46 protein-coding genes (1 of these 46 running past the window's edge) are annotated in these 57,671 nt (G+C 63.0%); 21 read left to right on the top strand and 25 right to left on the bottom strand.

Translation table 11 applies throughout. The features are described from left to right. Positions 1 to 119 precede the first annotated feature (119 nt). Both HOY34_RS10030 and HOY34_RS10025 read left to right on the top strand, forming a co-directional pair. Positions 120 to 821 carry a phosphatase PAP2 family protein gene (locus HOY34_RS10030; RefSeq protein WP_216654707.1) on the top strand — a complete coding sequence of 234 codons (702 nt, stop codon included), beginning with the start codon at positions 120 to 122 and terminating at the stop codon, positions 819 to 821. Further along, positions 818 to 1,972, top strand: coding sequence for a sterol desaturase family protein (locus HOY34_RS10025; protein ID WP_172362332.1), 1,155 nt, complete (start codon positions 818 to 820; stop codon positions 1,970 to 1,972). The genes HOY34_RS10030 and HOY34_RS10025 overlap by 4 nt, the downstream gene beginning before the upstream one ends. 16 nt (positions 1,973 to 1,988) lie before the next feature. Here the strand turns inward: HOY34_RS10025 and HOY34_RS10020 are convergent, their stop codons facing one another. The 4 genes from HOY34_RS10020 to HOY34_RS10005 form a co-directional block, all read right to left on the bottom strand. After that, complete coding sequence (locus HOY34_RS10020; RefSeq protein WP_172362330.1) at positions 1,989 to 2,666, bottom strand: isochorismatase family protein; 678 nt, start codon at positions 2,664 to 2,666, stop codon at positions 1,989 to 1,991. 33 nt (positions 2,667 to 2,699) lie between these two features. Continuing rightward, a complete protein-coding gene (locus HOY34_RS10015; protein WP_172362328.1) occupies positions 2,700 to 3,944 on the bottom strand; it encodes an isochorismate synthase in 1,245 nt (414 codons plus the stop codon). 309 nt (positions 3,945 to 4,253) lie between these two features. Next, complete coding sequence (locus HOY34_RS10010) at positions 4,254 to 5,846, bottom strand: DHA2 family efflux MFS transporter permease subunit (RefSeq protein WP_172362326.1); 1,593 nt, start codon at positions 5,844 to 5,846, stop codon at positions 4,254 to 4,256. After that, on the bottom strand, positions 5,846 to 7,066 hold the full coding sequence (locus HOY34_RS10005; RefSeq protein ID WP_172362324.1) for an HlyD family secretion protein: 1,221 nt from the start codon (positions 7,064 to 7,066) through the stop codon (positions 5,846 to 5,848). The genes HOY34_RS10010 and HOY34_RS10005 overlap by 1 nt, the downstream gene beginning before the upstream one ends. Before the next feature lie 156 nt (positions 7,067 to 7,222). On the opposite strand from HOY34_RS10005, the gene HOY34_RS10000 reads away from it, so the two are divergent. From HOY34_RS10000 to HOY34_RS09980, 5 genes are all read left to right on the top strand, one after another. Further along, positions 7,223 to 7,924, top strand: a complete 702-nt coding sequence (locus tag HOY34_RS10000; protein WP_366926943.1) for a TetR/AcrR family transcriptional regulator — start codon at positions 7,223 to 7,225, stop codon at positions 7,922 to 7,924. 142 nt (positions 7,925 to 8,066) lie between these two features. Then, positions 8,067 to 8,936, top strand: a complete 870-nt coding sequence (locus HOY34_RS09995; protein WP_172362322.1) for an ABC transporter ATP-binding protein — start codon at positions 8,067 to 8,069, stop codon at positions 8,934 to 8,936. Continuing rightward, positions 8,933 to 9,919, top strand: coding sequence for a FecCD family ABC transporter permease (locus HOY34_RS09990; protein ID WP_172362320.1), 987 nt, complete (start codon positions 8,933 to 8,935; stop codon positions 9,917 to 9,919). Before HOY34_RS09995 ends, HOY34_RS09990 begins: the two co-directional genes overlap by 4 nt. Continuing rightward, entirely contained in the window at positions 9,916 to 10,962 is a 1,047-nt protein-coding gene (locus HOY34_RS09985) for a FecCD family ABC transporter permease (RefSeq protein ID WP_172362318.1), read from the top strand. Before HOY34_RS09990 ends, HOY34_RS09985 begins: the two co-directional genes overlap by 4 nt. Positions 10,963 to 10,997: 35 nt before the next feature. After that, on the top strand, positions 10,998 to 11,969 hold the full coding sequence (locus tag HOY34_RS09980) for an ABC transporter substrate-binding protein (protein WP_172362316.1): 972 nt from the start codon (positions 10,998 to 11,000) through the stop codon (positions 11,967 to 11,969). A 104-nt stretch (positions 11,970 to 12,073) separates the two neighbouring features. Here HOY34_RS09980 and HOY34_RS09975 read toward each other — a convergent pair whose 3' ends face one another. The 3 genes from HOY34_RS09975 to HOY34_RS09965 form a co-directional block, all read right to left on the bottom strand. Beyond that, entirely contained in the window at positions 12,074 to 14,233 is a 2,160-nt protein-coding gene (locus tag HOY34_RS09975; protein ID WP_172362314.1) for a TonB-dependent siderophore receptor, read from the bottom strand. Positions 14,234 to 14,394: 161 nt separating this feature from the next. After that, positions 14,395 to 15,297, bottom strand: coding sequence for a helix-turn-helix domain-containing protein (locus HOY34_RS09970; protein WP_172362312.1), 903 nt, complete (start codon positions 15,295 to 15,297; stop codon positions 14,395 to 14,397). 198 nt (positions 15,298 to 15,495) lie between these two features. Further along, complete coding sequence (locus tag HOY34_RS09965; RefSeq protein WP_172362310.1) at positions 15,496 to 16,608, bottom strand: NADH:flavin oxidoreductase; 1,113 nt, start codon at positions 16,606 to 16,608, stop codon at positions 15,496 to 15,498. A gap of 476 nt (positions 16,609 to 17,084) precedes the next feature. Between HOY34_RS09965 and dgt the strand changes: the two genes are divergently transcribed. Together dgt and HOY34_RS22070 are read left to right on the top strand one after the other, a co-directional pair. Then, entirely contained in the window at positions 17,085 to 17,693 is a 609-nt protein-coding gene (dgt, locus tag HOY34_RS22075) for a dGTP triphosphohydrolase (protein ID WP_253944360.1), read from the top strand. Then, positions 17,618 to 18,475 carry a deoxyguanosinetriphosphate triphosphohydrolase family protein gene (locus HOY34_RS22070; protein ID WP_253944358.1) on the top strand — a complete coding sequence of 286 codons (858 nt, stop codon included), beginning with the start codon at positions 17,618 to 17,620 and terminating at the stop codon, positions 18,473 to 18,475. The genes dgt and HOY34_RS22070 overlap by 76 nt, the downstream gene beginning before the upstream one ends. 121 nt (positions 18,476 to 18,596) lie before the next feature. Here the strand turns inward: HOY34_RS22070 and HOY34_RS09955 are convergent, their stop codons facing one another. Then, positions 18,597 to 19,706, bottom strand: coding sequence for a DMT family transporter (locus HOY34_RS09955; protein ID WP_216654706.1), 1,110 nt, complete (start codon positions 19,704 to 19,706; stop codon positions 18,597 to 18,599). Between the two features lie 237 nt (positions 19,707 to 19,943). On the opposite strand from HOY34_RS09955, the gene HOY34_RS09950 reads away from it, so the two are divergent. The 9 genes from HOY34_RS09950 (at position 19,944) to HOY34_RS09910 (ending at position 32,467) form a co-directional block, all read left to right on the top strand. After that, entirely contained in the window at positions 19,944 to 21,557 is a 1,614-nt protein-coding gene (locus tag HOY34_RS09950; protein WP_172362308.1) for a hypothetical protein, read from the top strand. Next, positions 21,554 to 23,524, top strand: a complete 1,971-nt coding sequence (locus tag HOY34_RS09945) for an O-methyltransferase (protein WP_172362306.1) — start codon at positions 21,554 to 21,556, stop codon at positions 23,522 to 23,524. Before HOY34_RS09950 ends, HOY34_RS09945 begins: the two co-directional genes overlap by 4 nt. A 588-nt stretch (positions 23,525 to 24,112) precedes the next feature. Then, entirely contained in the window at positions 24,113 to 25,075 is a 963-nt protein-coding gene (locus HOY34_RS09940; RefSeq protein WP_172362304.1) for a glycosyltransferase family 2 protein, read from the top strand. After that, positions 25,014 to 25,718: an acylneuraminate cytidylyltransferase family protein gene (locus HOY34_RS09935; RefSeq protein ID WP_253944356.1), complete on the top strand. Its 705-nt coding sequence runs from the start codon at positions 25,014 to 25,016 to the stop codon at positions 25,716 to 25,718. The genes HOY34_RS09940 and HOY34_RS09935 overlap by 62 nt, the downstream gene beginning before the upstream one ends. Before the next feature lie 79 nt (positions 25,719 to 25,797). Then, complete coding sequence (locus HOY34_RS09930) at positions 25,798 to 26,736, top strand: phosphoglycerate dehydrogenase (RefSeq protein ID WP_216654705.1); 939 nt, start codon at positions 25,798 to 25,800, stop codon at positions 26,734 to 26,736. Continuing rightward, the gene (galE, locus tag HOY34_RS09925) at positions 26,736 to 27,755 is read left to right on the top strand and encodes a UDP-glucose 4-epimerase GalE (RefSeq protein WP_172362300.1); all 1,020 of its coding nucleotides are present in this window, start codon (positions 26,736 to 26,738) and stop codon (positions 27,753 to 27,755) included. The genes HOY34_RS09930 and galE overlap by 1 nt, the downstream gene beginning before the upstream one ends. After that, complete coding sequence (locus HOY34_RS21820; protein ID WP_216654704.1) at positions 27,752 to 30,697, top strand: 6-hydroxymethylpterin diphosphokinase MptE-like protein; 2,946 nt, start codon at positions 27,752 to 27,754, stop codon at positions 30,695 to 30,697. The genes galE and HOY34_RS21820 overlap by 4 nt, the downstream gene beginning before the upstream one ends. 197 nt (positions 30,698 to 30,894) lie before the next feature. Then, positions 30,895 to 31,971: a hypothetical protein gene (locus HOY34_RS09915; protein ID WP_172362298.1), complete on the top strand. Its 1,077-nt coding sequence runs from the start codon at positions 30,895 to 30,897 to the stop codon at positions 31,969 to 31,971. A 262-nt stretch (positions 31,972 to 32,233) separates the two neighbouring features. Next, entirely contained in the window at positions 32,234 to 32,467 is a 234-nt protein-coding gene (locus HOY34_RS09910) for a hypothetical protein (protein WP_172362296.1), read from the top strand. A gap of 179 nt (positions 32,468 to 32,646) precedes the next feature. Here HOY34_RS09910 and rpoC read toward each other — a convergent pair whose 3' ends face one another. From rpoC to secE, 8 genes are all read right to left on the bottom strand, one after another. Beyond that, positions 32,647 to 36,894: a DNA-directed RNA polymerase subunit beta' gene (rpoC, locus tag HOY34_RS09905; RefSeq protein ID WP_172362294.1), complete on the bottom strand. Its 4,248-nt coding sequence runs from the start codon at positions 36,892 to 36,894 to the stop codon at positions 32,647 to 32,649. Between the two features lie 85 nt (positions 36,895 to 36,979). Then, positions 36,980 to 41,113 (bottom strand): DNA-directed RNA polymerase subunit beta, encoded by a 4,134-nt coding sequence (gene rpoB, locus HOY34_RS09900; RefSeq protein WP_172362292.1) that lies wholly within the window; start codon positions 41,111 to 41,113, stop codon positions 36,980 to 36,982. Between the two features lie 246 nt (positions 41,114 to 41,359). Further along, on the bottom strand, positions 41,360 to 41,731 hold the full coding sequence (rplL, locus tag HOY34_RS09895; protein WP_172362290.1) for a 50S ribosomal protein L7/L12: 372 nt from the start codon (positions 41,729 to 41,731) through the stop codon (positions 41,360 to 41,362). Positions 41,732 to 41,812: 81 nt separating this feature from the next. Then, positions 41,813 to 42,328: a 50S ribosomal protein L10 gene (gene rplJ, locus HOY34_RS09890; RefSeq protein ID WP_172362288.1), complete on the bottom strand. Its 516-nt coding sequence runs from the start codon at positions 42,326 to 42,328 to the stop codon at positions 41,813 to 41,815. A gap of 493 nt (positions 42,329 to 42,821) precedes the next feature. Further along, positions 42,822 to 43,520 carry a 50S ribosomal protein L1 gene (rplA, locus tag HOY34_RS09885; RefSeq protein WP_172362286.1) on the bottom strand — a complete coding sequence of 233 codons (699 nt, stop codon included), beginning with the start codon at positions 43,518 to 43,520 and terminating at the stop codon, positions 42,822 to 42,824. Positions 43,521 to 43,525: 5 nt separating this feature from the next. Then, on the bottom strand, positions 43,526 to 43,978 hold the full coding sequence (gene rplK, locus HOY34_RS09880) for a 50S ribosomal protein L11 (RefSeq protein WP_172362284.1): 453 nt from the start codon (positions 43,976 to 43,978) through the stop codon (positions 43,526 to 43,528). Between the two features lie 98 nt (positions 43,979 to 44,076). Continuing rightward, positions 44,077 to 44,610: a transcription termination/antitermination protein NusG gene (gene nusG, locus HOY34_RS09875; RefSeq protein WP_172362282.1), complete on the bottom strand. Its 534-nt coding sequence runs from the start codon at positions 44,608 to 44,610 to the stop codon at positions 44,077 to 44,079. A 244-nt stretch (positions 44,611 to 44,854) separates the two neighbouring features. Then, positions 44,855 to 45,046 carry a preprotein translocase subunit SecE gene (gene secE, locus HOY34_RS09870; protein ID WP_172362280.1) on the bottom strand — a complete coding sequence of 64 codons (192 nt, stop codon included), beginning with the start codon at positions 45,044 to 45,046 and terminating at the stop codon, positions 44,855 to 44,857. 417 nt (positions 45,047 to 45,463) lie between these two features. Between secE and HOY34_RS09865 the strand changes: the two genes are divergently transcribed. Then, a complete protein-coding gene (locus HOY34_RS09865) occupies positions 45,464 to 45,718 on the top strand; it encodes a hypothetical protein (protein WP_172362278.1) in 255 nt (84 codons plus the stop codon). A gap of 162 nt (positions 45,719 to 45,880) precedes the next feature. On the opposite strand, the gene HOY34_RS09860 is transcribed toward HOY34_RS09865, so the two are convergent. Beyond that, the gene (locus tag HOY34_RS09860; protein WP_172362276.1) at positions 45,881 to 47,395 is read right to left on the bottom strand and encodes a DUF2125 domain-containing protein; all 1,515 of its coding nucleotides are present in this window, start codon (positions 47,393 to 47,395) and stop codon (positions 45,881 to 45,883) included. 157 nt (positions 47,396 to 47,552) lie between these two features. On the opposite strand from HOY34_RS09860, the gene HOY34_RS09855 reads away from it, so the two are divergent. Continuing rightward, positions 47,553 to 48,401, top strand: coding sequence for a bifunctional allantoicase/(S)-ureidoglycine aminohydrolase (locus HOY34_RS09855; RefSeq protein ID WP_172362274.1), 849 nt, complete (start codon positions 47,553 to 47,555; stop codon positions 48,399 to 48,401). A 144-nt stretch (positions 48,402 to 48,545) separates the two neighbouring features. On the opposite strand, the gene hisG is transcribed toward HOY34_RS09855, so the two are convergent. Genes hisG through hisS form a run of 3 tightly spaced genes read right to left on the bottom strand, consistent with a single transcriptional unit; the run spans position 48,546 to position 51,846 of the window. Continuing rightward, positions 48,546 to 49,259 (bottom strand): ATP phosphoribosyltransferase, encoded by a 714-nt coding sequence (gene hisG, locus HOY34_RS09850; protein ID WP_172362272.1) that lies wholly within the window; start codon positions 49,257 to 49,259, stop codon positions 48,546 to 48,548. Continuing rightward, on the bottom strand, positions 49,256 to 50,365 hold the full coding sequence (locus tag HOY34_RS09845; protein ID WP_172362270.1) for an ATP phosphoribosyltransferase regulatory subunit: 1,110 nt from the start codon (positions 50,363 to 50,365) through the stop codon (positions 49,256 to 49,258). Before HOY34_RS09845 ends, hisG begins: the two co-directional genes overlap by 4 nt. Next, on the bottom strand, positions 50,362 to 51,846 hold the full coding sequence (hisS, locus tag HOY34_RS09840) for a histidine--tRNA ligase (protein ID WP_172362268.1): 1,485 nt from the start codon (positions 51,844 to 51,846) through the stop codon (positions 50,362 to 50,364). Before hisS ends, HOY34_RS09845 begins: the two co-directional genes overlap by 4 nt. 262 nt (positions 51,847 to 52,108) lie before the next feature. Here hisS and HOY34_RS22065 point away from each other — a divergent pair, with 262 nt between their 5' ends. After that, entirely contained in the window at positions 52,109 to 52,294 is a 186-nt protein-coding gene (locus tag HOY34_RS22065; protein WP_366926942.1) for a SlyX family protein, read from the top strand. A gap of 23 nt (positions 52,295 to 52,317) precedes the next feature. Here the strand turns inward: HOY34_RS22065 and HOY34_RS09830 are convergent, their stop codons facing one another. The 5 genes from HOY34_RS09830 to dnaE all read right to left on the bottom strand — a co-directional run. Then, entirely contained in the window at positions 52,318 to 53,307 is a 990-nt protein-coding gene (locus HOY34_RS09830; RefSeq protein WP_172362264.1) for a nickel/cobalt transporter, read from the bottom strand. Further along, complete coding sequence (locus HOY34_RS09825) at positions 53,289 to 53,972, bottom strand: DUF1007 family protein (protein ID WP_172362262.1); 684 nt, start codon at positions 53,970 to 53,972, stop codon at positions 53,289 to 53,291. Before HOY34_RS09825 ends, HOY34_RS09830 begins: the two co-directional genes overlap by 19 nt. Positions 53,973 to 54,083: 111 nt before the next feature. Next, positions 54,084 to 54,371 carry a DUF6525 family protein gene (locus tag HOY34_RS09820; protein ID WP_172362260.1) on the bottom strand — a complete coding sequence of 96 codons (288 nt, stop codon included), beginning with the start codon at positions 54,369 to 54,371 and terminating at the stop codon, positions 54,084 to 54,086. A 39-nt stretch (positions 54,372 to 54,410) separates the two neighbouring features. Then, on the bottom strand, positions 54,411 to 55,658 hold the full coding sequence (locus HOY34_RS09815; RefSeq protein ID WP_172362258.1) for a GTP-binding protein: 1,248 nt from the start codon (positions 55,656 to 55,658) through the stop codon (positions 54,411 to 54,413). Between the two features lie 158 nt (positions 55,659 to 55,816). After that, positions 55,817 to 57,671: the 3' portion of a DNA polymerase III subunit alpha gene (dnaE, locus tag HOY34_RS09810; protein ID WP_172362256.1), read on the bottom strand. 1,634 nt of this gene lie beyond the right edge of the window; 1,855 of the gene's 3,489 nt are visible here — the last part of the coding sequence; its start codon lies off the right edge, out of view — the gene reads right to left on this strand; the stop codon is at positions 55,817 to 55,819.

Here is a 57,671-nt window from a genome sequence, read left to right as displayed (position 1 = left end):
TTTCATTCTTGACCTGAAAGAACCGCCAATGTCATATTAAAGAACGCCGTTAATTAACCATCTGAAAATCGAGAGCGACCCCCGATGCAAGGCCCTGCCCCCGAAAAGTGCGACCAGGAATGAGCCCGCCTCTGCCCGCCAAACCATCCCAGCCCGGCCCGCTGCCCGCATCACTGACCCTGTGGCACAGATTTGGGCTGATGCTGCTAGGCTGGGGCGTGGTCGGCGTCGTCTATACAATCAGCGGATTGCAGGATCCGGCCCGCGCCATCCATCTGGCGCCGGGGGCAATCGACCGCGCGATCCGCTTCGACCCGGATGCGATCTGGGTCTATATGTCGTTTTTCCTGATCGTGCCGCTTGGCTATCTGGCCTCGGCCCCGGCCCGCGCGTTCTGGCTTTGCCGCTCGATGATCCTCTCGGCGATCGGGGCCGGGATCGCCTATGCGCTTTTCCCCACCACGATGAGCTTTCCGCCCGTTACGGGCCAAAGCCTCAGCGAGACCGCGCTGCGTCTGTTGATGGCCAATGATACCACGGTGAATTGTGCGCCCTCGCTGCATGTCACGCTGACCGCGCTGGCGGTGGCGGCGCTGTGGCGCAAAGACGTATCGGGGGGGGTGTCATCAGCGAAAGCATGGCTGTGGAACCGCGCCATTCTGATCTGGGGCGGGCTGATCCTTTTTTCGATCCTGCAGCTTTACCGCCATCAGTTCATTGACCTGGTCACCGGGCTGGCCCTGGCCGGGCTGGCAGGCGGCCTGGCCTGGGTATTCGCCCGTTACCTGCCCCCCTTTGCACGCCGGAAGGCCCTGTCATGACCGCTGTCGCCATTCCAATTCTTCTGATGGTCGTGCTTGTGCTGGCCGAGATGATCGAGCTGAACCGCTCTGGCCGCCAGCAGGTCGACTGGCATGATGTGGTCTTCAACCTGAATTCCGGGCATCTGATGCTCTGGCTGTTTCGCGGGCTGGAGATCGCGGTCTATGCCTTTGTGCTGAGCCATCTCAGCCTGGATCTGGCCGCCTCCTGGCCTGTCTGGCTGGTCTGGCTGGTGGCGATCATCGGCTGGGATTTCTGCTTTTACTGGCTGCACCGGCTGCATCACAAATTCCGCCTGCTCTGGGCGGTGCATGTGGTCCATCACGAGGGCGAGCATTTCAACCTCTCGCTGGCGATCCGCAATTCCTGGTATTCCTCGCTGGCCTCGATCCCGTTCTTTCTGCCGCTGGCGCTGATCGGCGTGCCGCTGCCGGTGTTCATCACCGTCTCGGTGATCCATTACGGCATTCAGATGATGAACCATTCGGCGCTGACCCCGCATCTGGGCTGGCTGGAGCGGGTGCTGGTCACCCCCGCCCATCACCGCATCCACCATGTCGCCGACCGCGCCTATTCCGACAGCAATTATGCGGGCAGTTTCGTGATCTGGGATCATCTCTTCGGCACCTATCGCCCCGACCTGCCTGAGGGCGAGTTCCGCTATGGCGTCAAAGAGCCCACCCCCTCGCGCAATCCGGCCATTGCCAGCAACAGCCCCTTCCTGCGGCTTTTCGCGCCAAAATGGCTGCGGACAAGGCTGCAGGCCCGGCCGAGCACCGCACGGCAGGCGCAGAGGTCCGGGCCTGATTTCGTCAGCTCTGGCCCGGCGATCCTGCTGGCGACGGTGGGGCTTTTCTGCCTCGTCACCGCCTATATCTGGCGCTACGGCTATGACTATCAGGGCGCAGGTCTGACCCAGGCGCTGATCTTCACGCCGCTGGCGATGGGGGCGGTGGCGCTTGGGGCGATCAGCGACGGGCGGGCCTGGGGGCTTTATGCCTGGCCCGGTGCCTGTCTCGCGCTGATGCTGGCGCTGGTGGTGACCGACGCCGGGCCGCTTTGGCTGGCGGGGGCAGCAGGCCTTGGCCTGCATGCTTTGGCGATGGCCCTGGGATGGGGGCGCAAAGCGGTGCCCGCTGCGCCCGCCTGAGGCCAGGTTCCGAACCTTAGACCAACACCTGCAGCGCCTGATCGGTGCCCAGCACCACGCCCGCGCGGCCCGCGACCCATTTCAGCGCCATGTCATGCTCGGCCCGGCTGAAATCGGCCAGGGCATCGGCGATCAGGAAGGGTTCGATATCGCGCTGAAAGGCCTCGGCGGCGGTCGCCATACAGCCGATATGGGCATAGACGCCACAGATCATCAGCTGATCGCGCCCACGCACCCGCATCAGCTGATCCAGGTTCGAGCGCTGGAAGGCCGAATAGCGGTGCTTGACCAGCACAAAATCACCGGACTGCGGCGCAAGTTCGGGGATGATCGCCTGATGGTCGGGATCGGCGCTCATGCCGGGGCCCCAGAGATCGGCCTGCAGGCCACGGTCGCGGCGATCCTGATTGCCCTCTTGCGCGGTGTAGAAAACCGGGATCCCGGCGGCGCGGGCGGCATCTGCCAGCCGCGCGATATTGGCGATTGCGGGCGCGATCGGGCTTTGTCCGGGCGCATAGGGGCGCAGGAAATAGCGCTGCATGTCATGGATCAACAGCGCCGCACGCCGAGGCGCCAGCTGCCAGGGACCGCGTGAGGCGGGCAGCTCTTCCGGGCCGGGCAGCGCATAGGCCGGAACCTGCGGCAGGCCTGCGGGCCTGGCGGCAGACCGGGTGTTCTTCTGATCACTGGGCATGGTCTCTCCTGCCGTCTCAGCGCCGAAAGCGCCTCAGCGCGGCGGCATCCGGGCGCTGTCTTCCACATCAAAGGCCGCGAGCATGGCCAGAAACTTGGCCGATGTCTCTTCTTCCTCGGCCACCGGGTCAGAGCCGCGCACGATCCCCGCCCCGGCATAAAGCCGCGCCAGCGGCCCCTCGATCTCGGCGCAGCGCAGCGCCAGATACCAGCAACCATCGCCCGCGCGGTCCAGCCAGCCGACCGCGCCCGCGTAAAAGCCGCGATCATAGCCCTCAAGCCCCGGCAGCGCCGCCTCGGCCGCCGCGCGCGGCAGGCCACCCACCGCAGGCGTCGGATGCAGCGCGGCCAGCAGCGTGGCGCAGGGCGTATCGGGGTCTTTCAGCTCGCCCTCGATACGGGTGCCCAGGTGCCACATCCGCGCCGTGGCGGTCAGCGACACCCCCTGCGGCGCCGAGAGGTTGCGGCAAAAAGGCGCCAGCGTGTCCAGCACCATCTGCGCCGCCATCTCATGCTCGCGCCGGTTCTTGTCCGAGGCCAGCAGCGCCTGGCCCTCGACCTGGTCCTGATCCGGGTCCGCCCGCCGCCTCGCGGACCCCGCCAGCGGATGCGAGGCCACCAATGCGCCGCGCTTTTCCACCAAAAGCTCTGGCGTCGCGCCAATCAGCCGCCGCACAAGGCCGGGCTTTCGCGGGCGCAAGGGCACCGAGAACAGGGTCGCAAGCCGGTCAGCCCGCATACGTGTCAGCAATAGCGCCGGATCCCAGTCGCGCCCGGCTTCCAGCAGCAGGCTGCGCGACAGCACGATCTTTGAGAACTCGCCCTGGGAAATCCGCGCCACCGCTTCGGCCACCGCCTGACGGTAGCGGGCGGGGGTGGGCTCGGCGGTGATGATGGGCTTTGTGGTGGCAGCTGCAGGTGCGGGCCCGGCGTTCTGCGCGGCCCCGGCGTTCTGGGCAGCAGTGACCGGGCGGGCGGCGAAAAGATAGTCGCCGGACAGGCGATCATAGGGCACAGCCCCGGCAAGATATTGGCCAAAGCCCCGGATCGCCGGGTTGTCCGGCCCATCACCGTCATCTGCCCCGTCATTTGCGGCGAACCAGGCCTCTGCGCGGGCGGCCAGGCTGTCCAGCCCGCCCTCAGCCAGGCGCTGCTGGCCTTTTTCAAAGGCGATCTCATGCCCGGGGCCTGAGATCAGGAAATCCGCCGTATGGGCAGAGGTGCCCGCAACGGGTGGCATCTTTCCAGAGGTCGGGTCGGGTCGAAAATCAACGGTCATTCAGCGATCTCGCCAGTGAACAGGCGCGGAGCCCCTGCCAGCAGCCCTTACAGCCATTGGCCGGGAAAAATCCGGGCGGTTTTAATCGCTTGGCGGCAATGATTCGCCTGGCTTTGGGCTGTAACGCGCCCGGGGCGCAGTTCCGTCGTCCAGGGGGGACAAGTCAAGGCATGGCGCGCCCTGCTCGCGCAAGGGTGTGCACAAAGGCAGGCCTGCGCCGGATAAAAGGCCAGTCAGCGCTGCCACTCAGCGCCCCATCTCAGAGTGCCCCCCATTTCAGTGCTTCCCATTTCAGTGCTTCCCCCCACCTCAGTGCCCCCCACCGCCGCCGCCCGTGCGGGCGGGGGGGCGCATCGCCAGCGCCATCACCGCCAGCCCGACAAACAGCATGGTCAGCAACAGGAAGATGTCGATGAAGGACATGATCGCCGCCTGCCCCGTCACCTGGGCCTGCATCTGCGCCAGCGCCGCATCCGGGTTCAGCCCGTTCAGCGCAAGGTTCTGGCGCATCATCTCCAGCTGGCGCAGCGCCTCGGGGTTGGCCCAGTTCACCGCCTCTTCCAGCCGCGCCGAATGCAGCGCCCGCCGGTCGGTCAGGATGGTGTTGATCAGCGCCAGCCCCACCGCGCCGCCCAGGTTGCGCATCAGGTTGTAAAGCGCCGAGGCGCCCTTCATCTTTGCCACCGGCAGCGTGCCAAGCGCCAGGTTGTTGATCGGCACCATACAGATCATCAGCGAGATGCCCCGCAGAACCTGGGGCCAGAACAGCTCGTTAAAGTCCCAGTCGGCGGTCATGCCGGTCAGCATCCAGGACGAGGTGCCAAAGCCGATGAACCCCAGCAAAAGCATCACCCGCAGGTCGATTTTCGAGGCCATGATCCCCGCCACAGGCGCGGTGAAGAACATCGCCAGCCCCGAGACAAACACCGTCTGGCCGATCATCAGGCTGTCATAGCCGCGCACCGCCGAAAGATAGAGCGGGTAGAGATAGGTCATGCCGTAAAGGCCGATCCCCATCACGAAGGAAAACACCGAGCCGACCGCGAAATTCGTATTGCTGAAGGCCGAGAAATCGACCAGCGGCTCATCGCGGGTAAAGGCGCGCCAGAAGGTTACGATCCCGCCCAGCACCATCACCACGAAAAGGGCCGCCACCGCCTCATCCTGGAACCAGTCGTTGTTCGGCCCCTCTTCCAGCACATATTCCATCGCGCCGAGGAAACAGGCCAGCGCGGCCAGCCCCAGCCAGTCGAATTTCTGGAAAAGCGACCAGTCGGGGCGGTCAAAATCGATCAGCATGAAGGCCCCGATCGCCACCGCGATGCCTGCGGGCACATTGACCAGAAACAGCCAGTGCCAGGACAGCGTATGGCTGAGATAGCCGCCAATCGTCGGCCCGACGGTCGGCGCCAGCGTCGCCACCAGGCCGATCATCGGCGAGACGACATTGCGCTTTGCGGGCGGGAAGATGGTAAAGGCCGCCGCAAAGACCGAGGGGATCATGCCGCCGCCAAGGAAACCCTGCACCGCCCGCCACAGGATCATCTCATTGATCGAAGTCGAGGTCGCGCAAAGGAACGAGGCCGCCGTAAACCCCGCCGCCGACAGCGAAAACAGCAGCCGCGTCGACATCATCCGCCCCAGAAAGCCTGAAAGCGGGATCATGATCACCTCGGCGATCAGATAGGCGGTCTGCACCCAGGAGATCTCATCCGATGAGGCCCCCAGCCCGGCCTGGATCTCTGGCAATGAGGCCGAGACGATCTGGATGTCCAGGATCGCCATGAACATGCCAAAGACCATGATGAAAAACGCAATCACCCGGCGCGGGGTCAGTTCCGGCTCGGGTGGCAGCAGGGCGGCGGCGGGCAAAGCCGCCTTTTGGGGGGCGGCAGCGGACATTACTCAGCCCCGGCTGGCTGGGATCCTGCCGACGAGGACGTGGCGGCCTCTTCGCCGGTGCGGGTGTCAATCGAGACCTCTACCGACAGCCCGGCCCGCAGACCCGCCACCCCTTCGGGCAGCTCGATCCTGACCGGCACACGCTGCACGATCTTGGTGAAATTCCCGGTCGCATTATTGGCGGGCAACAGCGAGAACACCGAGCCCGTGGCAGGCGAAAGAGAGATCACCCGCCCCTCGACCTCTTGCCCGTCGAGCGCATCGACCGAGACCATCGCCCTCTGCCCGGCGCGAATTTCGGCCAGCTGGGTTTCCTTCAGATTGGCCTCAACGAACAGCCCGTGATCGGGAACCACCGCCGCAAGACGTGCCCCGGCGCTGACCAGCTCGCCCTGTTTGATGGCGATATTGGCAACCGTGCCATCAAAGGGGGCCCGCATCACGGTGAAATCCAGATCGCGGGCGATCAAAGCGCTTGCCAGTTCCAGCTCGCGCCGGGTCGAGGCGGCCTCGCTGCGCTGTGCCTCCAGCACGCCCACCTGTGCTTTTGCGCCCGCAATCGCGGCGGCGGCGGCGGTGCGATTGGCCTCGGCTGTGGCCAGCGCCTGATTGGCATTGTCGAGATCGGCCTGGCTGCTGACGCGGCGCGCCGCCAGATCGCGGATCCGCGCCGTATTGGCGTGGGCGGCGGTCAGCACGGCCTCGGTGGCGGTCAGCTGGGCCTCGGCCTGGGTCACATTTGCCTCGGCGGCCAGAACCTGCGCGTCGATACGCGACAGCGTCGCGGTCAGCTCGGTCAGTTTGGCCTGCGACTGTTCAAGCGAGATGCGGTAATCGCCATCATCGATGCGGAAAAGCACATCGCCCATCTTCACATGCTGGTTCGCCGTCACTGCAATTTCAGAGACATAGCCGGTGATTTTGGATGAGATCAGCGACAGATCGGCCTGGATATAGGCGTCATCGGTGGTGACCATGAAGCGGCCATTCGTCCACCAGGACCAGCCCTCATAGCCCGCCGCCAGCGCCGCAATCAGCGCGATCCCCGCAAAGACCAGCTTTTTGCGGCTGCCCCCTGCAGGGGCGGCTGCCGGGGGGACGGGGGGGGATGGTGGCGCCACATCCACCGGGGAACCTTCTGGGGAAACCACGGGGGCATTCACCGGGGCATCGGCGGGGGCATCGGCGGGCTCTGTCCGGGACTGGTTCTGACGCGACATGGTACGACTCACGCAGCTGATTCAAATCGAACCGACTGGTTCGATCCTCTGCAATAATCCCCCATGCCACATATTTCAATATTCCATCGAACCGGATGGTTCGATTATATGCAGCTCATGTCCTGCACCCCTTCCCCCGAAACACCGCCATCCGCGGTGCCCCCCGCAGCGCGCCCTGCAGCGCCCCCCGCAGCATCCCCGGCCGCAACGCGTCGCCACGCCGCCGGCGCAGACCCGCAAAAGCGCCACCAGATCCTGGAAGGGGCCTGGCAGGAGTTCTGCACCCATGGTTTTGACGCCGCGACGATGGCCCGGATCAGCCGCGCCGCCGGGGTCTCGAAGGGCACGCTTTACGTCTATTTTCAGAACAAAGAGGATCTGTTCGTGGCTCTGGTCGAGCAACGCCGCGAGCAACTGGCGCTGGCGCTCGGCGAGGCGCTGGCGGTGCCCGGCGGGATTGATCTGCAGCTGAAGGCCTATGCGCTGGCGCTGAGCCGGGTGCTGACCTCGGATGAGATGCTGCGCGCCCAGCGAATCGTCGTCTCGGTGGCCGAGCGCATGCCCGATCTGGCCCGGCGCTTTCATGAGGCGGGGGCGCGGCAGGTTCTGAACCGCCTCAGCCGCTGGCTGGCCGAGGCCAGTGCGGCCGGGCTGATGCAGATCCCCGATCCCGAACTGGCCGCCCAGCAATTCACCGAACTGTCTTTGGCGGGGATCTGGCGGCAGCGCCTGTTCGGCGTGCGCCGCGTGCCACCCGATGCGGCTGAATCCGAGGCCCAGGCCGCCAGCGCGGTGCAGCTTTTTCTGGCCGCCTATGGTCGCAGCACAGGTGCTGAGCCAGCGAACGCCTGCCCCTGATCCGCAACCCCGGGATGCAGCGATTTCCACGCCGCAACCCCTGCCATGAACGGCGCACGGGGGGCGGTTTTCCTTGCCCGAAGCGGCAAAATCTGACAGATATTGCCGTGAAAACCTGACAAACTTACCAGGAAATATTTTCGTGCAGCAAAGCCCTCCCGGCGACGGTTCTGATCAGGCGAAAACGGCTCAGGCGCGGCTGATCTCTTTGCGGGGCGTCTCGGTCGCCCGCGCGGAAAAGACGGTCGTTCATGATGTCTCGCTGCAGATCTGGCCCGGGCAGATGACGGTGCTGATCGGCCCGAATGGCTGCGGAAAATCGACGCTTCTGAAAACCATCGCCCGGCTTTTGCCGCCCGCCTCGGGGCAGATCCTGATTGGCGACCGGCCGCTTGCCGGCTTAGGCGGGCGCGAGGCGGCGCGGCAGATGGCGCTTTTGCCGCAAAGCCCCGTCACGCCCGAGGGGCTGCGGGTGCGCGATCTGGTGGCGCTTGGCCGTCACCCCCATCGCAGCCTGATGCGGGCCTGGTCGCAGCACGATGACCGCGCCATCGACCGCGCCATGGCCGAGACGAATACAACCGCCCTGGCAAACCGCCCCGCCGAGGCGCTGTCAGGCGGTCAGCGCCAGCGGGCCTTCATCGCCATGGTGCTGGCCCAGGAGACCGGCATCCTGATGCTCGATGAGCCGACGACCTACCTGGACCTCTCGGTGCAGATGGAGATCATGGCGATCCTTGCGCGGCGGGCCAGGGCGGGGGCAACGGTGCTGGTGGTGCTGCATGAGCTGAACCTTGCCGCCGCATTCGCCGACCGGATCGTGATGATGCGCGATGGCCGGATCCGCGCCGATGGCCCACCGGGCGAAGTGATGACCGCAGACAATCTGGCGGATATTTTCGGGCTGACGGCGCAGATCATCCCCGACCCGCTGACCGGCCGCCCCGTCTGCCTGCCCCGCGATGAGGCCGACATCCCCAAAACGGCCACGCCCGGAATTGCCACTCCATGAACCAGCGGTCGCTTTCTTTGCCGCTGTTGCTGGTGGCGCTTTTGCTCGCCGCGATGCTTTTGCATCTTTGCGCCGGGGCCGAGCCTCAGCCCCTGTCGCTGGTCTGGTCGGTGCTGCACGGCGAGGCCCCCGATACATTCGAGGCCGCAATCATCCGCGAGCTGCGCCTGCCCCGCGCCCTGGGCGCAGCGCTGGCGGGCGCAGGCCTGGCGGCGGCGGGCGTGCTGATGCAGGCGGTGACGCGCAATCCGCTGGCCGAACCCGGCCTCTTCGGTCTGCTGGCGGGCGCGGCACTGACGGTTTTGCTGGCGCGGCTGATCCCGGGCCTGTCCTCGCCCGGGCTGGTTGCACCGCTGGCGGCGGCAGGCAGCGCCTTTGGCGCGATGCTGGTATTCGCGCTGGTGCGGGCGGCGGGCGATGGCGGCGGCGTGCTGACGCCTGCGCTGGCAGGCGCGGCGGTCACCGCCTTTCTGGTGGCGCTGACCACGATGATCTCGCTTATGGAAGCCCGCGCCTTTGAGGATATGCGCGTCTGGCTGTCAGGCTCTTTCGCCGGGCTGCGGCTGGGCGTGGTGGCAATGGTCGCCCCCTGGGCGCTGGCGGGCCTGGGCCTTGCGCTTTTCACCGGGCCGAAGCTGACGATCCTGACCATGGGCGATGAGGCCGCGACCGGCCTTGGCCTGAACCCGCGCCGCATCCGCGCCTTGGCGCTTATCGCCGTGGTGGTGATGACAGCGGCGGCGGTCGCGCTGGCGGGGCCTTTGGGCTTTGTCGGGCTGACGGTGCCGCATGCGGTTCGGCTGATCGGGCCGATGGGCCAGGGGCGGCTGCTTGCTCTGTCGGCGCTGGCAGGGGCGGGCTATCTGGTGCTGGCCGATACGCTGGCGCGAACGGTGATCGCGCCGGTAGAGATCTCTGCCGGGATCCTGACCGCGCTGGTCGGCGCGCCGGTTCTGGTCTTGCTGGTCAGGATGCGGGCATGAGGGTCTGGCGCATCTCTGCCTTTGGCGGGCGGCTGACGCAAGAGCCGTCACGGGCCGGGCTGCTGGCCTTACTGGCGCTGATGGTCGGGCTTTGCGCGCTGGTCCTGCTGTCAGCAATGCTGGGCAGCGAGGCCCCGGGGCCAGGCCAGGCCCTGAAGGCGCTGATGGGAAAAGGCGACGCGGGCGCAATCCTGATCGTTGCCGAGTTTCGCCTGCCGCGCAGCCTGGTGGCCATTCTGGCGGGGGGGATGCTGGGTCTTGCAGGCGCATTGATCCAGGGGGCGACGCGCAACCCGCTGGCGGATCCGGCGCTGCTGGGGATCAGCCAGGGCGCGGCGCTGACGGTGATTGGCCTCAGCGTATTGGCCCCGGGTGTTGCGGGCGAATGGCGGCCGCCTGCGGCCTTTCTGGGCGGGATCCTGGTCGCGGGCCTGATCCTTTTGCTATCGCACCAGCGCGAGGGCAGCGGCCCGGTGCGGCTTTTGCTGACAGGGATCGGGATCGCCGCTTTCCTTTCGGCACTGACCACCGCGCTTTTGACCTATGGCGGCGTGAATGAGGCGCATGCGGCGCTGGCCTGGATCTCAGGCTCGGTGCGGCTGGTCGGCTGGCCCGAGGTGCGGCTACTGGCCTGGCTGACGCCGCCTGCCCTGCTGATCGCCGCGCTGTGCAGCCGCCCGCTGGCCGTCTTGCGGCTGGGCGATGAGCTGGCAACCGTGCTGGGCCATCGGGCGGGCCGGGCCCGCGCGTGGCTGATGGCGGCGGCGGCGGCGATGGCGGCAGCGGCGGTCTCGATCATCGGGCCGATTGCCTTTGTCGGGTTGATCGCCCCGCATCTGGCGGCGCGGCTGGCGCGGGTTGGGCCGGGGCTGCATCTGGCGCTGTCCTGGGCGGTGGGCGCGGGGCTGACCGGGCTGGCCGATCTGGCCGGGCGCTGGCTTTTCGCGCCAGTCCAGATCCCGGCGGGGCTGGTCACGGCCCTGGTTGGTGCGCCGCTGATGGCGGCTCTGATGATCCGCCGTTTTGGCCGCAAACCCGCCTGACACCACCGCTCGCCCGCCCCAAACCGGAGCCACCGATGAAGCCTTTCGCACTCTTTGCCGCACTCTTTGCCACGGCCTTGCTGGCGCTGCGGGCCCCAGCCGCCGCCCAGGCCCAGGACTTCCCGCTGACGATCCCGCATAAATTCGGCGAGACGGTGATCCTGGCGCCGCCTGCCCGGGTGGCCTCGGTCGATTTTACCGGGGCGGATGATCTGCTGGCGCTTGGGGTGCAGCCCGTCACCATCCGCGACTGGTATGGCGATTTCCCGGATGGGCTCTGGCCCTGGGCCGCGCCTTTGCTGACCACCACGCCGCCCCTGCTGCGCGGCGAGCTGAACTATGAACAGATCGCCGCGCAAAAGCCCGATGTGATCATCGCGCTGTGGTCCGGGATCGGCGCGGCGGACTATGAGCGCCTCAGCCGTATCGCCCCGGTCGTCGCGGTGCCGGCCGGGGTCGGGGATTTCTCGCTGCCCTGGGACGAGCGCGCCATGATCGCGGGTCGCGCCATCGGGCGCGAGACGCTGGCCAGCAAGAAGGTTGCGGCCATTCATGCGCAGATGGCCGCGATTGCGGCGGCCCATCCCGACTGGCAGGGAAAAACCGCCAGCGTCGCCTGGTTTCTGGGCGGCGGGCTTGGGGCCTATTCAGGCCAGGATGTGCGGGTGCAGCTCCTCGCGAGTCTTGGCTTCCACCTGCCACCGCGTCTGGCCGCGCGGGTGAAGGGCGACGGCTTTTCTGTGCCGCTGTCCGAAGAGGCCATCGGCCTGCTTGAGGCGGATGTGCTGGTCTGGACCATGGCCGACGGCGATATGAGCGCGCCCGACCGCGTCGTCACCCGCCCCTTTCTGATCACCGCCAAAGAGGGGCGTGAGGTGCTTTCGGGAAAACTGCTGACCGGGGCGATGTCGCATGCCTCGCTGCTCAGCCTGCCCTGGGCGCTGGAACGGCTGGAACCCGCGCTGAACGAGGCCATGGCAGGCAAAGGCCCGGTGCTGGTTGAGTAAGACGCGGCCCGAAAGGACAAAACGAGCACACAGGCAAAACGGGCGGCTGATCTCTCAGCCGCCCGTTTCTTTTCCTGTTCAGCTCTGGCCCAGAAAAGTCTGGCTCAGAACCGGGTCGAGACCCCCAGGGTCACCACGCGCCCCTCACCCTGCCAGCAGGCCGAGACACCGAATGAGGTCTGGCAGCTGGCGGTGTAACGCTCATTCGTCAGGTTGGTGACGTTCAGATCGGCGGTCCAGGTCTCGGCAAAGTTCCAGCTGGCACCTATGTCATAAAGCCAGGCATCGCCCACCTTCAATGTATTGGCGTTATCGGCCCAGCTGGAACCCAGATAACGGGTGCCCGCGCGCAGCTCGAGGCCCTCGACAGCGGCCGGGCTCCAGGCCAGTTGCAGATTGCCAAACCGCTCGGCCACCGACTGCGGGGTCTTGCCGTCAAAGGCGCTGTTGCCGGTAAATTTCTCGATCGTCACATCCATCCGCGTCGCCGCCATACGCAGACGCAGCTCTTCATTCAGGGCCACATTCGCCTCGACCTCGATCCCTTTCGAGCGCACCTTTCCAAGGGTATTCGAGTCGAAATTGCCGCCATTCACATAGTTTTGCGACACATCCTTGCGGGTGATGTCAAAGGCCGAAACCGTGATCAGCGAGTTCTCACTCAGCGCCCATTTCACCCCGACCTCGGCCTGATGCCCGGTCTCTGGCTCGGCCCGCAGCGAGTATTCCGACAGCGATTGCGGGTTGAAATAGGTGCCAACGGTCACATAGGGCGTCACATCGCCGATGCGCTTTGCCAGCGCCACACGCCAGGTAAAGGCATCATCGCGGCGCTTGAGATCGGCACCCAGATTGTTGTCCATCTCTGACCAGACCACATCGAAGCGGCCATTCAGCGTGGCGATCCAGCCGTCGCCCCATTCGATCTGATCCTGGGCGTAAAGCCCCAGCTGCCGCTGCGTGCTGACATTGTCGATATAGGTGAACAGCGCCGTCGGCTGCGCGACCGAGTAAACGGGGTTCACCGGATCCAGCGGGGTGCCAACGGCAAAGGCCTGCTGCTGATCCAGCCGGTATTGCCGCGCATCCAGCCCGAACAGCACCTTATGGCGGACGCTGCCCGTGTCGAAATCACGGGTAAAGCGCAGATCGTTTTGCAGGATCGTCGCATAGCTGTCATGGGCAAAGACAAAGCGGTTCACATCCGCCGAGGGCGTCGGGATCTGCCCCGAGGTAAAGCCGTTCGGATAGAGATACAGCTCTTTAAGATCGGTATAGCCAACGCGGAAAGTGTCAACCATCTGCCATTCGCCGATATCGCGGCGATAGATGCCGGTGGCGATCAGCTGCTTGCGCTTATAGGTGTCGGCATCGGGGTTACCGCCGTTGTAGTATTCGTCGAAATAGCCAAAGGGGCCCGGGGCTGCGGTGCCGTAATAGGGCAGGAAAGAGCCGCCGACGTGATCCTCGTCCATATCGGTATAGGACAGGTGGAAGGTCAGCTTGCTGCCATCATCAAAGCTTTTGGTGACCGCGCCATAGGCCACGCCCTCAAAGCCCGCATCGAACATGCCATAGCCGTCCTGGCGGGTGGCCTGGATCCCATAGCGCCAGGCGAGGTCATCGCCATTGGTGCCCGAGCCCTCGACCGAGGCGCGGGCCTGGCTTTCGCTGTTGGCGCTGAAGGAAAGCGTCGTGCCCTCGGATCCGTCAGGCAGGCGCGAGACGTAATTGACCAAGCCGCCCGGGCTGGAGGCGCCGTAAAGCATCGAGGCCGGGCCTTTGAGAACCTCGATCCGCTCCAGCAGGAAGGGGTCGATATAGAAGGTGCCAAAGCCGTAAGAGAACAGCGACAGCCCATCCATGAAGGCGCCGGTATCGGAAGAGGCGAAACCGCGGATATAGAACCAGTTGGTGTCACTGTCATAGCCGTAAAGCTGCGACTGCACGCCCGCCACATCAAGCAGCGCCTGATCGACCTTGCGCACCTGCTGTTTGCCAAAGGTCTCACGCCCGACCACGGTGACTGATTGCGGCACATCGGTGATCTCGGTCGCGGTTTTCATCCCCGACAGCGTGAAGGGATTGCCCACATCACCAACCGCGCCCGCGCCTGCAACCTCAAGCGTGATCGTGCCCAGCGCGACGGTATCGTCCTGCGCCAGATCCTGAACCAGATTCTGGGCCAGCAGGGGGGCGGCGAAAAGACAGCTGAGCGCCGTGCTGCCCGCCAGCAGCCGCGCGATGGTATGTTGTGCTTTCATGTGAACTCTTCCCCGAAATAAGACCGTCAGCAAAAGCCTTCGCAAACGCCGGCTTTGCCTCGCGTCTAACGCGGGATGGCGGGGCGGTATTGACCAAAACTGTCGGGAATTTGACAGGGCAGCCACGTCGCGCCCTGCAGCGCTGTCTGCCCTCTGATGGCTTAGCCTGCGCCCCGACGCGCAAGACTGCGCCGCCAGGTGCCCGGCGTCTCACCCGTCAGTTTGCGGAAAGAGCGGGTGAAATGTGCCTGATCGGCAAAGCCTGCATCAATGGCGATGCTGGCCAGGCTGTCGCGCCCCTGCTGCAACAGGGCTTTGGCGCGCTGGATGCGCAGCTTTTGCAGGCTGCGATGCGGTGGCTCGCCCCGGCTTTGCGCCCAGGCATGGGCGAACCAGCTTTCCGACAGACCCAGCTGCCCGGCCATTTCGGCCACGGAAAGCGGACGGTGCAGCTCTTCATGCATCAGCCGCTCGATCCGGGCCATCTGTGCAGGCCCCAGGCCGCCGGGGCCAGGGTTCAGCGGCGCCGCGCCGGGGGCAAACACCCGCTGGATCAGATCATCCAGCAGCGCGGTCAGCGCCTGGCGGCTGCAGCTTTTGGCGCGGATCTCTTCGGCCATATGCTGCGCGACCAGCAAAGCCTCGGGCGAGGCGGCAAAAAGGCGCGGCTGCTGCAACAGCGCGCCGGGCACCGCCGGATCAGCGTCAGACAGCCCCGCCTTTTCCAGGCGCCCCTGCAGCACATCTTGCGAGAGATGCACATCCAGATGCGTCAGCCTGCCCGACTGACGAAAGCCGGAACGCGTCGCCAGTCCCGCCGGAATATAGGCCAGCGCAATCGGCTGGCCACGACGGCTGCGGCCATGGGCCAGCCGCATCCCGCTTTCATCCGGGCCCAGCACAGCCACGATCCGCGGGTCGGGGGCGACATAGCTGCCCTTGCCGCCACGGCTGACCGCAACCTGCCAGACATCGGCCACCACGCCAGGCAAAGCCTGCCAGGCCAGCGGCGCAAGCAGCTGAATTCCAGTGGTCTGGCTGGTCATATTGGGGCGAAAACTCATGTCCCCAATATACCTGAATGTTTTAATCAGAATATACCGCAATCACCGTGCCACCGGGATTTTGCACCCGCATATGGCAATTTCGCCGCGCAATTCGGCCTGGATTGAGGCCCGGCCGTTATGGGCCAGAGAGAGGATCGCCTGCTGCAAGGCCCGGCCGCACCGCCGGACCCCGCCTCAGATCGCAGGTCTCCGGGCTCAGATCAGGCCACTCATCACCTCGGGGTTGAAGCCATGCAGCTCGTCCAGGCGGCCCTCGCGCACCTTCACCACCCAGTCGGGATCCGACAGCAGCACCCGGCCCACCGCCACCATGTCAAACTCATCCCGGGCCATCCGCTCCAGCAGATTGTCAAAGGGCACCGCCCCCGAGGCCTGACCGCGGAAGGCGCCAAAGAACTCGGTGTTCAGCCCGACCGAGCCGACGCTGATCGTCGCCGCCCCGGTCAGCTTTTTCGCCCAGCCCGCGAAATTCAGCCCCGCCTCGCCATCAAGCTCGGGGAATTCGGCCACCCAGAAACGGCGCTGCGAGCAGTGAAGGATGTCCACCCCCGCCTCGACCAGCGGCGCAAGCCAGGCGGTCATCTCATCAGGCGTTGCGGCCAGCTTCACCTCATAATCCTGCTGTTTCCACTGGCTGACCCGCATGATCACCGGAAAATCGGGGCCGACGGCAGCCCGCACCGCGCGCACCACCTCAAGCGCAAAGCGGGCGCGCAGCTGAAGGGTCGCGCCGCCCCAGGCGTCGTCGCGCAGATTGCTGCCCGCCCAGAAGAACTGGTCGATCAGATAGCCATGTGCGGCGTGCAATTCGAGACTGTCAAAGCCCGCAGCCTTTGCATCCGCTGCCGCCCGGCCAAAGGCGGCGATCGTATCGGCGATATCCTCTTCGCTCATCGCCACGCCGCGCGGCTGATCGGGCCCGATGATCCCCGAGGGGCTTTCGACCGGGGCCTCAGGCTCCCATTTTCCGGCCCGGGTCGATCCGGTATGCCACAGCTGCGGCGCGATCAGCCCGCCCGCGCCGTGGACGGCATCCGCCACCCCCTTCCATCCCGCGAGCGCCGCCGCCCCATGGAACAGCGGAATACCGTGGTGATTGCGCGCAGCCGGGCGGTCGACCACCGTGCCCTCGGTCAGGATCAGCCCGACATCGCCTTCGGCGCGGCGGCGGTAATAGGCGGCATTGGCGGGGCCTGGCACCCCTTCGGGCGCCATGCAGCGCGTCATCGGGGCCATCACGATGCGGTTCTTCAGCGCCAGCGATTTCAGCGAAAACGGACGAAACAGCGGATCGGTCGGGGTCGGCATCCTGGGGCATCTCCGGAAAAGGACGGGCCGGGCAACTGGCGCCCGGGCGTGGCGATCAACAGACCCGCTACTTTTCATAAGCCCAACCATGAAGGTCAAGCCCGGCAATATCTCCGCCCCCCATCTCCGCCCCCCGCGACATGACTTTCATCTGTCCCTAAATATCCCGGGGGTGAGCGGCTTTGCCGCGAGGGGGCTGGCCCCCTCTGCCCACCCCCCCCCTGTGCCCCCTGTGCCTGATCGGATCATGGCAAAGCCTTGCCCCCCTCCGGCCGCGCCGTAACATCCCGCCTCAACATCCCACCGTAACATCCCGCCTCTGGCATCTGCGGCCCGGGAAGGGCAATATCGCCCCCGGCAGCGCATCAGGCTGCCACGACCAGAGACGGGAATTCCCAAAGACGGGCATCCCCAGAGACGCACATCCCCAGAGACGGGCACCAGCAGGGACTGGCACCAGCAAGGACGGGCACACCATGACAAATCAGATCCGCATGCAATGGAGCCGCCTTCTTTGCGCCGAAAGGCTGGGCGACGACCGTTATATGCCGCAGCGCAACCGCTCAATCTTTGTGCAGGATTATGACCGCATCGTTTTTTCGCAGCCCTTTCGCAGGCTGGCCAACAAGACGCAGGTGCAGCCGCTTTATGAGAATGACCATGTGCATCACCGTCTGATCCACTCGATCGAGGTGGCCAGTGTCGGGCGCTCTCTGGCGATGCGGGTGGGCGAATGGCTTTGCACCAACGGGCATATCGCCGAGGCCGATGTCGCCGATCTGGCCAATATCGTTCAGGCCGCCTGTGTGGCCCATGATATCGGCAACCCGCCCTTTGGCCATTCCGGCGAGCAGGCGATGGGGGCCTGGTTTGCCGATTACTTTGCCAAAGGCAGCCCGCTGGCCCGCGCTGTGCCTGAGGCGGATCAGCGCCAGTTCATTGATTTCGAGGGCAATGCCCAGGGCTTTCGCATCCTGACCCGGCTGGAGATGTATCCGGCCAGGGCGGCATGCGGCTGTCAAAGGCAACACTGGGGGCATTTGCGAAATATCCGGTCACGGCGGCGGATCGGGCGGCCCTGCTGAAATCCGGGCTGGCAGAAACTGCCGCGCTTAAGAAATTCGGCATTTTCGGTCAAGACCTTGCCGCTTTCGCTGCCGCCGCCGAAAGCCTGGGCCTGCCGGAATATGTCATGCCCGCCGCCAGGACGCCGGAAAGCGCCCAGCCCGCACAAAGGGCCTGGGCCCGCCACCCGCTGGTCTTCCTGATGGAGGCGGCCGACGATATCACCTATAATATCGTCGATATCGAGGATGCCTTCACCACCGGCGAGCTGGGCTATGACAGCGTGCTGGCGCTGCTGAGCCGGCTGGCCGGGGTGCCGCGCCCAACCGATAGCGGCATGACCGAAAGCGAGGCGATTGCCATGCTGCGCGCCCGCAGCATCGGCACCGCGATTGACGCCTGCGTCGAAACCTTCATCACCCATTACGACGCGATCATGGAGGGCCGCTTTGCGGGCGACCTGGTCGGTGCCAGCCCTCTGGCAGAGGCGTTTGGGCTGTTGCGGGAAACCGCCCGCAGCCGCATCTTCACCGCGCCCCGCAAGACCGAGCTGGAACTGTCAGGCCGCCGGATCATCGCCAATGTGATGTCCGGCATCGCGCCCGTTTACGAAGAGCTGGCCGCCGCCGACTGGCACCCTGAGGGGCTGTCGCAGCATGGCCAGCAGCTGGTGCGGGCGCTGTCACTGGATCTGCGCGACATCAAAGATCCGGTGGCCGCATTGCATGCTCTGGCGGATTTCACCTCGGGGATGACGGACCGCTATGCTTTGCGGATCTCACGGATGCTCTCGGGCACCTGAGGCCCCCCATATGGGAAGCCCCCTGCCAGAAGCCCCGACGGATGCTTTGCCCCTGCAGCAAAACCCGCCTCAAAACCGGGCCTCAAAACCCGACCTCAATACCGGGCTTCAGAACCGGGCTTCAGAACTGGGCCTTGCGGGCGATCCAGATGCCCGCCAGCACGATCAGCCCGCCAAGCGCCTGCATCGGGCTAAGCGCCTCATCCAGCACCGCCCAGGCCAGCAGCGCCGCCACCACCGGCTGCAAAAGCAAGGTCAGCGATGAGAATGTGGCGGGCAAAAAGGCCAGCGCCCAGGCGATCAGGCTCTGACCGCTGGCCTGGCTGATCCAGGACAGCGCGCAAAGCACCGCCCATCCGGCAAGGGTGACCGGAAAAAGCGCGGGCTCGGTCAGCAGCGCGAATGGCAGAACCGAAAGGGCGGCGGCAGAGGTGCTCCAGATCATGATCACCGGGGTCGCGTAATGCTGCCGCGCCCGGCCCAGCAGCAGGATATAGACCGCGTATAAAAGCGCCGCGAACAGCGCGACCCCGTCGCCCAAAAGGCTGCCGCCGCCAAGCGCCGCCGGCCCGCCCTTCAGCACCACCACCCCCGCTACCGTCACCGCAAGCGCCAGGAAAAACAGCTGCCCCGGCACCCGGCGGTAAAGTCCCCAGCTGATCAGCACCACGAAAACCGGCGCCATATTGACCAGCAAAGTCGAATTGGCGACTGAGGTCAGCTGCAATGAGACATGCCAGGCAACCAGCTCGGCCCCCAATATCAGACCGGGCAGCGAAACCGTCAGCCGCCCCGCAAGATCTGCAGGATGCGTCCTGCCGGGGCGGGCAGACAGGCCTGCGCGGGCGGCCTGCCCCGGTCTGGCTGCCGAGCCGGCTGCCAGTCTGGTGGTCGATCTGGCTGACAAAAGCAACAGCGGCAACAATGCCAGCGCCAGCCGCCAGAATGCAGTCGAGGCGGCCCCCACCTCAGACAGACGCACGAAAATCGGCGAGCACCCAATCAGCACGCCGCCCAAAATCAGCCCCGCCAGGGCCGCACGATCCCCCGACGGCAGGGAAAGCGCATGGCTGGGCCTGGCTGCCGGACCCGGATCCCTGTCATGGCTGCGGTCACCCGCCGTTTCGCGGGCCTCTCCCCTCGCATCGGCTTTGATCGGCATATCCCGGCCCGCGACACGGTCGGCAGCACGGTCGGCGGCACGGTCGGCGGCAAAGCGTCTGGACGTCATTTCGGGCGGCCCTCACCAAAAGCGAAATCGGCGGCTTATGCCGCCCTCTTCGCAATAGCTGCGAACCAAAGGCGATACGACATAAATCCGCGCAGCCATCGCGCGCCTGCAGGCCCTGTCGGCACATCCGCGCGAAAGAAAGCAAAGCAAATGGTTGCAGGCCGGGTGATTTGGCCATTATGTATCCATAAAGCCCTGCGCTTTTTGGGAATTTAAGCTTTAATCAAGGGATCTTGCATGCCACAAAACCAGCAAGTCGACGCCGACATGGTGCTTGTTATCGGCCATGGCGCGGGTGGATGGGTGTGGGACATGCTTGCCGGATCCGCGCCATCGGCTTCGGACAGGGCTTTGGACGGCGCTTCGGGCGGGGCAGCGCAGGGCAAAACCAGGGCGGTGCTTTGGGTTGATCCGGTCGCGCCCCCGCCGCCCCCTGAGACAGTGGCTACTGATCGCTTTCGTCATCTGGCGGCGGCCCTTGCTGGCCGTGATGGCGAGGCAGAGCTGATCAGCCACTCGCTGCCCGGGCTTTACAGCCTGCAGCCAGCCAGTGCCGAATTGCTGGGCCTGTTCCCCGGCCTGCGCGAGAAAAGCCGTCTTAAGGTGCCGCAGGTGACTGTGTCCGGGCTGGACCTGCCCGCTGAGGGGATGCTGGATCTGGTCCTCGACGCACCCGGATCTGAAACGGTGATCCTGCAGCTTCTGGATGCGGCGGGCCTTATGCCACGGGTGCAAACCCTTTATCTGCGCCAGGGCGCGGGTGCGTTTTTCACGGGCAGCGCGTCCGGGCGTGAGACGCTCGGCTGGCTGGAGGCGCATTCCTTCCGCCAGGACCAGAACCACACCGCCCTGCCCGGTCTGAACGCGCATCAGGATGCCGACTGGCCCATTACCGCCTTCCGGCCCGACCTGCTGTCAAAGCGGATCAGCGCCCTTGAGGCAGAGCTGGCCGCAGCAAAGGCTTCGGCCAGCGCTGCCGCCCAAAGCCAGGAAAAGCTGCTGCTCGCCCGCAGCGAGGCCCTGGCTGAGGCTGAGGCCCGTGCCGCTGTCTGGGAAAGCAATGCCGTAGAGGCGACCGCATCGCTGAACGCGCAGAAAGACAGCCTGGCCGCCGCGACCAAAGCGCTGGCCGAACGTGATGAGGCCCTGCGCAGCGCAACCGAGCGCAACACCGCCCTGCAGGCCGCGGCAACCCGTCAGCGCGATGCGGTGCGGCTGAACGAAGAGCAACTCGCCCGCGCCAAAGCCGGAGAGGCTCTGGCCCGTCAGGATCTCGGTATGGCGCTGGAAACCCTGGCTGCGGCCCAGGCCGAGCTGACAGAGCTGCGCGCCCGTCAAAGCGGGCTTTACGATGAAAAGACCCGGCTTGAGGGGCTGATCCGTCAGCTGACACCGCGCCTGCAAGAGGCCGCAGCCCAGCTGCGCCAGCTGGCTCCGATCGCCGGGGATGCGCAGGCCAGCCTGCTGCGCCGTGAGCCCGCCGCAAAGAAAAGCGTCCCGCGCAGGCTTGCCGCAAAGACGGCAGGCACTGATGCCCCGCCCCCAAAGGCTGCGGCGGCAAAGGCACCTTTGACCAGGGCGAAGGATAAGGCTGCGGACCCCGGGCGGAAAAAAGCGCCGCCCGCGCCGGCAGAGACCCCTCAGGCAGAGACCCCACAGGCCGCGCCGCGCAAGGCCAGCCCGAAAGCCAGCGCGCAACCTGCCGTTCAGACCGCTGAGAAAGCGGCCCGAAAAGCGCCGACCAAAGCCACGGCTAAAGCTCCGGCAAAAGCCCCGGCCAAAGCCCCGGCCAAAGCCGCCAGCGATGCGAAGACCGCTCCGGCCACGCAGCGCCGCAGGAAAGCGACATGAGCCGCGCCCTCAGCCAGCCCCGCCGCCCGGATGACGAACTGGGCCGGACGCTTGACCTTTTTGACGATATGATCCGGCTGCTTGAGCAGAACACCGGCTCTGATCTTGCGGTGCAGACCCTGCCCGCCGAGCCGCTGCCCAGCCTGCTGCGCCGCTGTGAAGAGATTGCGCAGCGCCCGGCCCAGACCCGCCCGACGCTGGTGATCGGCTTTCCGGGGGTGGCGGCGCTGGATCCGGCCTGGTGGCAGGGCATAGCCCCCGGCACGGCGGCGCTGCAGTTGCCGGCGATCTGGGCCGGGCTGTCGGATCAGAGCCTGGCGGATGCGGTCGCCTTGTTGCAACGCGATCAGGCCCGGCCCGGCGCTTCGGTTGTATTGCTGGTGGCGGCCGATGCGATGCCGGTCGGGGCAATGGCGGCGCTGATCGGTGCCTCTGGCCATGTCAGCCTGCTGGCAGATCATCCCTGGAACAGCTACCTGGCCTCAGCCGCCTGGCAAAACGGCGAGTCCGCTGACGCTTTCAGCGCCCGGATCAACGCCTTTCTTGATGCAAATCCGCGCCTTGTCGCGCAGCATCCCGCCTCGCAATACCGGGCCCTGTCGCCCGACACCGCCCGAACCGCCGGACGCGCCGCAAGGCGGGCTGAGGCGGCGGCCCTGCTGGGGGCTGTGCCGCCCGCGCGTGCCGTTGCGGCGGATGATGTGATGCGGGAAAGCGTCGCCGGGGGCGCAGCCTATAACGCGCTTTGCAAGCGGCTTGGCTATGCCCCCGATCAGCTGCCCCAACGCCAGGACGAATGGCGCATTGGCGACGGCGCGGCACAGGGAACGCCTGGCCAGGGGGGGGCTGGCCCCGCAGCCGTGCTGGCCCCGCTGCAGACGGATGGCGCACCGCCCGCCCGCATCTCCTGGTTCTTGCCGCGCCTTGAACGGCTGGCCGGGCTTTCTGAACAGGCCCGTCGTGCAAAGCTGCCTGCACTGATCCGGCGCCTTGATGCCTGCCTTTCCGCCGCTGCGGCCCCCGATGCGCTGGATGTGCTGATCGCGGGCCTGCCTGCCGATGACACGGCGCTGCTTTTGCTGCTGGCGGCCGCCCATTTCACCCGGACGGGCGATTCAATGCAGGCTATGGGCCTGATCGCCGAGGCCCTTGAAACCGCCCCCTCTGCGGCGGGTGGCCTGCGGGCGCTGGCGGCCTCGCTCTATCTTGATCTGCGCAAGTTGCCTCAGGCGCTGGAGGCATTGGCGGGCCCGCTGCTGAGCCCGGGGATGCTGGATCAGCAGGGGCTGGATCTGCTGGGCCGCGCCATCAATCCGGGGACACCCGCCGCCGCAGGGACGCCCGCCGCCGCCAAAGTGGCCGATCAGCACGGTCAGGCGCTGCTGCTTGCCCGCCTTGAGGATCAGCCCCTCCTGCCCGCCGGGCGCAAGCGGCTGATGGTCGAGATCGGCACCACCCGCGAGAATGTGCCCGGCCAGGGCTCGACCCGCAAACTGGCGCTGCTTTGCGCCGATCTGGATATCGACTTTGTCACCGTCGATATGGACCCCGCCAACAGCCGTCGCGCGGCCAGGATGTTTCGCAGGCTGGGCCTGCCCTTCCGCGCCATCACTGCCAAAGGCGAGGATTACCTGGCCGCCCATCCGGGCCCGATCGACTATGTGTTCCTCGATGCCTATGACTTTGACCACGGCAAGCATTCCGAGCTGCGTCAGTCCCGCTATGAGCTTTATCTGGGCGACCGGATCAGCGATGCGGGATGCCACCAGATGCATCTCGACTGCGCCACGGCCCTGGTCAGATCGCTGGCACCCGATGGGCTGATCTGTTTCGACGACACCTGGACCGATGCCTCGGGGGCCTGGACCGCCAAGGGCAAAACCGCGATGCCCTATCTGCTGGAGAATGGCTTCGAGGTGATCGAGGCGCGCAATAACGCAGCCCTGCTGCGTCGCACCGCAGGCTGAACCGGGCGGCGGCGGCTGCAATGGCCGCCGCCGCTTTGTCCCTGTTGCCACATCGGGCGCGGGTGATGCCAGGCCCTGCCCTTACCCCTGGCGCCTGGCGCCTGGCGCGATCCCTGTCGGAATACCCGACCCCGCCCCCGCGCGGGACATGCAGGGGCACCTTATCCGGGCGCAAATCCCCTGCATTTTGCCGCCCTGCAATCCGCCATAGGCCAGAAACCGCCAGGCATCGCCAGCCAGATTCTGAGCCGTACGAATGCGGCAATCCCTGGAACGGGCCGGCAAGAAAATAACATTTAACATACTGATATAGATATATAAAATACCAAAATCCGCCCACCACCAGGGCCTGCCCCCTGAGATCCCGGCTGGCCCGCCCTGGCGGCCCGACAGCCCACAGCGCCTGTCCCCGGGCCACAACCGCAAACACCCGCTGCATGGCAGGGCGCAGCAGAGCCAGACCGGGGATGCGCGTCTGGACAAGGCGGATGCGAGAGGGTATCCAATTCCGAACTCAGCCAGTCCTGAAGCGGATTCATTTTCACGGCACCTAAGCCTTGCCTGACCCATTCACTCTGCGGATCACTCATGCGCGTCAGCATCGTCATCAGAACCCTGAATGAAGCCCGCCATCTGGGTGATCTGCTGCAGATGATCGGCCGGCAAGAGACGCCCGGGCTGGATGTCGAGACCGTGCTGATCGATTCCGGCTCGACCGATGGCACGGTCGAGATCGCCCGCGCCCATGGCGCCCGCGTCACCACGATCACCAAAGCAGAATTCTCGTTCGGCCGCTCGCTGAACCGGGGCTGCGCCTTTGCGACCGGCGATATTCTGGTGCTGATCTCTGGCCATTGCGTGCCGGTTGACAACACCTGGCTGCAGGCCCTGTGCCAGCCCCTGATCGATGGTCGCGCCTCTTACACCTATGGCCGCCAGACCGGCGACGATGACAGCAATTTCAGCGAACGGCGAATTTTCGCCAAATATTTCCCCGAAACCTCGAAAATTCCACAAGACGGCTTCTTTTGTAACAATGCCAATTCTGCCCTGCTGCGCAGCGTCTGGGAGAGCCACCCTTTCGATGAGGATCTGACCGGCCTCGAAGATATCGAACTGGCAAAGCGTCTGGTCGCGCTGGAGCACCGCATCGGCTATGTCTCTGAAGCGGTGGTCTTTCACCACCATCAGGAAAGCTGGGCCCAGGTGCGCCGCCGCTTTGAGCGCGAGGCGATTGCGCTGCGCTCGATCATGCCAGAGGTGCATCTGTCGCGCCTGGACGTGCTGCGTTTTTTTATCGCCAGCACCTGGGGCGACTGGCGTTCGGCCAGCCGCAATGGCATCGCCTCGACCTCTCGCATGGCGATGATGCGCTATCGCTGGAACCAGTATATCGGCTCCTGGAAGGGCAATCACGATCACCGGCTGCTCTCGCGTCAGGCGAAAGAGCGGTTTTTTTATCCCGAAGTTTCTAAAAAGGCAGACCAGGATGAGTGGCTCAAACCGCTGCGTCGCACTTCTCCCGATGAAGGCCAACAGCCAAAGGGTTAAGGGCAAGAATTTCCGTAAACTGCACGGAAAGCCATTGTTCTCATGGATCCTCGACAGCCTGCTGGTCATCCCCGAGATCGATGAGGTGGTCATCAACACCGACGCGCGGGGCATCCTGGCCGAGAATGGCCTTGTCGAAAGCGACCGCGTGCGCATCCGCGACCGCAAGCCAGAGCTTTGCGGCGATACGGTCTCGATGAACCTGATCCTGGCCGATGATATCGCAGCCGTGCCGGCCGCGACCTATCTGATGACTCATACCACCAATCCGATGCTGTCTTCCGAGACCATCTATGCCGCGCTTTCGGCCTATAAGGCCGGGGCTGCTGCGGGCACGGCGGATTCCCTTTTCACCGTCAACAAGATCCAGACCCGCTTTTATCGCGGCGATGGCAGCGCGGTGAACCATGACCCGGACAACCTGATCCAGACCCAGGATCTGGAACCCTGGTATGAGGAAAACTCGAACCTCTATATCTTCTCGCAGGCCAGTTTTGCCGCCTCGAATGCGCGGATCGGCAAGAAACCGATCCTGCATGTCATGGACAAGATGGAAGCGGTTGATATCGACACCCCGGAAGACTGGCTGATGGCCGAGGCGCTGGCCTCGCTGGCTGATGCGAGAGACAAAGCCCCGGGCTGACAGTGCAAACTGCCCGCCCTCAGGCACACCCAAAGTAAGAACAGCTGCGTAAAGAATGCCCGCGCATAAGGATGATACAATGAAGAATGTTCTCGTTACCTGCCCGCCGATGCTGGGCCAGATCGACCTGTTCATGGATTATGCAGCCGAGCGCGGGCTGAAACTGCACCCGGCAAAGGTGACCCAGATCCTGAGCGAGGAAGAGCTGAAGGCGCTGCTTCCCGATTACGACGGCTGGATCATCGGCGACGATCCCGCCACCCGCGACGTGTTTGAGACCGCGCAAAAGGGCAAGCTGCGGGCGGCGGTGAAATGGGGCATCGGCGTCGACAATGTCGATTTCGCCGCCTGCAAGGATCTGGGCATTCCGATCATCAACACGCCGCAGATGTTTGGCACCGAGGTCGCCGATGTTGCGGTGGCCTTTGTGATTGGCCTTGCGCGTCAGCTGTTCCTGATCGACCGCGGCGTGCGTGAGGGCAAATGGCTCAAGCCCGCCGGGATCAGCCTTTCGGGCCGCCGCGCCGGCGTGATCGGCCTGGGCGACATCGGCCGCAATGCGGTGACGCGGCTGCAGGCGCTTGGCCTGAATGTGACCGCCTATGACCCGGGCGTCGCGGGCGATGCGGGCATCCCCGGCCTTGCGCGTGCCACCTGGCCGGAAGGCGTCGAGGAACTCGATTTCCTGGTCTTTACCTGCTCGCTGAACCAGCACAATTTCCACATGCTGAACGCCGAGGTGCTGGCCCGCTGCAAGCCTGGCGTCCGTGTGGTGAACGTCGCCCGTGGCCCGCTGATCGACGAGGCGGCGCTGATCGCCGCGCTGCAATCGGGTCATGTCCATTCGGCGGCGCTGGACGTCTTCGAGGTCGAGCCCCTGCCCGCCGACAGCCCGCTGCGCGGCATGGAGCGCGCCATCCTTGGCACCCATAACGGCTCTAACACCATCGACGGCGTGATCCGCGCCAGCCATACGGCGATCAACCACCTCTCGGGCTTCCTCGGGGCCAAAGCCTGATGCGGGTGCTGCTGACCGGGGGGGCCGGTTACATTGGCAGCCATACGCTGGTTGAACTGCTTGCTCTTGGCCATCAGGTCTGTGTGGTCGACAATTACGCCAATAGCGCACCCGAGGCTTTGACCCGGGTGCGCCAGATCTCGAACCGCGATTTCCGCGTTGAAGAGGGCGATATCCGCGACCGTGACCGGCTGACGGCGATTTTCACCGATTTCCGCCCCGAGGCCGTGATCCATTTCGCCGGGCTGAAAGCGGTGGGCGAAGGCGAGGAAAAGCCGGTCGCCTATTACGACACCAATGTCACCGGAACCCTGGTCTTGCTGGAGGCGATGCGGGCATCGGGCTGCGGCAAGATCATCTTCTCTTCATCCGCCACCGTCTATGGCAATCCCCTCTACCTGCCCTATGACGAGGCGCATCCCTGCAGCCCGACCAATGTCTATGGCCGCACGAAATATATGGCCGAGCAGGTGCTGGCCGATTGGGTCCGCGCCAACCCCGGCACAGGCGCGGTGCTTTTGCGCTATTTCAACCCGGTGGGCGCCCATGTCAGCGGCCGCATAGGCGAGGATCCGCAGGGGATCCCGAACAACCTCTTGCCCTTTATCGCCCAGGTCGCGGTGGGCCGTCGTGCGAAACTGGCGATCTTCGGCGATGATTACGACACCCGCGACGGCACGGGCCTGCGCGACTATATCCATGTCGCCGATCTCGCCCGCGCCCATGCCCTGGCGCTGGATTACGCCGCCGATCATACGGGCACCGAGGTGTTCAATATCGGCACGGGAACCGGCACCACTGTCAAAGAGATGCTGGCGGCCTTTGAACGCGCCTGCGGCCATGCGCTGGCCTATGAGGTGGTGGCCCGCCGCCCCGGTGATATCGCCGCCTGCTATGCCCAGCCCGAAAAGGCCGAGCGCCTGCTGGGCTGGAGCGCGACCCGCGACCTGGATGATATGTGCGCCAGCGCCTGGAAATGGCAGTCTGAAAACCCACAGGGCTATAGGAGCGAGGAATGACCAACCTCACCCCGCCCCGCAAAAAGATCCTGATTTTCACCGACAGCCGGGGCCAACATAAGCCGCGCGGCTGCGATCATGATGTCTTTGCCGAACGGATGGCAAAGGATCCCCGGCTAGAGGTCACCAGCTATCTCTGTCCGATGAAATGGACGACGTCGCTGGATTTTCTGATGTCCTTCACCGAGGCAGAGCTGGCCTCATATGACCATGTCATTCTCTATACAGGCATCGTCGAATGGGCGCCGCGCAAACTGTCAAATGCCGTTGACGATCTTTATGATCGCAAACAGTCAGAGAACACAGAGAATATTGGTCTGAACACCCGCGATTACTCGCGCAAGGTGATCAACTCCAAACGGGCCATTTTTGACCGTATTTTCGGTGCGGATGTCCTGCAGGAATACTACTCCCGCCCATTTGAAACCGAATATGAGGGCGAGCGGACAATCAATATGTATCCGCTTGCATCAGCCGAAACGCTTGTCAAAAAGCTGGCGGCCATTCCCAATCTTATTTTCATCAACGCCAACCGGATTGTCGATGGCTGGCGCGGGGATTATCACCGGGATCGCCCGGAAAATATGTCAATCCTGCACGATTATTCCAGCCTTTTCGCCACCCGGTTCCCTGCTGACAGACTTGTCAACCTCCTGACCTGGAATGACGAAGACGTTAAACGATTTACCTGTGACAACCTGCACCTGACCGAGGCAGGAAGCGACTGGATTTATGACAGGATCATGGAGTTGGTCAAACTACAACCAAAAGTGAAAGATACCAGTTCAATGATTACCTGGCCTCAGACATCCTTTGGTCCGTTCAAGCGTATTGAACGCATGAATTCGGAAAAAACAGAAACCCTGACAAAGCGTGTGGGGCGTGAAAATCGCTCGCTTGCAACTTTGATTATCGGCCTGCGCATCGCGGATGATGCGCCCGAAAGAATTGATAATCTGCGGTTTCTGCTGCAATGGATTGACCACTATTATGGCAATATGTTTGATGTTCTGCTGGTTGAGCAGGATTCCAAGCCTCGCCTGAATATGAAAGACCTGAACGCAAAAGATTACGTTCGGTATGAATTTATTTTCAACGATAAAGATTACAATCGGGGCTGGGGATACAACGTCGCGGTTCGGCACTTCTGCGCTGATGCTGAGGTTGTCGCGCTGATGGATACCGATGTCCTGACCGGATCCGGCTTCCTTTCTGCGATTATGGGCTGTTACGGAAAGTATGATGTCTGCTCGCCCTATGCGACAGTCTATTATTCGACCGCCGAAGAGGTTGCGCAAATCCGCAGCAAGATGACGCTGGATGGCCTGACCAATGAAGCGAATATCAAAAACCCGGTGACCATTGCCGGTGGGATCGTTATTTTCAGGAAATCGACCTATCTCGCCCTTAAAGGGTTTGAGCAATATATCGGCTATTCCTGCGAGGATCGCGCGCTCGATGTGACGATCCTGAACCATGTTGACCCGTCCCGGGTTCTGATCCAGCCAGAGGCCTATGTCCACCTTTATCACCCGACGGACAGCAGCGCCCGCGGCAACTTCAAGGATGTTTATGCTCATCTTCAGAAAAACTACTGCTGCCGGTATCACAAAGAAATCAAACCCTTCGAGTTCATCCACCGTATGTGTGAGCATGCAACTCCCGAAAAAACGGCGGCTTTGATGGCAGACCGCGCCCGTGATTTTGGCGACCTGGATCTTTATCGTTCCGGGGCGAAGCTTACCGTCAATGGCCAGCGCGAACGCACTGCCGCATTCCAGAAGATAGGCGAAGGCCGCGGGGATCTGATTTTCCCGCCTGACTTCAGAGGTCTTTCTGATTACGCTGCCCGCGAGGTATATGCAGGAACCCAACCCCCTGACAGCGATCGGCTTGCCGGTTTTTACAACCGCTATCAGGGCGAGCGTTGTTTTATTATTGGGAATGGCCCCTCGCTGAACCGCCACGACCTTTCCCTGCTTGAGGGAGAGTTTTCGTTCGGGGTCAATTCTTTCTACTATAAAACCCGTGAAACCGGCTTCATGCCGACATTTTATGTCGTTGAAGACAGTTCGGTGATGAAGGAGAACGTCGAAGAAATTAAGGCCTTTGATGCGCCCTTTAAATTTTTCCCGACCATCTATCGCCGCTTCATCCCCCCCGCACCGAATACCTATTTCTTTGAGATGAACCGCAGCTTTTATGAGAAAAGCTCGCCCAATTATGTTGTGCCGCGGTTTTCAACGGATGCGAGCAAGGTTCTGTATTGCGGTCAGTCGGTGACCTATATCAACCTTCAGCTCGCATTCTTCATGGGCTTCACCGAGGTTCACCTGATCGGGATGGACTTCGACTATATCATCCCAGACAGCCACAAACGCACTGGCGATGTGTTGCTGTCAGACACCGATGACCCAAATCACTTCCACAAGGATTATTTCGGCAAGGGCAAAACCTGGAAAGACCCCAAGCTGGATCGCGTTGCTCTGAATTATCGCCAGGCCAAGCTTTCCTTTGAGGCGGTGGGCCGTAGGATCTATAATACAACCGTTGGCGGCCAGCTCGAAGTTTTTGACCGTGTCGATTATGAGGCATTGCTGCGTGATCCTCTGACCGGGAAAAAGCGGGCCGAAAGGATTGCTCCTCCTGTTACCTCGACCGCACAGGGCGGCGATGGGACGCGGGCGGCCCAGCCGAATATCGGCGCATCCATTGCGCCGTCTCAGCATGCGGCTGCCATTTCTCAGGATCTGGGGGGCAGTACGCTGCTGCGTGAGGCGGCAACCGCAATCCTGCTTGATCCGGCGGCAGGTTTGAACAGGCTGTCAGACAGCAGTTTTTCCGCAAGGATCGAGGCCGCTCTGGCCAGGCTTGCAGCGGATGATCCGGTTGCGGTCCATTTCCATCAGGTGCGCGAATTCGCACGCGGGAAAATCGCCTGACCAAATTCACCTCAGGGCGCCCCGGCGGCGCCCTGACCAGGCTTAAACGCGCCTGATACGTGAAATTATTAACGCCATATTCTGTGAATTGACTGAGCGAAGATTTCTCGGGCATTCAGACTATCTTAGCCCTGGTCTGGCAATTCAGGGGCGAATATGCTTATTGAAACGATGTCGGCCCAACCTTGAGAAATATTATGATGCCCCAACAAGCTGAAAGCACCACGGCAACGCCTTCGCGCGCAACTCTCGTGCTTTGCCTGACTGATCCGGACCGCATCACTGCCGAGCCTATTGCCAAAGCACTTTCGGCAGCTTTCCCCAATTTCAGGGTTCATTCGGGCGCAAATCTGGCACAAGCCGCTGCCAGCGGGGCCGTGGTGGCGGCTGTTTTGCATCCTGTCAGGGCCCTGGCGCTGCGTCTGTCTGAGGGCGCGGCCCCGGATGATGCCATCGCCGACTGGAGTGCGGCGGCCAGCGAATTGCTGGGCCTCTGGCGCCGCAATCGGCGTAATATCACGCTGGTCGACCCTGAGGCGATTCTGAGCGGGGCCCATGATGATCTGGCCCTGTTGGCCGCACGTGCGGCAGCGGGGGCAAGCGTTGTCAGCAACCGTGCAGCGCCTTTTGCGGGCACCATGCCAGAGGCTGACGCCGTCGATCTGCTTTGCGCAGCGGCCCTGTTGGATCTTGACCCCGACGCGCGGCGCCTCGCGGATGAGCAGATGTCTGCCACCATCGGCTCTGCACAAATCCTGCCCGACGCGGCAACGATCAATCAGGCCTGGCAGGACTGGAAACTCGCCAGGCTCAGCGCAGGATTGCCCCCGCCCGAGGATGACCAGGGGCTGCTGCGCGAAAATCTCAGGCTCTGCGCCTCTGAAATTGAGACACTTGCAGCGCAGAACCTGCAGTTGCGCAGCAGAAAGGCCAGCCAATCTGCTGCTCTTGATACTGAGCGTAATCTTCTGCGCGAGAATATCCGCCTGATGATGAACGAGCTGGCAGAAACCAGCGGCCGCGCCCAGGGGCAAAATAGTCTGACGCAGGATTTGCGTAAGCGCAGCAGTGAAGCCGAGCGCGGGCTTGCAGAGGCGCGGCAGAAGATTGCGCGGCTGGATGCCGAATTCCTGCGCGTGAAGAAAGAACGCGACGATGCTCGCCGTGATGCCGAGAAACATAAGGCCCAGATCAAGAGAATTATTTCCACAACCTCCTGGAAAATCACCTCTCCCTTGCGGGCAACGAAGGGCCTGTTCCGAAAGAAGAAATAGGCCTGCAGCCTGCGTCCCTCCATTCGGCGTTTGTCCTGTGACCAATGCGTCAATGGCGGAGACGCTCAGACCTCGCATCTTGCCCATTGGCGAAAGCCAGGGGCAGCCGGCTGGCCTGGCCGCTGATCAGAATCGCATCGTTGTATTGAGGCAAAGCCTTTCTCCGCAGCTGCGATTTTGCGCAGATCGTCTGTGACCTCGCCCCGGGGGAGGCTTTGCGCCCTTTGAGGCCTGTCGGCTCAACTGGAGCCACAAGGTTGCCGTGATCGATGAGGCAACGATCACCATCAAACTGGCCCATGTTCGCCTCTGTCATAGCCGGCTGTTCTTTGTGCGGGCCTGCCTGCCATTCGCGCGGTCCGGCGGCCAGTTGGGTCGTCGGGAAAACAGTCTGCCGAGCTGTTTTCTGATCCCCCCCAATTTGGTCTGCAAAATCTGCGAGCAGATCTCAGTCATCGTTACCGCCACCCTGGCATTCGACGAAGGGTCATGCTGAACCGGCTCAGAACTGGCAGGGAACTGCCTAAAATGCAGTGAAAGCGCTCTCGCCTGCCAGTCAGCTATAGCCGATCTATGCGCTGTCAAAAAAGAATACGCCCGCCGGGGATCTCCCCGGCGGGCGTATTCTTTTGTCAGGGCCCGACAGTATTCTGACGGGCCCGTCTTTCAGAGAGATCAGTCGCGGCTCTCGAAATCACCCGAAAGATTCGCGGCGAAATCCGGGGCGGCCTCGGTCGCAGTCGTAACCGGTGCTGCCAGAGCGACGGCCTCTTCGGCCTCGCTGCGGCGTGCCTCGATCACGGTCGAGTCGCGCTCGGTTGCGATCGACTTCACGCGGCGGGTGGCCCCGCCCGTCCCTGCCGGGATCAGACGACCGACGATGACGTTCTCTTTCAGGCCCTGCAGCTTGTCGCGCTTGCCCTGAACAGAGGCCTCGGTAAGGACGCGGGTGGTCTCCTGGAAGGAGGCCGCCGAGATGAAGCTGCGGGTCTGCAGCGACGCCTTGGTGATCCCAAGCAGAACCGGCTCGGCTTTCGCCTCGCGCAGACCACGGCCACGGGCTTTGAGGTTTTCTTCCTCCAGCTCCTGGCGCTCGACCTGCTCGCCCTTCAGCAGCGTGGTATCGCCCGAATCCAGCACTTCGAGTTTTTGCAGCATTTGCCGCACGATAACCTCGATGTGCTTGTCGTTGATCTTCACACCCTGCAGACGATAGACGTCCTGGACCTCATCGATCATGTAGTTCGCCAGCGCTTCGACACCCATGATGCGCAGGATGTCATGCGGCGCGGGGTTCCCGTCCATGATGTAGTCGCCCTTCTGGACGAAGTCGCCTTCCTGCACAGGAATATGTTTGCCCTTCGGCACCATATATTCCATCGCCGTCAGCGTTTCATCCACCGGCTCGACCGTGATGCGGCGCTTGTTCTTGTAGTCCTTGCCAAAGCGCACATAACCATCGGCCTCTGCGATGATCGCGTTGTCTTTCGGACGACGCGCCTCGAAGAGTTCCGCCACGCGGGGAAGACCCCCGGTGATGTCCTTGGTCTTGGTGCCTTCGCGCGGAATACGTGCCACGATATCGCCCGGGCGCAGTTCCTGCCCGTCTTCAATCGAGAGAACCGCATCCACCGACATCGCATATTGGATCGGGTTGCCAGAGTCGCCACGCACCGGCTCGCCCGTTTCCGGGTTCACCACCAGGATCTCAGGCTTGAGATCCGAGCCGCGCGGGGCCGCACGCCAGTCAGCCACGATCTTCTGCGTCATGCCGGTTGCTTCGTCGGTGTCCTCGCGGACCGAGATGCCGTTGATCAGATCCTTGAACCGTGCAGTACCGGCCTTTTCAGCCACGATCAGCAGGTTGAAGGGGTCCCATTCGAACAGCTTGGTGCCGCGCTTGACCTCTTCGCCATCCTTGACGTGCAGTTTCGCGCCATAGGTCAGCTTGTGGGTCGCCCGCTCGTCGCCATTGGCGTCGATGATCGCAATCGACATGTTCCGGCCGATCACCACCTGCTCGCCTGCGACGTTCAGAAGGATGTTCGCGTTGCGGAACTCGATCTTGCCTTCTTGCGAAGCCTCGAGGAACGACTGCTGACCACCCTGGGCCACGCCGCCGATGTGGAAGGTCCGCATCGTCAGCTGGGTACCAGGTTCACCGATGGACTGGGCGGCGATGATGCCGACCGCTTCACCGATATTCACCTGAGTACCGCGGGCAAGGTCACGACCATAGCACTGGGCGCAGACGCCTTCCTCGGCCTCACAGGTCAGCGGGCTGCGGATACGGGCGACAGGCACATTGTGCTTGCCGATCAGATCCGCCTTGCGCTCGTCGATCAGCTCACCCTTGGCCACCAGCACCTCATCGGTGCCCGGGATCAGGATGTCCTCTGCCACGACACGGCCCAGCACCCGTTCCGACAGCGGAGCGGTTTCCTGGCCTTCTTTGACAGCGCTGGACGCGGTGATCGAGTTCTCGGTGCCACAATCATGCACGCGAACGATGCAATCCTGCGCCACGTCGACCAGACGGCGGGTCAGGTAACCCGAGTTCGCCGTCTTCAGCGCGGTATCCGACAGACCCTTACGGGCGCCGTGGGTCGAGTTGAAGTATTCAAGAACGGTCAGACCTTCCTTGAAGTTCGAGATGATCGGCGTCTCGATGATCTCGCCGTTCGGCTTGGCCATAAGGCCGCGCATACCGCCCAGCTGCTTCATCTGCGTGACCGAACCCCGGGCACCCGAGTGGGCCATCATATAGACCGAGTTCGGCTCTTTCTCAGCGCCGTTGTCGTCATATTTGACCGCCGAGATCGTGGACATCATGCCCTCGGTGACCTTGTCGTTACACTTCGACCAGGCATCGACGACCTTGTTGTACTTCTCGCCCTGAGTGATCAGACCGTCGAGATATTGCTGTTCGAAATCAGCAACCTGGGCCTTCGTCGCATTGACGATGTCCCATTTGTTGTCGGCGATGACCATGTCGTCCTTGCCGAAGGAGATCCCGGCACGGAAAGCCTCACGGAAGCCCAGACCCATGATCTGGTCGCAGAAAATGACCGACTCTTTCTGGCCGCAGTAGCGGTAGACGGTGTCGATGACGGTCTGCACGTCTTTCTTACGCAGAAGACGGTTCACCAGTTCAAACGGAGCCTTGGCGTTTTGCGGCAGGATATTGCCCAGACGCAGACGGCCGGGGGTCGTCTCGTAACGCTTCCAGACGATATTGCCTTCCTCATCGACCTGCTTCAGGCGGGCGGTGATTTTGGCATGCAGATGCAGCTCGCCGGCGGCAAGAGCGTGTTCGACTTCGTCGATGTCGCGGAAGATCCCGCCCTCGCCCTTCATGCCTTCGCGCTGCATGGTCACGTAGTAGATGCCCAGAACCATGTCCTGCGACGGAACAATGATCGGCGCGCCGTTGGCGGGCGACAGAACGTTGTTCGTCGACATCATCAGAACGCGGGCCTCAAGCTGGGCTTCCAGCGAGAGGGGAACGTGAACAGCCATCTGGTCGCCGTCAAAGTCGGCATTGAAGGCCGAGCAAACCAGCGGGTGCAGCTGGATCGCCTTGCCTTCGATCAGCGTCGGCTCGAACGCCTGGATGCCCAGACGGTGCAGCGTCGGCGCGCGGTTCAGAAGAACCGGATGCTCGCGGATAACCTCATCGAGGATATCCCAAACCTCCGGACGCTCTTTCTCAACCAGCTTCTTCGCCTGTTTCACGGTGCTGGAAAGGCCCTTGGCCTCCAGACGCGAATAGATGAAGGGCTTGAACAGCTCGAGCGCCATCTTCTTCGGCAGACCGCACTGGTGCAGCTTCAGCTCTGGCCCGGTCACGATGACCGAACGACCCGAGAAGTCGACGCGCTTACCGAGCAAGTTCTGACGGAAGCGACCCTGCTTGCCTTTCAGCATATCCGACAGCGATTTCAGCGGGCGCTTGTTGGTCCCGGTGATCACGCGGCCACGACGGCCGTTGTCGAACAGAGCGTCGACGGCTTCCTGCAGCATCCGCTTCTCGTTGCGGACGATGATGTCGGGCGCACGCAGCTCGATCAGACGCTTCAGACGGTTGTTCCGGTTGATGACGCGACGATAGAGATCGTTCAGATCCGAGGTCGCGAAACGGCCACCATCGAGGGGCACGAGCGGACGCAGTTCCGGCGGGATCACCGGAAGCACGGTCAGGATCATCCACTCCGGGCGGTTGCCGGATTCGTAGAAGCTCTCGACGATCTTCAGACGCTTGATGATCTTCTTCGGCTTCAGCTCGCCAGTGGCTTCTTTCAGCTCTTCGCGCAGCTGTTCAGCCAGCTGGCCAAGGTCAATCGCCGCCAGCATTTCGCGGATCGCTTCAGCACCGATATTCGCGGTGAAAGCATCAGCACCATATTGGTCCTGCGCGTCAAGGAACTCTTCCTCGGTCATCAGCTGACCATAGGTCAGATCGGTCAGACCCGGCTCGATCACGACGTAGTTTTCGAAATAGAGGATGCGTTCCAGATCCCGCAGCGTCATATCCAGCATGAGGCCGATCCGGGACGGAAGCGACTTCAGGAACCAGATATGCGCGACGGGTGCGGCCAGTTCGATATGGCCCATGCGCTCACGGCGGACTTTTTGCAGCGTGACTTCAACGCCGCATTTCTCGCAGACGACGCCGCGATACTTCATCCGCTTATATTTGCCGCAAAGGCATTCATAGTCTTTGATCGGCCCGAAAATCCGGGCGCAGAACAGACCGTCGCGCTCGGGTTTAAAGGTCCGGTAGTTGATGGTTTCCGGCTTTTTGATCTCGCCGTAGGACCACGAGAGAATACGCTCCGGCGACGCCAGCGAGACTTTGATCTCGTCGAAGGTCTTGACCGGCGCGACCGGGTTGAACGGATTGTTCGTCAGTTCCTGGTTCATTTGATCTTCCCAATCAGGAGGTTGCGGTCAGAAGAGGGCGCCGGTTCCTTTGAAGGAACCGGCCCGGAATTTTCAAAAATTCCGGTCACTCCTCTTCCGCATCCAGGAGTTCCATGTTCAGGCCGAGGCCGCGGACTTCTTTCACGAGAACGTTGAAGCTCTCAGGCACACCGGCCTCGAAGTTGTCCTCGCCCTTGACGATCGATTCATAGACCTTGGTCCGGCCTGCAACGTCATCCGACTTCACCGTCAGCATCTCTTGCAGGGTATAGGCGGCTCCGTAGGCTTCCAGAGCCCAGACCTCCATCTCCCCGAGACGCTGACCACCGAATTGCGCCTTACCACCCAGCGGCTGCTGCGTGACAAGCGAATACGGACCGGTCGAACGCGCGTGCAGCTTGTCATCGACCAGGTGGTGCAGCTTGAGCATGTATTTCACGCCCACGGTGACCTTGCGCTGGAACTTCTCGCCCGAACGACCGTCAAAGACGTCCGACTGGCCCGAAGTGTCGAAACCGGCACGGCGCAGAGCGTCGTTCACATCCGATTCCTTGGCACCGTCGAAGACCGGGGTCGCAATCGGCACGCCACGGGTGACCGTGCCGGCGCTTTCGATCAGGGCTTCGTCCGAGGCCTCACCAAAGGCTTCGTCATAGGTCTCATCGCCGTAAGCGAAACGCATGGCTTCCTTGACCGGGGTCATGTCGCCATTGCGCTTATAGTCCTGCAGCGCCTCGTCGATCCGGATACCCAGACCGCGTGCGGCCCAGCCCATATGGGTTTCCAGAATCTGCCCGACGTTCATCCGCGACGGCACGCCCAGCGGGTTCAGAACGAGGTCAACATGGGTGCCGTCTGCCAGGAAGGGCATGTCCTCAATCGGCACGACCTTGGAGATAACACCCTTGTTGCCGTGACGACCGGCCATCTTATCGCCCGGTTGCAGCTTGCGCTTCACCGCCACGAATACCTTGACCATTTTCATCACGCCCGGAGGCAGATCGTCACCGCGACGGACCTTCTCAACCTTATCCTCGAAACGTGCGGTCAGAGCGCGTTTCTGGGATTCATACTGGTCGTGAAGCGCCTCGATCTCTTTCGCCTGGGCCTCTTCAGCGACAGCAAGCTGCCACCACTGGCCACGGCTGAGCGTACCGAGCAGTTCTTCGTCGATGGTCGAACCGGCGCGGACGCCTTTCGGGCCTTTGACAGCTTCGCGGCCGATGATCAGTGCCTTGAGACGCGAGTAGATGTTGCGCTCCAGGATGGTCATTTCGTCGTCGCGGTCGCGGGCGAGGCGTTCGACTTCCTCACGCTCGATCTGCAGCGCACGTTCGTCCTTGTCGACGCCGTGACGGTTGAATACCCGCACTTCGACGATGGTGCCGTAAGCACCCGGCGGCAGACGCAGCGAGGTGTCGCGGACGTCAGACGCTTTTTCACCGAAGATGGCGCGCAGAAGTTTCTCTTCCGGCGTCATCGGGCTTTCGCCCTTCGGGGTGATCTTACCGACCAGGATGTCGCCCGGCTGCACTTCGGCACCGATATAGACGATGCCCGCCTCGTCGAGGTTGCGCAGAGCTTCCTCGCCGACGTTCGGGATATCGCGGGTGATCTCTTCCGGCCCAAGCTTGGTATCGCGGGCGGCGACTTCATATTCCTCGATATGGATCGAGGTGAAGACGTCATCCTTGAGGATCCGCTCGGAAATCAGGATCGAGTCCTCATAGTTATACCCGTTCCAGGGCATGAAGGCCACGATCACGTTCCGCCCCAAAGCCAGTTCACCCATATCGGTGCAGGGGCCGTCAGCGACCACTTCACCCCGGATGACCGTATCGCCCACCTTCACCAGCGGACGCTGGTTGATACAGGACGACTGGTTGGAACGCTTGAACTTGCGCAGACGGTAGATGTCGACGCCCGGCTCGCCCGGCTCCAGCAGTTCGGTCGCGCGGATAACGATACGCTGTGCGTCGACCTGGTCGATCACGCCCGAGCGACGCGCCATGATGGCAGCGCCAGAGTCGCGTGCAACCACAGCCTCGATCCCCGTGCCCACGAAAGGCGCGTCGGATTGCAGCAGCGGAACCGCCTGACGTTGCATGTTCGAGCCCATCAGAGCGCGGTTGGCGTCGTCATTTTCCAGGAACGGGATCAGCGATGCCGCGACCGAGACCAGCTGTTTCGGCGAAACGTCGATCAGATCGACGGCTTCCGGCGGGTTCAGCATGAATTCGCCGCCCTTACGCGACGAAATCAGGTCATCGGTGAAGTGGCCTTCGGCATCCTGCGATGCGTTGGCCTGCGCGACGGTGTGCCGCATCTCTTCGGTTGCCGACATATAGACGACCTCATCGGTCACCTTGTTGTCGATCACCTTGCGATACGGGGTCTCGATGAAACCATATTTGTTCACGCGGGCAAAAGTGGCCAGCGAGTTGATCAGACCGATGTTCTGACCTTCCGGCGTTTCAATCGGGCACATCCGGCCGTAGTGGGTCGGGTGAACGTCGCGCACCTCAAAGCCTGCGCGTTCCCGCGTCAGACCGCCCGGCCCGAGAGCCGAGAGACGACGCTTGTGCGTGACTTCGGACAGCGGGTTCGTCTGGTCCATGAACTGCGACAGCTGCGACGAGCCGAAGAATTCACGCACCGCAGCCGCAGCCGGTTTCGCGTTGATCAGATCCTGCGGCATGATCGTGTCGATCTCGACCGAGGACATGCGCTCTTTGATCGCGCGCTCCATACGCAGCAGGCCGACGCGATACTGATTTTCCATCAGCTCGCCGACCGAGCGCACCCGGCGGTTGCCGAGGTGGTCGATATCGTCGATCTCGCCCTTGCCGTCACGCAGTTCCACCAGTGCTTTGATGCACTTGATGATATCGTCACGGTCCAGCGTCCGCTGGGTGTCGGGCTTGTCGAGGTCGAGACGCATGTTCATCTTCACCCGGCCAACAGCCGAGAGATCATAGCGCTCTTTATCGAAGAACAGCGTGTCGAAGAGGGCCGAAGCAGCCTCAACGGTCGGCGGCTCACCCGGACGCATCACGCGATAGATATCCATCAGCGCGGTGTCACGGCCCCAGTTCTTATCGGCGGCCATGGTGTTGCGCATGTAGGGGCCGACATTGATGTTGTCGATGTCGAGCACCGGGATCTCGGTCACGCCCTGGTCGAGCAGGGTTTTCACCGTGCCGCCTTTGACCTCACCGTCACGGTCCAGTTCCCAGGTCAGCTCATCGCCGGCCTCAGCCCAGATCGCGCCGTTTTCTTCGTCAACGATGTCATTGGCGACAAAGCGGCCCATGATGTGATCGAAGGGAACCAGAAGCTCGGTGACCTGACCTTCGTCGATCCACTTTTTGACCATGCGCGGCGTGGCTTTCTCGCCCGCCTGCAGGATCACTTCGCCGGTTGCCGCATCCACCAGATCCCAGGTCGGGCGGGTGCCGCGCACGCGCTCGGGGAAGAAGCGGGTGACCCAGCCTTTGTTCTTCAGATATTTGAAGGTGACGGTGTTGTAATAGGCCTGCATGATCTGGTCCTGATCGAGGCCCAGAGCATAAAGCAGCGTCGTCACCGGCAGCTTCCGGCGGCGGTCGATCCGCGCGAAAACGATGTCCTTGGCGTCGAACTCAAAGTCCAGCCAGGAGCCGCGATAGGGAATGATCCGGCAGGCGAACAGCAGTTTGCCCGAGGAATGGGTCTTGCCCTTGTCGTGATCGAAGAACACACCGGGCGAGCGGTGCATCTGCGACACGATCACGCGCTCGGTGCCGTTCACGATGAACGTCCCGTTCGGCGTCATCAGGGGCATGTCGCCCATATAGACGTCTTGTTCTTTGATGTCTTTGACCGACTTATTGCCGGTGGTCTCATCGATATCGAACACGATCAGGCGCAGCGTCACCTTCAGGGGTGCCGCATAGGTCAGATCGCGCTGCATGCATTCATCGACGTCGTATTTCGGCTTTTCCAGCTCGTAACGGACGAATTCGAGAACCGCTGTCTCGTTAAAGTCCTTGATCGGGAATACCGACTGGAACGTGCCCTGGATACCTTCGTCATCCAGCGGCTTCGGCTGATCACCCGAATTCAGGAAAAGATCGTAAGAGCTTTTCTGAACCTCGATAAGGTTCGGCATTTCAAGGACTTCGCGGATCTTGCCGTAGTAACGGCGGACGCGCTTCTGGCCAACATAAGCTTGCGCCATGTTTGTGGTCACCTTTCATCGTTTCGCCGGCGCGCGACCCGTCGGGGCACAGGCACACGCCAACTGGCGAGAGGGGATAATCGGCTCCATACCTGCCACCTGTCCCGTCAGGCGGCTCCCGAACCGTTATCGCACCCGGAGAGGGGATTTCGTAAAATCCCCTTTCAGGACGCGAATGGCAGGAGGCGGATTGCTCCGCCCCCTGCCTGAAAATCAAACCTGCGGGGACGCACCCCGCATGTCAGATTACTTGAGCTCGACTTTAGCGCCAGCAGCTTCAAGCTTCTTCTTGATTTCCTCTGCGTCAGCTTTGGCAGCGCCTTCTTTGACTTTGCCGCCAGCTTCAACGAGGTTTTTCGCTTCAACGAGACCCAGGCCGGTGATGCCGCGGACTTCTTTGATGACGTTGATTTTGTTAGCGCCGGCTTCGACGAGAACGACGTCGAATTCGGTTTTCTCTTCTTCTGCAGCAGCAGCCGGGCCAGCAGCAGCCATGACGACAGCGCCGCCAGCAGCCGGCTCGATGCCGTACTCGTCTTTCAGGATGGTCTTCAGTTCCTGAGCTTGCAGGAGGGTCAGGCCAACGATTTGTTCGGCGAGAGCTTTAAGATCAGCCATTTTTCACATTCCGTTCAGTTAAGATGGGGTCCAACGACGATTGGATCAACCCTACGAAAGACATGAGGTGTAAGCCCCGGCTTATGCCGCGGCCTTGTCCTCGATGGTCGACAGGATGCCAGCGATGTTCGAGGCAGGCGCGCCAATTGCACCAGCGATGTTCGAAGCCGGAGCGCCCAGCACCGACGCGATCTGAGCAAGAAGCTCGTCGCGCGACGGCATGGAAGCCACGGTTTTGACACCGGCCTGGTCCAGAACAGTGCCACCCATAGCACCGCCCAGGATCACGAATTTCTCGTTGTCCTTGGCGTATGCCTCGGAAACCTTTGCCGCAGCAACAGGATCTTCCGAGAAGGTCAGCACAGTCATGCCCGTCAGCAGGTCACCCATCTTTGCGATGGCTTTCCCGTCAAGGGCGATCTTGGCGAGCGTGTTCTTGGCAACGCGAACGGAACCACCGACGGCGCGCATACGCCCACGGAGATCCTGCATCTGTGCAACCGTCATGCCTTCGTAATGGGCAACCACTACGACGCCAGAGCTTTCAAAGATCTGGCCGAGATCCTCGACCAATTTCTCTTTCTGGGCTCTATCCACAGTTTCACTCCAAGTTTGGGGTTTCCCCCGGCTCAAGTCAGCCCTGCCCTTCCGGGCAAAGCATTCGGGTCCATGATGTCGTCCCGAGAGCCAAAATCACCCGAGGCAAGCCTCAGAAAATATCGTCCCGAACTCCATCTCAGGCCGGAAATTAAGGCGTTTGCGCACCACCAGCCATCTCGGACAAAGCGTGCCGAGGCCAAGCGACGAATCACGAAGCCTCAACAGAAGGCCTCTCTACCCCGTCTACTCCCTAATGCCAAGGCTGTACGGCTGGCTTTCTGCCATTTCCGGGGCAAAGGGGGCCCTGCCCCCTCGCGGCTGCGCCGCTCACCCCCGGGATATTTAGGGACAGATGAATGGATCGCGGATTTTCATCTGTCTCCAAATATCCCCGCCGGAGGCTTCCACAGAATGGCATATGCGCGAGCTGTCCCCAACGAAAAACCGCCGCCCCAACAGGGCGGCGGCTTCTTTAGATATATCGCAGCGATCAGGCCGAAGCGGTCGTCGCCAGATCCAGCGAAACGCCCGGGCCCATGGTCGAGGAAAGCGAGACTTTCTTCACGTAGGTGCCTTTGGCGCCAGCCGGTTTGGCTTTGGTCACAGCGTCAACGAAGGCGCGGACGTTTTCAGCCAACTTCTCTTCGGTGAAGGACACCTTGCCGATACCTGCATGGATAACACCGGCTTTTTCGACCTTGAACTGGACTTCGCCGCTCTTGGCGTTGGTCACAGCGGTTGCGACATCCATGGTCACCGTGCCCACTTTCGGGTTCGGCATCAGGTTGCGCGGGCCGAGAACTTTACCCAGACGGCCGACCAGCGGCATCATGTCCGGGGTTGCAATGCAGCGATCGAAATCGAGCATGCCGCCCTGGATTTTCTCCAGCAGGTCTTCTGCACCGACGATCTCTGCGCCTGCAGCCTTGGCCTCATCAGCCTTGGCGCCACGGGCGAAAACTGCGACGCGCACGGTTTTGCCGGTGCCGTTCGGCAGTTGCACAACGCCGCGGACCATCTGGTCTGCGTGACGCGGGTCAACGCCAAGGTTCATCGCGATTTCCAGCGTCTCGTCGAATTTCGCCGAGGCTGCCGATTTGATCAGAGCAACTGCCGCGTCAAGCGCCAGGTTGTCCTTGCCAGCGAAAGCTTCTTGCGCTTTCTTCACACGTTTTGCGAGCTTTGCCATGTCGATCAGCCCTTCACTTCGATGCCGCAGGACCGGGCCGAACCCAGAACGATATTCATAGCCGCTTCGATCGAATTGGCGTTGAGATCCTTCATTTTGGTCTCAGCGATCTTGCGCAGCTGTGCCGTGGTGATCGAGCCTGCCACGGTGCGACCGGGCTTGTCCGAACCTTTGGTGCGGTTGCGCTTGCCAACCGGCTTCAGGCCAGCAGCTTCTTTCACGAGGAAAGCAGCCGGCGGCGTCTTCAGCTCGAGGCTGAACGACTTGTCCTGATAGTAGGTGATGATCGTCGGGATCGGGGTTCCCGGCGGATACTCAGCCGACTTGGCGTTGAATTCTTTGGTGAAAGCCATGATGTTCAGACCGCGCTGACCCAGAGCCGGGCCGACGGGCGGCGACGGGTTCGCCTGTTGCGCTTTCACCTGCAGCTTGAGGCTGCCCATAATTTTCTTGGCCATTTGGCCCTCTCCTCTTTCACGGCGCCGCCCTCATGGAGGCGCGTTTAGCGGTCCGGTCTGTCACCTGAAATCAGGCGCGCGCCTTCCGCATGATGCACTCAGACCTTGATGACCTGAGTGTATTCCAGCTCGACCGGGGTCGCCCGGCCAAAGATCGAAACCGAGACCTTCAGGCGGCTTGCCACCTCATCGACCTCTTCGACCATCCCGTCAAAGCCCTCAAAGGGCCCGTCGGTGACTTTGACTTTCTCGCCGATCTCGAAGCGGATCAGATTGCGCGGCGCAACCTCACCCTGCTCGGCGGTGGTGCTTTGCATGCCAGCCACTTCGGCGTCACGCATCGGCATCGGTTTACCCTGCGGACCAAGGAAGCCCGTCACGCGGTTGATCGACGAAATCAGGTGATAGCCGCGCGAGGTCATTTCCATATGAACCAGCACATAGCCCGGCATGATGCGACGCTCTGAGGTCACCTTCTTGCCGCGACGGATCTCGACCACCTCTTCGGTGGGCACGAGGATATCGTCGATATCTTCCTGCAGGCCAGCTTCTTCCACGGCAGTGCGGATCTGCTCAGCCACTTTCTTCTCGAAATTCGAGAGGACGCTTACAGAATACCAGCGTTTTGCCATGGCTTCGCTTCCACTTTCTGACTGCTCAGGCCGAGGGGTCGGCCCCTTGTTTCCAAAAAGCCGGTTCGTCCGGCCGCCTTTCCCCGCGAATACACAATAAAGCGCATGCGCAGGAACAAAAAACAGCGCACACCCCGAATCGGTGCACGCCCTGTCGTAACGTCGCAGCGGATTTAGCCGCTACGCCAGCGCCGATCAAGTCCAATCGGGCCCTTCACGCGGGCCCGCCCAGGTCTCTCTTGCTTCAGACGCCGAAGATCAGCTCAAGACCCCAGCGAACGCCAAGATCGACCAGGCTGAAGAAGGTCGCAGCCAGTGCCGACAGGATGAAGACCATGATCGTCGTCAGCACCACTTCACGGCGTTTCGGCCAGTGGATCTTGCCGACCTCGCCGCGAACCTGCTGCAGGAACTGAAGTGGATTGGTGCTCGCCATGACTGCGCTGTCCCAGGTAAAATCCGCTGACCACCACAGGCCAGCCGCCCTCGGATACGGCCTGGAAGCGCAGAGTTCAACCCATTCCCGCATCAGAGCCCGGGCGAGGCGCGATTTCCTGCGTCACGATTGCGCCAGAGGGCAGCCTCTCGCGGGCTTATCGCGGGGGGCTGTTCGGTGCCTGCACAAAGGAATCACCCGGCAGACCGCGGCGGGCGGATATGACGCCCCAGGGTTGCACGGCCCATATGATTATTGCGGCTTTCGCCAGGAATGCCGGGAATGCCACGATCACTGTTTCCAAATCAGCATATGGACTCGGGCAACGGCGCAAGGCAGAATTATCGGGCAGAATTGTGACGATTTAGGGTTAGAAAAATGTATAAAATCATAGCCGCTGCCACAGCAGTCGGACTTATGGCTCTGCCCGTTGCGGCGCAGACTGTGCGGACCTTTGAGAACCCCTGCAACCGCGGGCCGGTGTCCAACTGGGGTCTGATCAATGATTCCCGCGCCGAATTCGTGGACTTCATCCAGGAGATCCGCCCGGGCATGCCCCGCGACACGGCCGGGCTGATCGCCCATGAGGTTTGCGATGATCTGACCATCGTCGGGAATACCTCGCAGCTGACGGGGCGCCTGATGGTTCTGCTGCGCAAATACGGCTACTGAGCCAAAGAGGCTGCAGTCACAGAATAAACCCGGCTCAGATCCGCACTGAGCCGGGTTTATTCTGTTTTGCGCCCTGCCCGACAGCGCCGCTGCAAAAGGCCGGGGCTGAAATGAAAACGCGGCCCCGAAGGGCCGCGCTGGTGGTCTGTCTGCAGTGCAGGATTACTGGATCTGCTGGCCGTTTGCGAAGATGCTGAAGCCTTCTTTGAACTCGATTTTCGAGGTCAGGCTGTCTTCCTCAGAGCCGGCCACCATGAACATGCCCATCATCATCCGGGCGCCCATCGCGTCGCTTTCCGAGATCGCGCCAATCGCGATCAGGCCAGCGATCAGCTGCTCTGCGCCGGTCAGGTCGATATTGACCTCACCCAGCGGTGCCGGCATGCCCATCGAATTGTCGAAGGTCAGCGCGCCGGTTGCGTTCAGCGCCGCACCCGCCAGTTTCAGCACGATCTGGTTCAGGTTCAGCGATTCCGGTTGCGGGATCACCGGCTCCTGGCCCTGCTCATCGGCAATCGCCATCGCCAGCCAGTCGATTTTCGCCTTGCCGTCGATATCAACCGCCAGGTCAATCGGCTCGCGCTTCAGCGCGGCAGTCGGATCAAAGAGCGCCCAGCTTTCGTCATTCAGCGTCAGCTGATCCAGTTTCATAACGATACCGTAGTCAGCCGCGGTCTCGCCCGACATAACCGGCGAAAGCACTTTCACTTCGGCGCTGTCCAGGCTGATCTGCACCGGGGCCGGCAGGCCCTCCGAGTTGACGTTGATCTTCATCCCATCCGCGCCCGACGAGGTCAGGCTGAACAGATCCTTGTTGAACAGAACCTCGGCAATGGCCGGGCCAGCGGTCAGATCCATATCGAACGAGAAGAACATCGACTTCTCGCTGGAGGTGCCGCGCGATTCGCCGTTCGAGCTGGAAAGCTTCAGCGCCAGACCCTGCTCAAGCGCGGCTTTCAGCTCGCTTGCGGTGTCGATATCGGCCAGCGCGATGGTCGAGGGCAGCGTGAACTCGAAGTTCAGCTTTGCATCATCGCTGTCGGTGACCGCTTTGCTGGAGGTCTCAAGCCCCGGATAGTCAGAGTTGATCGCATAGCCCAGTTTCGCCGCTTCCAGCGCCAGGCTGAACACACGGTTGGTGCCGGGGGTGTCGCTGTAGCTGCCCTTCAGCCCCTCGACGGTGACAGAGCCATTGTCTTTGTTCGGCTCGGCCGGTTTGGTGTCGTCAAAGCTATAGCCTTCAGAGACGAAGTCATAGACCACGCTCAGACGGTTTGCTTCGTAATCATAGACGATACCGCCATTTTCGCCTTCGCGGGCGGTGATGACCAGAGCGTCATGCTCGACATTGGCCGTGCCGCCAGCCTTGTCGTCACCAACCTTCAGACCAATCGCATCGCCGGGGGTGATGGTGACAGAGCCATCGCCATTCTCGACCAGCGTCAGCGACGAGATCTTCAGCGGCTCATCGATGTCATCGGGGGCGACCGTCACATCATTAAGGGTCAGCGTGCCGCCCGAATTTGCCTCGGTCGCAGCTTTGATATCCAGGCCAACGAGGCCTGCGCCGTCCTTCCAGGACTGCCATACCTGATCGGCGGTCAGCGCGGCGTGGGCGCTGCCGCTCATCAGAACGACAATTGCGGGAACGGCAAAGCCATGCCTCAGGAACGCCATGTGATTTCTCCGGTACATTGCAAATACGCGAATGACATGCCCATTCTGGCAGGAAACCGCAAGTCAGCCTTTCCCGACCGGCGGGATTTCCCGCTTTTCTTCCCGGGCAAATATCCCGCAATTTATCGCAACACAGCCCAGAGGAAAGCTCGGCCCGATGACAAATCGCAGCTACTACGCCCCAGAGGGCGGCCTGCCACCGCAAAGCCGGCTGATGACCGGGCGCGCCATCTTCACCGATGCCTATGCGGTGATCCCCAGGGGCTGCTTTGCCGACACCCTGACCTCATATCTGCCCGGCTGGAGCAAGACCAAACTCTGGATGATCGCCCGCCCGATGAGCGGCTTTTCTGAAACCTTCAGCCAATATGTGATGGAGGTGGCACCCGGCGGTGGCTCTGCAACCCCCGAGCCTGACCCCGGTGCCGAGGGATGGCTTTTCTTCACCGGCGGCCTTGCCACCCTTACCCTGAACGGCCAGGGCCATGAGCTGGAAGCGGGATCCTTCGCCTATATCCCGCCCGGCAGCCGCTGGACGCTTTTTGCCGAGGGCGCGACCCCGGCCCGCTTTCACTGGATCCGCAAAATATGGGAGCCCGCCCCCGGCCTGACGCCGCCCGAGCCGCTGGTGATCAACGAGCGCGACATCCCGCCCGCACCAATGCCAGACACCAATGGCACCTGGGCCACCACCCGCTTTGTGGCCCCTGACGATCTGCGCCATGACGGCCATATCACCATCGTCACCTTCCAGCCCGGCGGCGTGATCCCCTTCGAGGAGACCCATGTCATGGAACACGGCCTCTATGTGCTGGAGGGCAAGGCGGTCTACAAACTGAACCAGGACTGGGTTGAGGTCGAGGCGGGCGATTTCATGTGGCTGCGCGCCTATTGCCCCCAGGCCTGCTATGCGGGCGGGCCTGGCCCGTTCCGCTATCTGCTGTACAAAGACGTGAACCGCCACGCCAGACTGCGCGGGCCTGGCGCATTCGGTCCGCCGCGTTAACCGCCGCGTTAACCAAAGTCGTGCTGAAACAGGCGGCACAAAACACGCCGGACCAGGCCGCCGCCACGAAGGGCGTCGCCCGTCCAGCCCGCCCGTCCAGCCCGCCAGATCAGCCCACCCGTTCAGCCCGCCAGATCGGGCAGATCAGTCCGCCAGATCTGGCAGGGGCATGCCCAGCCGCTTTGCCAGCTCGGCCAGCGAGGCGCGTCCTGCCCCGCTCCAATCCGCAGCCCGCGCCACGAAAAGCGTGGCCTGGCTTTGATGGATCGGCCCGTCTGACAGCATCTTCAGATGGTTGGCCCTGAGCGTCTCACCTGAAGAGGTGATGTCGGCAATCGCCTCGGCGGTCAGGTTCTTCACCGTGCCTTCGGTCGCGCCCTGGCTGTCGGTCAGCGCGTAATCGGCCACGCCATTGGCGGTCAGATAGTCGCGCACCAGACGGTGATATTTGGTGGCGATCCGCAAGCGGAACCCGTGACGGGCGCGAAAGGCGCTGGCGGCTGCGTCCAGATCATCCAGCGTATCCACATCGACCCAGGCCTGGGGCACTGCGATCACCAGATCGGCATGGCCAAAGCCAAGCGCCTGCCAGTCGATCACCCGGGTCTGCCAGCCCGCCAGCTTGTCGCGCACCAGATCAGAGCCGGTCACCCCAAGGTGGATGCGGCCTGCGTCCAGCTCTCGCGGGATCTCGCCTGCGGACAGCATGACCAGCTCGACGCCGTCGATCCCGTTGATTTCGCCGGAGTATTCGCGGTCATTGCCGGTCTTTGCCATGCTCAGGCCGCGGGCGCTGAACCAGTCAAAGGTCTTTTCCATCAGCCGCCCCTTCGAGGGCACCCCGATCTTGATCATCACAGATCCCCCCGCAGCCTGGCGACCAGCTCTGGCCGGATGATGCCGCCCACCGCCGGGATAGAGCCGCCCTGCCCCAGCTGCGCCGTCAGCGCATCATAGCGCCCGCCCGAGGCAATCGCAGGCAGGTTCGCATCGCCTGCGGTCAGCGTGAAAACAAAGCCGTCGTAATATTCCAGCGTGGTGCGGCCGTGGCTGGCCTCGAATGGCAGGTTTGCCACATCAACGCCCCGCGCCTGCAGGGCCTCCAGCCGGGCGGCGAAGGTGTCAATCGCGGGCGTGATCGCGGGCAGCATCGGTGCAATGCCGCGCAGATGCGCCAGCGCCGCCAGCGCGGGGGCCTGCAGGTTCAACAGATCATAAAGCAGCGCAGCCTCAGGCGCGGCGATGGGGGGCGTCTGCGCATCCTCAATCAGCGCGGTCGCGCGTTCCGCGATATCCTCGGCCGAGCGCAGGCCAACCAGCGGCCCTGCCGCCTCAACCAGCGCGGCGGGCGCGTCGGATTTCAACCGCGACAGCAGAGCGGCGCGGGCGGGCGAAGGCGCGGCGCGGCCTGCGAAACGATCCAGCAGCGCCCGGAAGCGGCGCGGCCGCCAGATATGGCGCAACAAAGCCGCCTTGCGCCGGTCTGAGGTCGAAAGACCGCGCACCGCCGCCATCAGGATCCCGATATCCCCGGTGGCCGGGCGCAGCTTCAAAGGCGCCAGAATGTCGGAAAACAGCGCGAAAACCTCAGCATCGGCGGCGGGTGCGGCGCGGTCAAAGACCTCAAACCCCACCTGCAGATATTCGCGGGCGCGCGCCTGCGGATCTTCCTGGCGGCGGAAAACCTCGCCCATATAGGCGTAACGCGCGGGTTCCGCCCCGTCGCGCATATGGGCCTGGACCACAGGCACGGTGAAGTCAGGGCGCAGCATCATCTCGCCTAGGCCCGGATCGGCGGTCACATAGGCGCGGGCGCGGATATCCTCGCCGTAAAGATCCAGAAGCGTGCCCGCAGGCTGCAGGATATCGGTCTCGACCGGGGCCGCCCCGGTGGCCAGAAACCGCGCGTAAAGCTCTTCGGCGACGGCGCGGACCCCGGCCTTTTCGCTGGCGGTAAGGCTCATTGCGCCAGCATCTTTCTGACGGCCTGGACCAGATCGGCGCGGGCCACCTCAAGCTGCGCGGGGCGGTCCTTCCATTCCTCAAGCGTGGCATTCTCGGCGATTTTCGCGCCAAGGATCAGATCTTTCAGCACGACAACACCCCGTGCCGCCTCGTCTGAGCCCTGGATCACCGCGACCGGGCTTTGCCGTTTGTCGGCATATTTCAACTGGTTGCCGAAGTTCTTCGGATTGCCCAGATAGACCTCGGCGCGGATGCCCGCCTGGCGCAGATCAGCAACCATAGCCATGTAATCGGCCATGCGGTCACGGTCCATCACGGTCACCACGACCGGGCCGGTGGTATCCGCCGCGACGCGGCCCTTCGCATGCAGCGCCGCCAGCAGGCGGTCAACGCCGATGGAAACCCCCGTCGCAGGCACCGCCTGGCCAGTAAAGCGCTTGACCAGATCGTCATAGCGCCCACCGCCCGCCACGCTGCCGAACTGGCGCTTGCGGCCTTTTTCGTCCAGAATTTCAAAGGTCAGCTCGGCCTCGAACACCGGGCCGGTGTAATAGCCAAGGCCGCGCACGACGCCCGGATCCAGCACGATCCGATCCGCACCATAGCCGCCCGCATCCAGCAGCGTGGCGATGGTTTCCAGCTCATTGACGCCCTCAGCCCCCAGCACGGATGCGCCGACCAGCTCACGCAGGCGGGCAACCGTTTCCGCCCCGCTGTCGCGTTTGGCAGAGACAAAGCCCATGACAACCTCGGCCTGTTCCAGGCTGAGGCCCGCGCCTTTGGTGAAATCGCCGCTTTCGTCCTTGCGGCCCTCGCCCAGCAGCGCCCGCACGCCGGCGTCGCCCAGACGGTCGATCTTGTCGATGGCGCGCAGAACGATGCCGCGCTCGGCCTCAAAGCGGGTCGGGTCAGACGGGTCAAGGACGCCCGCCACCTCCATCACGCCGTTCAGAACCTTGCGGTTGTTCACCTTGACCACGTAATCGCCGCGCGGAATGCCGACCACTTCCAGCGCGTCCGACAACATGGCGCAGATCTCGGCATCCGCCGCGACGGAAGCCGTGCCAACCGTATCGGCGTCGCATTGGTAGAACTGACGGAAACGACCGGGGCCTGGCTTTTCATTGCGCCAGACCGGGCCCATCGCATAGCGGCGATAGGGCGAGGGCAGATCGTTGCGATACTGCGCCGCAACCCGCGCCAGAGGCGCCGTCAGGTCATAGCGCAGCGCCATCCAGGCCTCATCCTCGTCGCGCCAGGCGAAAACGCCCTCATTCGGGCGGTCAACGTCTGGCAGGAATTTCCCAAGCGCCTCAACGGTTTCCACCGCAGATGTCTCAAGCGCGTCAAAGCCGTAACGATGGTAAACCCCGGCAATCGCGTCGAGCATTGCCTTTCTCTCGGTGACCTCGGTCCCGAAATAGTCACGGAACCCTTTGGGCGTTTCGGCCTTGGGGCGGCGGGTCTTGCCTTCGGACATGGGTGTATTCCCGGCTGTAAGATCGGTTTGCAATCCCCTTAGCGGATGGGGCCAGGACCGACAAGCGGCGGATGCGGGGGGCGCCCGTCCTTGCGCCCCCCGGGCGGATATCGCATTCTCTGCCTGCGTGGGAAATATGCGGGATCTGGCGATGGGTGACACAGCAGCACAGCAACAGGCTAAGGCACAAAGGGCTGAGGCACAAAGGGCTGGGGCACAAAGGGCTGGGGCACAAAGGGCTGGGGCGCTTGAGGGGGCTGAGGTGCTTGAGGAAAAGCTCGCGCATCTGATCCGGGCGGTGGATGATCTTTCCGAGGTGGTCGCCCGCCAGGACCGGGAAATCACCACGCTGTCGCGCCGCGTCCAGATGCTGATGGAACGCGAGGCAGAGCGTGAGATGATGGCAGGCGAGGCCCCTGCCGCCAACCAGCCGCCGCCCCATTGGTAGGCCCCTCGGCCAGCCTGGCCGCGTCACAGCAGCCGCAGCGCCGCCGAGAGGCCCAGGATGAAGATCAGCGCTCCGGCCGCCAGCTCGATCAGCGCCGCCAGCCGCCCCGAGGTCTGCAGCAGCGCCGCACTTCCCGGCGCATTGACCGCCCGCTCTAACGTGCTGCGCAGGGTGACAGCCAGCAGCGCCGCGATGCCGGTCACCAGGAAGGTGCCAAAACCCATCACATAGACGCCCAGGATCCCCAGCCCGTTCAGCCCCAGCCGCCAGGTCAGGATCAGCATGAAAAGCGCACCCGTGCAGGGGCGCAGCGCCACCCCCGCGACCAAAAGCGCGATCTCGCGCCAACCATGCGCCTGGGCCACCGCCGAGGCATCCGGCATATGCTGATGGCCACAGCCGCAATCGGCGTCATGGTGGTGATCATGATGGTGATGCGCCCCGGCGGTTTCCTGCCCCACCGGATGAGCCGCCGGATGGGCCGCCGGATGGACCGCGGAATGATCCCCCGAATGCCGTGCCAGATGGCGCAGCCCGCGCCGGAACAGGATCAGCCCCAAAAGCGCGATCAGCATCAGCGCAATCGGATCAATCAGCGCGGCCAGGCCCTCGACCCGCTCGCGCATGCCGTCATAAAGCCAGATCCCAGCCCAGATCACCGCAACCGCCACCGTCGCCTGCCCCAGTGAGGCCAGCGCCGCCACCATCACCACCCGCCCGGGCGCCCGTCTTGCGCCAGATCCGGCACCAAAACTCCAGGCGGCGATCAGCGCCTTGCCATGGCCCGGCCCAAGCGCGTGGAAAAACCCATAGGCAAAGCAGATGCCCAGGAACGAGGCCATCGCCCCCGGATCCCCGGCCCGCAGTGCCCTGAGCACCCGGCCAAGTGCGTTCTGATAATCGCGCTGCAGCCCCAGCACCATCTGCGCCACCCGCTGATCCAGCCCAAAGGCCCAGACCAGCGCGGCGGCTGCCAGCAAAACTCCGGTGGCGATTATGGCAATGCGTCGCATTCCAGCCTCAGCGTTGCGGCGAATGCACCGCCGATTTCGGGGAAATAATCACCATCGGCCAGCTCTGCCCCGGTCACCTCACTGACCGCCTGGTCATAAAGCGCCTGGGCCGCCGCTGTATCCGCGGCAAGAGTCGAGATCCGGCAATCCGTCCGCCCGCTTTGCGCAGGGCTGCCCTGCAGATCATAGGCGATGTAATAGCTGGGATCATAGGCCTGCAGCGAGACCCCGGACAGCTCTGGCCCGATCCTTGTGGTCAGCGCCCGCAGGTGGGTCATCCAGATCCGCCCGTCGCGCAGCCCCGCCTGGCCGTTCAGCGGGCCCGAAAGCGCCAGCGGCACCCCATCTGCCGCCAGATAGAGGTTGCCGTCAAAGCCCTCGGGCCAGTTCCCGGCCATTTGCTGCAGCCGCGCCGCCTCATCCGGGTTCAGCACACCATCACCATCCATATCCATCCCCAGATCCGCCAGGATCAGCAGCGAAGTCAGGTCGTCATAAAGCCAGACCACGGAAATCGCTGCCAGTTTCCCGGCCTCATCGAACTGAAAACCGAGATTTGTATCAACAAATTCATGTGGATGCGCCTTTGCCACCCCGGGCAAAAGCACGGCGCAGAAAAGGACAGAAAGAAGGCCGGAAGAAACGCGGGGGGTGTGGGATGCCATGGCCCCTGTGGTAGCGCCCAGGGCGGGCGCAGGGCAATTCACAACCGATCACATCCCCCATGGCGCGGGCAGGATCTTGCCAGGGCAGCCTCATCAGCCAGGCCCCCCTCATCAACCTGGCTTTCCCAGGGCGGCCTGGGGGTAATCCGCGCCCCAGACCTGCCGCCCGTCCCGCGCCAGCAGGCGTGCCTCGGCGCGGTCCAGCCGCGACAGCGCCGCCACCCGGTCGCCCGCCGCCTCGCGCAGCGCCTTTTGCCACAGACGCGCGGCGGACTGCGGGCTCCAGGGCAGCGCGGCCCGCGCCAGCCAGTGGCGCAGCTCGGGCGGCAAACGGTCAAATCGATCCATCGGGCGGGCGCGGGCGCGACAGCGCAGCGAGGTGACAAGATTGCGCCCCATCAGCATGCCCCCCTGTGCCGGGTCTGGGGAAAGCGGCCCTCAGGCGACATCGCTTTGCCCATCCGCTTTGCGGCCCGTATTGCCCCAGGCCGGGAAAGGATCCGCCAGCCCCGCCCAAAGTGCGGGCGTGAAATCTGTCTGCGCCACCAGGGCGGCATCCAGCGCCGCGATCAGCCCTGGCTGGTCCATGCCGGCGCCGATAAAGACCAGCTCCTGGCGGCGATCCCCCCAGGGTTCCTGCCAATGCGACAGAACCTCGCTGAGCGAGTCGGGATGGGTCGGCCAGCGTTCACGCGGCACCGAGGCCCACCAGCCCCCCAAAGGCGTCACCCCGGAAATCGCCCCCGTCAGGCTGAATTCGGCCACCCAATTCGGGCGCGTCGCCAGCCAGAAATGCCCCTTGGCGCGGATCACCCCCGGCAGATCGCCATTGAGAACGGCATAAAGCCGGGCCGGATCAAAAGGCCTGCGGGCGCGGTAGACGAATGAGGAAATGCCATATTCCTCGGTCTCGGGGGTGTGGTGTTCAAAGCCGTAAAGCTCTTTCGCCCAAAGGGGATGCTGATGCGCCTGATCGAAATCAAACAGCCCGGTGTCAAAGATCGCCTCTGGCGCGACCTGCGAGAAATCGGTCTCGATCACCCGCGCATCGGGGTTCAGCGCCCGCACGATTTTGCGCGCCGTATCAAGGCGTTGCGCCCCCGCCGCGCTGGTCTTGTTCAGGATGATCACATCGGCGAACTCGATCTGATCAGTCAGCAAAGAGACGAGGCTGCGCTGATCGCCCTCGCCGAGGGATTCACCGCGATCCGTCAGGAAATCATGGCTGGCGAAATCGCGGGTCAGATTGACGGAATCGACCACGGTCACCATCGTATCCAGCCGCGCCACATCTGAGAGGCTTTCGCCCGCGCTGTCGCGGAAATCAAAAGTCGCGGCGACGGGCAGCGGCTCGGCAATGCCGGTGGATTCGATCAGCAGATAGTCAAAGCGCCCCTCTGCGGCGAGGCGGCGCACCTCTGCCAAAAGGTCATCGCGCAGGGTGCAGCAGATGCAGCCATTGCTCATCTCGACCAGCTTTTCCTCAGAGCGCGACAGCTCGGTGCCGGCCCGCACCAGGTCTGCGTCGATATTCACCTCGGACATATCATTGACGATCACCGCGACACGGCGGCCCTGACGGTTGTTCAGCACATGGTTCAAAAGCGTGGTTTTGCCTGCACCGAGAAAGCCGGAAAGAACTGTAACCGGCAGACGGCTGTCACCTGATTGGGGGCTGGCTGGCATGGCATCCTCAAATGTAATGTTATTACATCGCAATTACTGCAGGTGACAGCAGAAGGCAACAGCCCGCAATGCGCGGGCCGCTGAGGGGGATGTTTTCAGAAAATCAGACCAGGCGCGGCCCGGTGTTGGTGCCAGAGATGCAGCGGAACGGGGGCCGCTCAAACCTCTTCGATCATCACCACGCCCTGCATCGCCTTGATGGCGCCGCGCACCTGGGGGCTGACCGGATAGGGATCGGGCAGCAGCAGGTCGATCTCGCGCCCTTCCTCATCGGGCACACAAAGGGTGATCCGCCCCCGCGCCCCGCCAGCGGGTTCCCCCAGCAAAAGCGCAAGCGAGGTCACCGCCTCGGGGCGGTCGATATGGATGCGGATATCGGCGGCCTCAGCCCGAGAGGCCACGCGGTCAATCGGCTCGACCCCATTGGCCAGGAGCTTGACGCCCTCGCCATCGGGATCGACCTTGACCGTGAGGACCACATTGCAGCCGGGCTCCAGGAAATCGCGGCAGGCTTCCAGCACATCCGAGAAGCAGGTCACCTCATAAAGCCCGGTCGGATCGGAAAGCGAGACAAAGGCGAAGCGATTGCCCTTGGCCGATTTGCGTTCCTGCCGCGCCGAAACCGAGCCCGCGATCTTGGCGATATAGGGGCCTTTGGCCAGCGCCTTGCGGGTGATCTCGGTCAGGGTCTCGACCTTTGAGCGTTTCAGCGCCGACATGTAATCATCAAGCGGATGGCCCGACAGGTAGAAGCCGATCGCCTGATGCTCATGGCCCAGGCGTTCGACCGGCAGCCAGTCATCGCGGAAGGGGATGCGTGGCTCGGGTATGTCCGAACCAGACGAGCCGAACAGCGAGACCTGGGCCGAGGCCGCCGCCTCATGCACCGCCGCCGAATAGGCCACCAGCCCGTCCAGCGCCTCGAATACACGTGCCCGGTTCGGGTCCAGCTGATCAAAGGCCCCGGCGCGGGCCAGCATCTCCATCGGGCGCTTGCCGATCTTCTTCAGATCCACCCGGCGGGCAAAGTCGAAAATCGTCGCAAAGGGCTTTTGGCCACGCGCCTCGACAATCGTCTTCATCGCTTCGACGCCGACGTTTTTCAGCGCGCCAAGGCCGTAGACCAGCTGCTGATCCTTGACCGAAAACACCGCCAGGCTGCGATTGACGCAAGGAGGGACGACCTTGACCTCCATCCGGTCCAGCTCGCGCTTATAGATCGCCAGCTTGTCGGTCAGATGGATATCGCAATTCATCACGCCGGACATGAATTCAACCGGATGGTTCGCCTTCATCCAGCCGGTCTGATAGCTGACCACCGCATAGGCGGCCGCGTGCGATTTGTTAAAACCGTAATTGGCGAATTTCTCCAGCAGGTCGAACACCTCACCGGATTTTTTGGTGTCGATCTGGTGGGTGGCCGTGCAGCCCTCGATGAACTTGGGCCGTTCCTTCGCCATTTCCTCGGCGATTTTCTTACCCATGGCGCGGCGCAAAAGGTCAGCGCCGCCAAGCGAATAGCCCGCCATGACCTGGGCGATCTGCATCACCTGTTCCTGATAGACGATGATGCCCTGGGTTTCCTTCAGGATGTGGTCGATGGTCGGATGGATCGACTCCAGCTCTTTGGTGCCGTTCTTCACCTCGCAATAGGTGGGGATGTTCTCCATCGGGCCGGGGCGATACAGCGCCACCAGCGCCACGATATCCTCGATACAGGTGGGTTTCATGCGCCGCAGCGCATCCATCATGCCCGAGCTTTCCACCTGGAAGACCGCGACCGTGCGCGCCGCCGAGTAAAGATCATAGGTCGCTTTGTCATCGAGCGGGATATGCCCGATGTCATTCTCCGCCCCCGCAGGCGGTTCGTAAAGCTGCGTGCCGTCGGGGCCGATATGCAGCGGGCGCCCCGCCTCCAGCACCTGGCGGATCGCGTCTTTGATAACGGTCAGGGTTTTCAGGCCGAGGAAGTCGAACTTCACCAGCCCCGCCGCCTCGACCCATTTCATATTG

The organism is Pseudogemmobacter hezensis (assembly GCF_013155295.1).
Taxonomy (GTDB): domain Bacteria; phylum Pseudomonadota; class Alphaproteobacteria; order Rhodobacterales; family Rhodobacteraceae; genus Pseudogemmobacter; species Pseudogemmobacter hezensis.
The sequence above is the reverse complement of the archived record's forward strand: the minus strand, read 5'-3'. Positions and strand labels throughout refer to the sequence as shown.

Coding starts and splice junctions, on each gene's coding strand:
- HOY34_RS09865 (WP_172362278.1), top strand. CDS start 45,464: ATGGCTCTGCCCGTTGCGGCGCAGACTGTGCGGACCTTTGAGAACCCC.
- HOY34_RS10020 (WP_172362330.1), bottom strand. CDS start 2,666: ATGCCCAGTGATCAGAAGAACACCCGGTCTGCCGCCAGGCCCGCAGGC.
- HOY34_RS09980 (WP_172362316.1), top strand. CDS start 10,998: ATGAAGCCTTTCGCACTCTTTGCCGCACTCTTTGCCACGGCCTTGCTG.
- HOY34_RS09990 (WP_172362320.1), top strand. CDS start 8,933: ATGAACCAGCGGTCGCTTTCTTTGCCGCTGTTGCTGGTGGCGCTTTTG.
- HOY34_RS22070 (WP_253944358.1), top strand. CDS start 17,618: ATGCGGCTGTCAAAGGCAACACTGGGGGCATTTGCGAAATATCCGGTC.
- HOY34_RS09860 (WP_172362276.1), bottom strand. CDS start 47,395: ATGGCGTTCCTGAGGCATGGCTTTGCCGTTCCCGCAATTGTCGTTCTG.
- rpoB (WP_172362292.1), bottom strand. CDS start 41,113: ATGGCGCAAGCTTATGTTGGCCAGAAGCGCGTCCGCCGTTACTACGGC.
- rplL (WP_172362290.1), bottom strand. CDS start 41,731: ATGGCTGATCTTAAAGCTCTCGCCGAACAAATCGTTGGCCTGACCCTC.
- HOY34_RS09915 (WP_172362298.1), top strand. CDS start 30,895: ATGATGCCCCAACAAGCTGAAAGCACCACGGCAACGCCTTCGCGCGCA.
- dgt (WP_253944360.1), top strand. CDS start 17,085: ATGACAAATCAGATCCGCATGCAATGGAGCCGCCTTCTTTGCGCCGAA.
- rplK (WP_172362284.1), bottom strand. CDS start 43,978: ATGGCCAAGAAAATTATGGGCAGCCTCAAGCTGCAGGTGAAAGCGCAA.
- HOY34_RS09815 (WP_172362258.1), bottom strand. CDS start 55,658: ATGCCAGCCAGCCCCCAATCAGGTGACAGCCGTCTGCCGGTTACAGTT.
- HOY34_RS09935 (WP_253944356.1), top strand. CDS start 25,014: ATGAGTGGCTCAAACCGCTGCGTCGCACTTCTCCCGATGAAGGCCAAC.
- HOY34_RS10005 (WP_172362324.1), bottom strand. CDS start 7,066: ATGTCGCGTCAGAACCAGTCCCGGACAGAGCCCGCCGATGCCCCCGCC.
- HOY34_RS09970 (WP_172362312.1), bottom strand. CDS start 15,297: ATGAGTTTTCGCCCCAATATGACCAGCCAGACCACTGGAATTCAGCTG.
- HOY34_RS10015 (WP_172362328.1), bottom strand. CDS start 3,944: ATGACCGTTGATTTTCGACCCGACCCGACCTCTGGAAAGATGCCACCC.
- HOY34_RS09830 (WP_172362264.1), bottom strand. CDS start 53,307: ATGCGACGCATTGCCATAATCGCCACCGGAGTTTTGCTGGCAGCCGCC.
- HOY34_RS09965 (WP_172362310.1), bottom strand. CDS start 16,608: ATGCCGACCCCGACCGATCCGCTGTTTCGTCCGTTTTCGCTGAAATCG.
- HOY34_RS09945 (WP_172362306.1), top strand. CDS start 21,554: ATGAGCCGCGCCCTCAGCCAGCCCCGCCGCCCGGATGACGAACTGGGC.
- HOY34_RS09825 (WP_172362262.1), bottom strand. CDS start 53,972: ATGGCATCCCACACCCCCCGCGTTTCTTCCGGCCTTCTTTCTGTCCTT.
- secE (WP_172362280.1), bottom strand. CDS start 45,046: ATGGCGAGCACCAATCCACTTCAGTTCCTGCAGCAGGTTCGCGGCGAG.
- HOY34_RS10010 (WP_172362326.1), bottom strand. CDS start 5,846: ATGTCCGCTGCCGCCCCCCAAAAGGCGGCTTTGCCCGCCGCCGCCCTG.
- HOY34_RS09950 (WP_172362308.1), top strand. CDS start 19,944: ATGCCACAAAACCAGCAAGTCGACGCCGACATGGTGCTTGTTATCGGC.
- rpoC (WP_172362294.1), bottom strand. CDS start 36,894: ATGAACCAGGAACTGACGAACAATCCGTTCAACCCGGTCGCGCCGGTC.
- HOY34_RS09940 (WP_172362304.1), top strand. CDS start 24,113: ATGCGCGTCAGCATCGTCATCAGAACCCTGAATGAAGCCCGCCATCTG.
- HOY34_RS09955 (WP_216654706.1), bottom strand. CDS start 19,706: ATGACGTCCAGACGCTTTGCCGCCGACCGTGCCGCCGACCGTGCTGCC.
- galE (WP_172362300.1), top strand. CDS start 26,736: ATGCGGGTGCTGCTGACCGGGGGGGCCGGTTACATTGGCAGCCATACG.
- HOY34_RS09820 (WP_172362260.1), bottom strand. CDS start 54,371: ATGGGGCGCAATCTTGTCACCTCGCTGCGCTGTCGCGCCCGCGCCCGC.
- HOY34_RS21820 (WP_216654704.1), top strand. CDS start 27,752: ATGACCAACCTCACCCCGCCCCGCAAAAAGATCCTGATTTTCACCGAC.
- HOY34_RS09845 (WP_172362270.1), bottom strand. CDS start 50,365: ATGAGCCTTACCGCCAGCGAAAAGGCCGGGGTCCGCGCCGTCGCCGAA.
- HOY34_RS10030 (WP_216654707.1), top strand. CDS start 120: ATGAGCCCGCCTCTGCCCGCCAAACCATCCCAGCCCGGCCCGCTGCCC.
- rplA (WP_172362286.1), bottom strand. CDS start 43,520: ATGGCAAAGCTCGCAAAACGTGTGAAGAAAGCGCAAGAAGCTTTCGCT.
- nusG (WP_172362282.1), bottom strand. CDS start 44,610: ATGGCAAAACGCTGGTATTCTGTAAGCGTCCTCTCGAATTTCGAGAAG.
- HOY34_RS09985 (WP_172362318.1), top strand. CDS start 9,916: ATGAGGGTCTGGCGCATCTCTGCCTTTGGCGGGCGGCTGACGCAAGAG.
- HOY34_RS09930 (WP_216654705.1), top strand. CDS start 25,798: ATGAAGAATGTTCTCGTTACCTGCCCGCCGATGCTGGGCCAGATCGAC.
- HOY34_RS10025 (WP_172362332.1), top strand. CDS start 818: ATGACCGCTGTCGCCATTCCAATTCTTCTGATGGTCGTGCTTGTGCTG.
- HOY34_RS09975 (WP_172362314.1), bottom strand. CDS start 14,233: ATGAAAGCACAACATACCATCGCGCGGCTGCTGGCGGGCAGCACGGCG.
- hisS (WP_172362268.1), bottom strand. CDS start 51,846: ATGTCCGAAGGCAAGACCCGCCGCCCCAAGGCCGAAACGCCCAAAGGG.
- HOY34_RS09855 (WP_172362274.1), top strand. CDS start 47,553: ATGACAAATCGCAGCTACTACGCCCCAGAGGGCGGCCTGCCACCGCAA.